Genomic DNA, 57,671 nt, shown 5'->3' on the forward strand with positions numbered 1-57,671 from the left:
CCTCGCGGGCCGGGAAACGTGACAGGCCCATCAGCAGGTTTTCTTCAACGGTCAGCCGGGCAAAGATCTCCCGCCCTTGTGGCACATAAGCGATGCCGGCATGCACCCGCTGCTGCGGCTTGAGCGTGGTGATCGGCTGGTCTTCCCAGTGCACGCTGCCTTCCCGCGCCGGCACCAGCCCCATCAAACAGCGCAGCAAGGTAGTCTTGCCGACCCCATTGCGCCCGAGCAGACAGGTCACTTCACCGATCTTGGCCTCGAATGACAGGCCACGCAGGATATGGCTGCCGCCGTAGTACTGATGCAGGGTATCGATTTTCAGCATGTGCAAATCCTTGAGCGCAACGGTTGGCGCGGTCTGTTGGCAAACAACGATCAGCGGCCCAGGTAAACCTCGATCACCCGCTCATCCGCCTGCACCTGCTCCAGCGAGCCTTCGGCCAGCACGCTGCCTTGGTGCAGCACGGTGACGTGGTCGGCGATGCTGCCGACAAAGCCCATGTCGTGCTCCACCACCATCAGCGAATGGCTGCGCGCGAGGCCCTTGAACAGCTCGGCGGTGAACTCGGTTTCGGCATCGGTCATGCCTGCCACCGGCTCATCGAGCAGCAACAGTTGCGGCTCCTGGACCAACAGCATGCCGATTTCCAGAAACTGTTTTTGCCCGTGCGACAGCAGCCCGGCCTGGCGCTGGGCCAAGGGCAGCAGGCGCAACTGGGTCAACACTGAGTCGATGCGCTCGCGCTGCTCGGATGACAGCCGCGAGGCCAGGCTAGCCCATACCGACTTGTCGGTCTTGAGCGCCAGTTCGAGGTTTTCACAGACGGTCAGCGCCTCGAACACCGTCGGCTTCTGGAACTTGCGACCTATGCCGGCCTGGGCGATCTGGTACTCGCTCATGCGGGTCAGGTCGAGGGTGTCGCCGAAAAACGCCGTGCCGGTGTCCGGGCGGGTCTTGCCGGTGATCACGTCCATCATGGTGGTCTTGCCGGCACCATTGGGGCCGATGATGCAGCGCAGCTCGCCAACCCCGATGTACAGGTTCAGCGCATTGAGCGCCTTGAAACCATCGAAGCTGACGCTGATGTCCTCCAGGCTCAGCACCGTGCCGTGGCGCACATCCAGGCCTTTGCCGCGGCGCTGGCCGAGGCCGATCGCATCGCGCCCGGCGCCGATCTGGTCGAATACCGGTTCGAGCATGAATTCCGGGTGTACCGGTGGGATGCCTCTCATGGCTGGTTCCTTTTCTTCAACAGGCCGACCACGCCTTTGGGCAGGTACAGGGTGACGATGATGAACAGCGCGCCGAGGAAGAACAGCCAGAACTCCGGGAAGGCCACGGTGAACCAGCTCTTCATGCCATTGACCAGGCCCGCTCCGAGCAGTGGCCCGATCAACGTGCCGCGTCCGCCCAGTGCTACCCATACGGCAGCCTCGATGGAGTTGGTCGGCGACATTTCACTGGGGTTGATGATGCCCACCTGTGGTACGTACAACGCCCCGGCCAGGCCGCACAGCACGGCGCTGAGCACCCACACCAGCAGCTTGAAACCGCGCGGGTCATAGCCGCAGAACATCAGCCGGTTCTCCGCATCACGCAGTGCCGTCAGCAGGCGGCCGAACTTGCTCTGGGTCAGCCGCCAGCACAGGTACAGGCTGGCCAGCAGCAGGCCGACGGTAAGCAGGAACAACACTGCGCGGGTGCCTTGCGCGGCCACATCGAAGCCGGCAATGGTGCGGAAGTTGGTGAAGCCGTTGTTGCCGCCAAAGCCGGTTTCGTTACGGAAGAACAGCAGCATGCCGGCGAAGGTCAGCGCCTGGGTCATGATCGAGAAGTACACGCCCTTGATCCGTGAGCGGAAGGCGAACCAACCAAACACCAGCGCGAGCAGGCCCGGCGCCAGCACTACCAGGCACAGCGCCCAGGCGAGATGCTGGGTGCCGGCCCAGAACCATGGCAGCTCGGTCCACGACAGAAAGGTCATGAACGCCGGCAGGCCGTCACCCGCCGCCTGGCGCATCAGGTACATGCCCATGGCGTAGCCGCCGAGGGCGAAGAACAATCCATGCCCCAGCGAAAGCATGCCGGCGTAGCCCCACACCAGGTCCAGCGCCAGCGCGACAATGGCGTAACAAAGGATCTTGCCGACCAGCGTCAGGGTGTAGGCCGAGACCTGCAACGAGTGCTCTGCGGGTAGCAGCGACAACAGCGGCAAGGCCAGTAGCAGCAGGACAACAACGATGCCGATGGCCAGCGACAGGCGCGGCCCGGCCTTTTGTGCGGCGGTGACAAGCAGTGGCTGGTTCATCAGTCGATTACCCGTCCCTTGAGAGCGAACAAGCCTTGCGGGCGCTTCTGAATGAACAGGATGATCAGCGCAAGGATAAGGATCTTGCCCAGCACCGCACCGATCTGCGGCTCGAGCAGTTTGTTGGCGATGCCCAGGCCGAACGCGGCCCACAGCGTGCCGGCAAGCTGGCCGACGCCACCGAGTACCACCACCAGGAACGAGTCGATGATGTAGCTCTGGCCAAGGTCTGGGCCGACGTTGCCGACCTGGCTCAGGGCCACCCCGCCAAGGCCGGCGATGCCCGAGCCAAGGCCGAAGGCGAGCATGTCGACGCGGCCGGTGGAGACCCCGCAGCAGGCAGCCATGTTGCGGTTCTGGGTGACCGCGCGCACGTTCAGCCCCAGCCGGGTGCGGTTGAGCAGCAGCCAGGTGAGCAGCACCACCGCCAGGGCAAAGCCGATGATCACCATGCGGTTGTAGGGCAGTACCAGATTCGGCAGCACTTGAATCCCGCCGGACAGCCACGCCGGGTTGGCTACCTCGACGTTCTGCGCGCCAAACAGCAGGCGGATCGCCTGGATCAGGATTAGGCTGATGCCCCAGGTCGCCAGCAGGGTTTCCAGTGGGCGACCGTACAGATGACGGATCACTGTGCGCTCCAGCGCCATACCGACCCCGGCACTGACGGCGAACGCCACCGGCAGGGCGATCAGCGGGTAGAACTCGATGGCGCCTGGCGCGTAGCGCTGCAGCAGTACCTGGACCATGTAGGTGCTGTAGGCGCCGAGCATGAGCATCTCGCCGTGGGCCATGTTGATCACCCCAAGCAAGCCGAAGGTGATCGCCAGGCCCAGTGCTGCCAGCAGCAGGATCGAGCCCAGCGACAGGCCGCTGAAGGCCTGCCCGAGCAGTTCACCGATCAGCAGCTTGCGCTTGACCTGGGCCAGGCTGGTTTCGGCGGCGGTGCGCACGGCGGCGTCGGTCTCGACACCGGGCTGCAACAGCGCTTCAAGACGGGTGCGGGCCAAAGGGTCGCCGGTTTCGCCGAGCAGACGCACTGCGGCCAGGCGTACCGAGGGCTCGCTGGCGACCAGTTGCAGGTTGGCCAGGGCCAGGCCCAGAGCGGCATGCACCGCTGGGTCTGACTCATTGGCGAAGCGCCGGTCTAGAAACGCCACCTGTGCCGGCTGGGCGCTGCGTTGCAGTTCGCCAGCCGCGGCCAGCCGCACGCGGGCGTCATCGCTGAGCAACTGATGGCTGGCCAGGGCATTGTCGATCAGGCCGCGCAGACGGTTGTTCAGGCGCAGCTTGCGCGTGTCGCCGTCGGCGATCCGGCCTTGTTTCAGCGCGGTCAGCAGCGCCAGCCGCGCAGGCTCTGGCTGGGCTGCCCAGTCCTGCAGCAGGCGGGCCTGGTCTGCGGGCTTGGCAGCGTAGAAGAGGTCGCCCTCGCTGGCCTGGGTTGCCAGCGGCAGCAGCAGGAGCAGGGCGAGCAGGAATCTGAGCATTGGTTGATCCTGTTGTGTCAGGGGGAGGCGAGGGCTGCGCGCTCGATCGCGACACAAGGCCGCTCCTACAGGAAAGGGCCGCAGAGCGGCCCCCGTCACTTAGTTACCCTTCACCGCATAATCCGGACGCTTGTCGTTGCCAGGAATGAACGGGCTCCACGGTTGCGCACGCAGGGGCTGCTCGGTCTCCCAGACCACACTGAACTGACCGTCATCCTGGATCTCGCCGATCATTACCGGCTTGTGCAGGTGGTGGTTGGTCTTGTCCATGGTCAGGGTGTAGCCCGACGGCGCGGCAAAGGTCTGTCCGGCCAGCGCTTCGCGGACCTTGTCGACATCGGTGGACTTGGCCTTATCAACCGCCTGCGCCCACATATTGATACCGACATAGGTGGCTTCCATCGGGTCGTTGGTCACCGCCTTGTCGGCGCCCGGCAGATTTTTTGCCTTGGCGTAGGCCTTCCAGTCCGCGACGAACTTCTGGTTGACCGGGTTATCCACCGACTCGAAGTAGTTCCACGCCGCCAGGTGGCCGACCAGCGGCTTGGTGTCGATACCGCGCAGCTCCTCTTCGCCCACCGAGAACGCCACTACCGGTACGTCGGTGGCCTTCAGGCCCTGGTTGGCCAGTTCTTTGTAGAACGGCACGTTGGAGTCGCCGTTGACGGTGGAGATCACCGCAGTCTTGCCGCCGGCAGAGAACTTCTTGATGTTGGCGACAATGGTCTGATAATCAGCGTGGCCGAACGGCGTGTACACCTCTTCTATGTCCTTGTCGGCCACACCTTTGCTGTGCAGGAAGGCCCGCAGAATCTTGTTGGTGGTGCGCGGGTAGACATAGTCGGTGCCGAGCAGGAAGAAGCGCTTGGCGCTGCCGCCGTCTTCGCTCATCACGTATTCCACCGCCGGGATCGCTTGCTGGTTAGGCGCCGCGCCGGTGTAGAAGACGTTTGGCGACATCTCTTCACCTTCGTACTGCACCGGGTAGAACAGCAGCCCATTGAGCTCCTCGAACACCGGCAGCACCGACTTGCGCGACACCGACGTCCAGCAGCCGAACACCACCGCGACCTTGTCCTGGGTCAGCAACTGGCGGCTTTTCTCTGCGAACAGCGGCCAGTTGGAAGCCGGGTCGACCACCACCGCTTCGAGCATCTTGCCATTGACCCCGCCCTTGGCGTTGATCTGGTCGATGGTCATCAACGCCATGTCCTTGAGCGAGGTCTCGGAAATGGCCATGGTCCCCGACAGCGAATGCAGGATGCCGACCTTGATGGTCTCGGCGGCCTGGATACTCCAGCTCAGGCCCATCGCCGCAATCGATGCGCTAAGGGTAAAGGCCTTGATCAGACTGCGACGCTTCATGTGCTCTCTCCGCTGAGTTTTTTATGCTGTTGGCGACTCTGCAGGAGACATTGCAAGCGCTGTGCCCGCTTTTCGGACACGGCCAAAGCCCCGGTTTCCGGGGCTTTGCGGGGGAAGGGTAGGGTTGCTGGGTCCAGCTTGGTGCTGGCGCCCGAGGCGTGCACGGTATTGGGGCCGCTGGGCGGCCCCAAGCAGTCAGCGGTCCATTGCGGCCCGCGGCTGGCGCTTGCTGCGCACGAACTGGTAGGTCACTGCCAGCAGCAGGAACCAGATCGGCGTCACTACCAGCGCCGAGCGGGTGTCGGCCTCAAGGCTGAGCAGCACCAGAATCGCGGCGAAGAACACCAGGCACACGTAGCACATGAAGCGCCCGCCGGGCATCTTGTAGATCGAGCTTTGATGCAGCGCCGGGCGCTGGCTGCGGTACTTCAGGTACGACAGCAGGATCAGTGTCCAGACGAACATGAACAGCACCGCCGACACCGTGGTCACCAGGGTGAAGGCTTCGATCACGTTCGGCACCAGGTAGATCAACACCGCGCCCAGCAGCAGGCAGGCGCAGGAGAAGAACAGACCGTTGGCCGGGACCGCGCGGCGCGAGAGCTTCTCGAAGGCCTTCGGTGCATCGCCTTCCTGGGCCAGGCCGAACAGCATGCGGCTGGTGGAGAACACGCCGCTGTTGGCCGACGAGGCGGCCGAGGTCAGCACCACGAAGTTGATGATGCTGGCCGCAGCAGGCAGGCCGGCGAGGACGAACAGCTCGACGAACGGGCTCTTGCCCGGCACCACGTCCCGCCACGGCGTTACTGCCATGATCGCGATCAGGGCCAGCACGTAGAAGACGATGATGCGGATCGGGATCGAGTTGATCGCCCGCGGCAGGGTGCGCTCCGGGTCTTTCGCTTCGGCGGCGGTGGTGCCGACCAGCTCGATACCGACAAAGGCGAACACGGCGATCTGGAAACCGGCGAAGAAGCCCATCAGGCCATGGGGGAACATGCCGTCATCGTTCCACAGGTTGGCCAGCTGCGCAGTGCTGCCAGTGGGCGACTGGAAGCCGGTGATGACCATATACAGGCCGGTGGCGACCAGGCCGAGGATGGCGACGATCTTGATCAGGGCGAACCAGAATTCCATCTCGCCGAACATCTTCACCGTCACCAGGTTCAGTGACAGCAGCAGCGCCACGCAGCTCAGCGCCGGGATCCACTGCGGCAGGTCAGGGAACCAGAACTGGGTGTAGGCGGCGATCGCGACCACGTCGGCGATACCGGTGACGACCCAGCAGAACCAGTAGGTCCAGCCGGTGAAGTAACCGGCCCAGGGCCCGAGCAGGTCGGCCGAGAAGTCGATGAAGGACTTGTAGTTGAGGTTCGACAGCAGCAGCTCGCCCATCGCCCGCATGACGAAGAACAGCATGAAGCCGATGATCATGTAGACGAAGATGATCGACGGGCCAGCAAGGCTGATGGTCTTGCCCGAACCCATGAACAGGCCGGTGCCGATGGCGCCACCGATGGCGATAAGCTGAATGTGGCGGTTGCTCAGGTTGCGTTGCAGATGCTGATCATCTGGCTCGGGGGTGGAGGTCACGGTCATTGGCTGCATTCCATTATTGGTTCAGTCTTTTTTTGCTAGCCGAGTAGGCTAACACGCCGGTTCCAGATCGGGGCGTGACAGATCGACACGAGTTTTGCGTGGCAGCCTGGGGCCGCAAAGCGGCCCCGGCTCTCTCAAGCCCGAACCACCATCCGCCGCCTCACCACGCAACGATCAACCACCCACATCACCAGCATCGACACCCCCACCAACGGAAACGCGACGCCCAAGACCAGCATCACCACTGTCGCCGTCTTCCACCGCGGCAAATCATGGCGCAGCGGCGGCACCCCCAGGCCACCCTCGGGCCGGCGCTTCCACCACATCACCAGACCGCTCACCGAACCGAGCAGAATCATCAGGCACACCAGCAAGATCACGATCTGGTTGAACGCGCCAAACATCTTGCCCTCATGCAGCATCACGCCCAGCTCAGTCGCGCGGGCGACCGGGCTGTAGTCCTGCCAGCGCACATCGGCCAGCACCTGGCCGGTGTACTGGTCGACATGCAGGGTGGCGTCGTTGCGGGGATCATCAGCAAACACCGCAATGGTAAACACGCCGTCGGCGGTGGTCGGCAGAGTGATGCTGTAGCCGGGCTCGACCTGGCGGCTGCTGGCAATGTCCTCGACCTGCTGCAGGCTGACCTGCGGCGCCGCTGGCTTGCTCGACATCATGTGGTGCCCGGCGTGTTCGGCATGGGCGCCCGACTGCGGCATCGGCGTGTTCTCCATCGCCCAGGGCACGGTCTGCCGATGCGCCTGGTTGAGCACCCGCGCCTGCTGGTCCGACTTGGGCACGTCATTCCACATCGCCGCCGGGAAGCGGTTCCACAGATCGGCATACTGCTTGCCCCACATGCCAGTCCAGGTCATGCCGCTGAGCAGCATCAGCAGCAACAGCGCCGATCCCCAGAAGCCGCTGACCGCATGCAGGTCGCGCCACAGCAGCCTGCCGCGCGAGGCAAAGCGCGGCCAGAGCACACCGGCACTGCTGCGCCCGCGCGGCCACCACAGGTACAGCCCCGACACCACCAGCACAATGCCCCAGCCAGCGGCCAGTTCCACCAGCCGGTCGCCGACGGTGCCGACCATCAGCTCGCCATGCAGGGCACGGGCGATGGCCTGCAGGTTCTGCTTGGCGTCCTGCTCGCCGAGCACCTTGGCGTTGTACGGATCGACGAACACGTTCAGCTCACGGCCGCCGTCATGTACCACGAATTGCGCGCTGCGCTCGCTGTTCAGCGGCGGCAGGTACTGGCCGACGTGGCCCTGTGGATAAGCCTGCTGAACCTGCGCCAGCAGCGCGTCGGCGTTTTGGCGATGGTGGCCGCCTTCGACCACCATCAGCTCGCGGTACATCAGCGGGTCGAGCTGTGGCTTGAACAGGTAGATGATCCCGGTGAGCGCCAGCAGAATCATGAATGGCGCAACGAACAGCCCGGCATAGAAGTGCCAGCGCCAGGCCAGGTTATAGAAGGAAATACGCGGTCCGCCCATGGAACCTCCCATCAGAGGGGCGCGGTCATGGCCGCGCCCGTTGTAATTGTCAGAAGCTGAGATCGACTTTGGTCCAGAAGGTCCGGCCAGGTTCAGGCACCGGCTGCGGATCGTTCGCCGGGTAACCAAAACCGGCGTTGCCGGCCAGGTTCAGGTGCTCGGCATAAGCCTTGTCGAACAGGTTGTCGACGCCGGCGCTAAGCTTGAGATTGCGCGTGACCTTGTAGGCGCCGTTGAGCGAGAACACGCCAAAGCCTGCGCTTTTTTCATAGTCCTTGCCGACCACATTGCCCTGATTTTCAGCGACGCGGTTCTGCGCCGAGACCAGCCGCCACAATGCCCCGGTGCTCCAGTTATCCTGGCTGTAGGTCAGGCCCAGGCGGCTTTCCAGTGGCGGCATCTGCGGCAGTGCCTTGCCGTCGCTGCTGTTTTTGCCCCAAGCGTATGCCAGGGTCGCATCGGCCTTCCAGTTTTCCGACAGCTTGTACGCCGCGCCCAGCTCGCCGCCCATGATCCGCGCATCGATGTTCTGCGCCTGGGTGGTGCTCATGCCCATCATGCCAGTCTGGTAGTCGAACAAAATGTAGTCGCGGATCTGCCCGACATAGCCCGAGGCCCAGGCTTGCAGGCGCTCGTCACGGTACTGGATGCCGAAGTCGAGCTGGGTGGTTTTCTCCGGTTTGATCGCGTCGAAGGCGTTGCGCGCACCGGCCGGGCCGTCGGCCGAGAACAGCTCCCAGTAATCCGGGAAGCGTTGCGCATGGCCAAGGCCGATGTAGGTGGTGGCCGACAGCGCGCTGAGGTCATGCTCATAGCGGACAAAGCCGCTGGGCAGGGTATCGGCGCGAGTGTTGCCGGCGGTGGCCTGGTCGCTGCGCAGATCGCGCGCCGAAGCGCGGTCAAGGCGGGCACCGCTGATCAATCGGTCTTCGCCGCTCGCGTACCAGGTCAGCTCGGCGAACACACCGTAGTTGTGGAACTCGGCATCCTTGCTCCACGGCTGGCCACGGTGCGCGTCGACGCCCATGCCGCTGCGCTGGCGGTGCTCGCTGCTTTGCGCATCGATACCGTTGATCAATTGCACATCGGCCCAACGCCAGGTGGCCTTGATCCGCGCGCCGAGGGTGCGCCGGTCGACGTTGGCGACCATCGGCATGCCCATCATGCCGCTGCCGGACGGGGTGCGCAGGCTGTAGTTGTCCATCACGTGGTCGGCGTAGTTGTAGTAGACCTGCGCCTCGATCTTGTCGAGCACCTCGCCGAGGTTGGATTTTTCGAAGCGCAGGCCCAGGCTTTCGCGCTTGAACTGCGAGCCGTCCATGCCGCGCCCGGCGTAACGGGCTTCGCCGTCACCTTTGCCGGCGGTGAGCTCGAGCAGGGTGTCGGCATCCGGCGTCCAGCCAAGGCTGACGTCGCCGTTCCACTTGTCCCAGCGCGACGGCACGCTGTCGCCGTTGCCGTCGCGGTAGTCATCCGAGCGTGACTGGTTGCCGACGAAGCGCGCATACGCCTCGCTGTTGCCGGCGGCGACGTCGAGCAGCTTGTCGAAGCGGCCATTGGAGCCGGCCAGCAGGCTGGTGTTGACTCGGCTGCCAAGCTCGCCGAACTGCTCCGGCTCGCGTTCGAAGAGGATCGTCCCGGCCGAGCCGCCGGGACCCCAGATCACAGTTTGCGGGCCTTTGATCACGGTAAGGCGGTCATAGGTTTCCGGCGAGATGTACGAGGTTGGCGCGTCCATCCGGTTGGGGCAGGCGCCGAGCATCTGGCCGCCATTGGTGAGGATGTTCAGGCGCGAGCCGAACATGCCGCGCAACACCGGATCGCCGTTGGTGCCGCCAGCGCGGATGGCCGAGAAGCCGGGGATGGTCTTCAGGTAGTCGGCACCATCACTGGCCGGCACTGGCTGGCGCGGGTCCTTGGGGTTGGTGACGATGGTCAGCGGCGAGCTGGGGGCGACGGCGGTGATTACCGTCGGGCTCAGCTCGGCGGCGTCGTGGTCCTGGCCAACATGACCGCTGTCGGCGGCGATAGCCAAGGGGCTCAGCAGCGAGCCGCAGAGCACGGCGATAGTGCCGCGCAGGGAAAGGGTGAAAACGGGGATGCAGCCGGACATAGTGATTCCAGTCGATCAGTCGAATATGAGCGCACAGCCTCCTGGCTGCGGGCGGTCAATGGATGTTCAGACGTAGATCGACTGGGCAGGTGGCGCCCGGCTGCGGGCGCCGGGGAAAATCGCCTGGCGCGCGTGGCCGTGGCGGGTGGCGCTTGGCGGGGGCGGGGCAGGTGGAACGCGGCTGGCGTTGAGCGGGCTGAAGCTCTGCGGCAGCGCCGGGCAGTTGAACAGCAGGGTGCAATAGCCGCACTTGGCCCACAGCGCGTGCAGCTCGGCGTCATCGCTATGGTTGTGGTGGTGCTTGCTGTCGGCGTGGGCATGGCTGGCGGGCATGGGCATGTTCATGGCCATGTCGCTGGACATGCTCATGCCCGTGTGGTGCTCCATCGGCATCGACTGAGAAATCAGCGGCCCGATGAAGATCATCCACATGGCAAACAGGCTCAGCCAGCCGCCACCGGCGCGCCTGCGAGCAGGGCGGGTGGTACGGCGGTAGCTGTGTTTGCCCAGCACGTTCACGGCTGGCGCCTGTCAGCGGTCAGTGCGCGTGTTGCTGTTGCGGATGGTCGGCCGGCGGCTGCTTCTGGACAGCCACTTGCACGGTGATATCGCCGGCTTTTTCGAAGTGCAGGGTCAGTGGGAAGCGCTTGCCGTCGGTGAGCAGGCTGCGGTCCTTGGGCTGCATCAGCATCACGTGGTAGGCGCTGGGGGCGAACAGCAGGTCCTTGCCGGCGGGGATGGTCACGCCGTCGACCTGCTGCATTTTCATCAGGCCTGCTGCGTTCATGGCGTGCTCATGCAGCTGCGCGTCATCACTGATCGGGCTGTCGACGCTGAGCAGGCGGTCGTCGCTGCTGCCACTGTTGTGCACGGTGAAATACGCCGCCACGTTGGGCGCATTGGGCGGCAGCTGCAGCGACCACGGGTGGGCGATGTGCAGGTCACCCTGAGTGTATTCATGGGCATTGGCGAATGCGCCAGGCAGCAACAGGGCGGCCACGACGAGGGCTTGCTTGAGCATGGGGAAATCTCCGATCTGGACAGGTTCAGGGCGCGGGGCGGCTGTAACTCAGGTCAGAGGAGAGGCGCGCGGATTGAGCGCAGGCCATAACTGGCGCGGCGTCGGTTGGTAGCTGGCAAGAATGCTCGCAGTGCCGTTGTCCATGGCGACAGGGCTGTGCAACTGCGGCGGATGCCCAGGCAAGGCCAGCAGCGTCAGGCCGCCTGAGCAGCACCAGCAATGTTGCATGCTCGGGTGCTCGTCGCCTTGCGGGCCGAGGTCGATCTTGGCCAGCGCCTGCACTGCCGGCGTGGGCTTGACGCCCATGCTGGAGCAGAACGCCCCCCACAGCAGCTGCTCGGCCGCGCTTTTCGGCGCAGCGGAAGACAGCGGCATGGCCAGCAGATTGAACAGCACTGCAAGGCAGGCGATCCAGGCGATGGGCCGACGTGGGGGCATGGAGAGATCCGGTCAGGAATCGTGGTGGCTATTGTAAGGCGCAGTATAGGTAAAAATACCCCGGTGCGGTGAAGTGCCGCAGCTGCGCCTGTGCAATGGTCGCCCTGACCTGAGCGGGGCGGCGGTGTATCAGGCCTTGCGCCCGAGCAGCCCGCGCACTGTTTCTTGCAGGTCGGCCGGCAACACCACGATCTTGGAATTGTTGCTCGCAGCGAGGGTTTCCATCGCACCGATGTAACGCTCGCCAAGCAGGTACATGGCCGGGGTGGTTTCGCTGCCGACCGCCTCGCGCACCAGGGTAATCGCTCGGGCCGAGGCTTCGGCCAGGTTGATCTGCGCTTCTGCGTCGAGCCGAGCCGACTGCAGGCGCGCTTCGGCTTCCAGTACGGCCGCTTGCTTGGCGCCCTCGGCACGGGTCACGTCGGCTTTACGCTCACGCTCTGCGGCGGCCTGACGTTCCATCGCCAACTGCATGTTCGGCGACGGCTTGATGTCCTGGATTTCTACCGAGCGCACGGTCACGCCCCAGTCTTCGGTCTGCTCGGACATCGCTTCGCGCAGGCGCGCCTTGATCTGCTCGCGGCTGGACAGAGCTTCGTCGAGGTCCATGGCACCGACGATCGCCCGCAGCGAGGTCATGGTCAGGCTGGTCACGGCAAACGAGAAGTTCTGCACGCCGTAGGAGGCCTTCTGCGGGTCGATTACCTTGGCGAAGCACAGTGCGTTGGCGACGATGACGGCGTTGTCCTTGGTGATGATTTCCTGTTGCTGGACATCGAGGATGATGTCCTTGGTCGGCAGGCGATAGGCAACCACGTCCATGTACGGGATGAGGATGTTCAGGCCGGGCTTGAGCGTGCTGTGGTAGCGGCCCAGGCGCTCGACGATCCACTCTTCGCCCTGGGGCACGATGCGCACCCCTTTGAATACGGTGATCAGAACAAACAGTGCCAGGCAGGCGACGACGATTAGGCTGGTCATGGTGCAGCGTCCTTTAAGTACGGATTCAGGCCCGGGTGATCCGGGCGGTGTTGCCTTCGATGGCGGTCAGGCGCACACGCTCGCCGGCGGCGATGTCACTGTCGGCGATGCACACCCATTCCTCGTTGCCGAGGATCGGCTTCTGGAAGCGCACCCGGCCCTTCTGAAACTCCGAGACGGCCACGGTAAGCAGGCCGACCTCGCCGATCACGCTGTCGGCAGTCCAGCGCACGTCGGGTTTTTTCCGGCGAAACAGCTTGAACCAGAGCAGGGTAGTGGCCGACGAGAACAGCACCCACAGCAGCACCTGGCTGTCCAGTTGCAGGCTGGGCGCGATCAGGGCGATCAGCGCCACCAGCACGGCGCCGATGCCGAACCAGAGAATGAAGAACGTGGGCAGGACCAGTTCAAGCAGGACCAGGGCAACGCCGAAGACGAGCCAGATCCACCATTGCATTTCCATATGGGTGGCCTTCCAGGAGGGGAATGCGCAGTTTACGGCAGATGGCCGGATGGTGGCCATTGAGACGGTTCCTAAAGCTGTGCAGGAAATCTCTCTACCAGCGTGCCCGCTGGCGCCAGCAGCGCGATCAAAGCCCCAGCGCGGCCAGCAAGGTGTCTACCTGAGCAAACTCACGATCCACTGTCGGCAGTAGTGGGCGCTTGAGCACCAGCACCGGTATGCCCAGCTCGCGGGCGACCTCAAGCTTGGGCTCGGTGGCGACGCTGCCGCTGTTCTTGCTGACCAGCACGTCGATCTGGCGGCGGGCGAACAATGCGCGCTCATCCGCCAGCGCGAACGGCCCGCGGGCGGCGATGACTTCGCAGCGGTCATTGCCCGGGTAGCTGTCGAGGGCACGCAAGGTCCAGAACTGCTGCTCGGGTATTTCGTGCAGATGAGCCAGGGGCTCGCGGCCCAGCGTGAACAGTGGCCGGGCAAACGGCGAGAGGGCCGTGACCAGCTCGGCCCAGTCCGCCACCTCGCGCCAGTCATCTCCCGGCTGGGGCTGCCAGGCCGGGCGGCGCAGTGCCCAGCAGGCCACACCGGCACTGCGCGCAGCCTGCGCCGCATTGGCGCTGATCTGCGCCGCATAGGGATGGGTCGCGTCGATCAGCAAGCTGATGCCGGCTTCGCGCAGGTACTGCGCCAGGCCCTCGGCGCCACCATAGCCGCCGACCCGTAGCTGGCAGGGCAGATCCTGCGGCACGCGGCCGACGCCGGCCAGACTGTAGACATGCTGCGGGCCCAGCCGCCGGGCAATGGCCAAGGCTTCGGTAACACCGCCAAGCAGCAGAATCCGCTCGCTCATTGCACACCCGCCCGGCCGACGATGCCGCCCTGGCGGTCGATGGCAAACACCTCGACCTGCACCTGCGCCGGCACCACGCTGCAGGCAAAGGCGCGGGCATGGGCACACACTGCGTCGCCCAGCGCGATGCCTGCGGCATGCGCCAGGGCCAGCGCCTGCTGGCTGGTATTGGCGGTGATGATCGCCTGCTGCAGCGACTGATCGGCACCCAGCGCTTGAGCCCAACCGGCCAACTGCGGCAGGTCGATACTGGAATGACGGCTGTGCAGGTCCATGTTGCCCGCAGCCAGCTTGCTGATCTTGCCGAAACCGCCGCACAGGCTCAGGCGCGCCATCGGCACCTTGCGCAGGTGCTTGAGCACCGCACCGACAAAGTCGCCCATCTCGATCAGGGCGATTTCCGGCAGGTTGTAGACCTGGCGCATGGTGTCTTCGCTGGCATTGCCGGTGCAGGCCGCGACGTGCGTGTAGCCGTTGCTGTGGGCGACATCGATGCCTTGCTGGATCGAGGCGATGTAGGCCGCGCAGGAGAACGGCCGGACGATACCGCTGGTGCCGAGAATCGACAGCCCGCCGAGAATGCCCAGGCGTGGGTTCATGGTTTTCAGGGCCAGCTGATCACCGTCACGCACGTTCACCGTGACCTCGAAACCGCCGCTGTAGCCACAGTCGTTGGCCAGTTGCTGCAGGTGCTCGCTGATCATCCGTCGCGGTACCGGGTTGATGGCCGGCTCGCCGACCGCCAGTACCAGTCCGGGCCGGGTTACGGTGCCGACACCGACACCCGCGACAAAACGCACGCCGGGCGTGGCGAGCAGGCGCACCTGGCTGTAGAGCAGGGCGCCGTGGGTCACGTCGGGGTCGTCGCCGGCGTCCTTCAAGGTGCCGGCCTCGGCGCAGTCGCCGTTACGCCTGCAGAACTCCAGGCGCATCTGCACCACCTTGCCCTTGGGCAGGGTGATGTGCACCGCGTCGGCGTCGACACCGCTCAGCAGCAGGCGTGCGGCGGCGAGGCTGGTTGCCGTGGCGCAGCTGCCGGTGGTCAGGCCGCTGCGCAGGGGCGCGGGTTGTTCGCGGGTTTCCTCACGCATCCAGGGCTTTCACTACGTCGAGCAAGGTGATCGGCAAGGCCTGGCGCCAAGTGTCGAAGTTGCCCAGCGGTTGCGTGTGGGCAATGTGGATGCGGGTCAGCTCGCCGCCGTGCGCTTCGCGAAACTGGGCAAGGGCCATTTCGCTTTGCAGGGTGACGGCATTGGCTACCAGCCGGCCACCGGGGCGCAGGCGCTCCCAGCACAGGCCGAGCATGCCTTCGCCGGTGACGCCACCACCAATGAAGATCGCGTCGGGCCGCTCCAGTTCGGCCAGCGCCTGCGGGGCCTTGCCGCGGATCAGGCGCAGCCCCGGCACGCCAAGCGCGTCGCGGTTGTGCTCGATCAACGCTTGCCGGCCTGCATCGGCTTCGATCGCCAGGGTGCGGCAGCTGGGGTGGGCGCGCATCCACTCGATGCCGATCGAGCCACAGCCGGCGCCGACATCCCACAACAGCGCGCCGGGTTGCGGTGCCAGGCGGGCGAGGGTGATCGCGCGAACATCGCGCTTGGTCAGCTGGCCGTCGTGTTCGAAGGCCGAGTCCGGTAAACCGGCAGCAGGTGACAAGCGCGGTGTGTCCGCTGCAGCCTGGCATTCGATGGCGACCACATTCAACGCAGCCAGCTGACTGTGTGGCCAGTCTTCGGCCGTGCCTTGCACATGACGTTCCTGCGGCCCGCCAAGGTGTTCGAACACCTGCAAACGGCTCGGGCCGAAGCCTTTGTCGCGCAGCAGCGCAGCGATCTGTGCCGGGCTGTCGCCATCGTTGCTCAGCACCAGCAGGCGCAAGCCGGTGTAGCAGTAGGCGTTGAGTGCGGCCAGCGGGCGGGCGACCAGCGACACGATCTGCACCTCCTGCAGTGGCCAGCCCAGGCGCGCAGCGGCCAGGGCGCAGGACGATGGCGCCGACAGAACCCGCAACTGCTCGGCTGGCACCTGCCGCGCCAGGCTGGCGCCGACGCCGAAGAACATCGGGTCGCCGCTGGCCAGTACGCAGACCGGCTCGCCGCGCAGCGCCAGCACCGGTTCCAGGCTGAACGGGCTCGACCAGGGCAGTTGCTCGGCGCTGACACAGTGCGGCAACAGCGCCAGCTGGCGCGGGCTGCCGAAGATCCGCGAAGCCGCCAGCAGGGCACGCCGGGCAGGTTTGCCCAGGCCGCTGAAACCGTCTTCACCGATACCTACAACTGTCAGCCAGGGGGCCATCTGCTTCCTCATCAAGCTTGAGTGGGCCACAACGGCCGCAAATTCACACGATCTTCGACCGCCGGTTTTTCATGCCGTCGAGCAAAGCAGGCATAATACCGCGCCTTCTACACTCAAGCGCACTTTGACGATTGCCGGATGCCTTCTTGAACCCGCCCCTTGACCCTGCCGTTTCGCCCCGCCCCTCGGCCTGCCCGGGGTTGTGGCGCATCGTCGCCGCCCGCGATGGCGGCATCTGCCGGATCAAGCTGGCGGGTGGCCTGCTGCTGGCCGATCAGGCCGACGCTGTGGCCGAGGCTGCCGAGCGCTTTGCCGGCGGCGTGATCGAAGCGACCAACCGCGGCAATCTGCAGATTCGCGGGGTCGGCGCGCAGCACGCCGCGCTGATCGAGCATTTGCTGGCGGCTGGTCTTGGCCCGCGCCAGGCGGCTGGCGACGATGTCCGCAACCTGATGCTGAGCCCGCTGGCCGGGCGCGATCCGGCCATGCTGCTGGATACCCGGCCGCTGGCCGGGCAGATCCTCGAGATGCTCGAAGGCACCCCGCATCTGCATCAACTGTCGGCCAAGTTTGCCGTGCAGTTGGATGGCGGTGAGCACCTGGCCATGCTCGAACACCCGCATGACCTGTGGCTGTCGCCGCTGCAACTGGAACAGCAGACCTGGCTGGCCTTCGGTCTGGCCGGTTGCCCAGGCACCGATCAGCCGCTGGGCGCGGTGCCGTTGGGCGCTGGGCTGGCGCTGACCCGGGCGGTGCTGGAGCGCTTTCTCGAGCTGGCCAGTGCCGAGCAGTCGCGCATGCGCCAGTTGCTGCAGACCTGCCCGGTCGAGCATTTCATCGAAGGCCTCGGCATTGAGCTGCGGCGCGACTCGCCAGTGCTCCAATGGCGACGGGCCAAGGCCTGCGCCAACTGGCTCGGGCCGCTGGCGCAAGCCCAGGGCACTGCGCTTGGCGTTGCCCCACCGCTGGGCCGCTTGACCCCGGCGATGCTGCGTGGCGCCGCCCAGGTAGCGCGCGTCAGTGGTGACGGTGAATTGCACCTGAGTCCCTGGCAGAGCCTGGTGTTGAGCAGCATCGCACCAAGTCAATTGCAGGCCGCCCAGGCCCAGTTGCAGGCGTTCGGCCTGGTCTGCTCCAGCCGCGAGCCACTGGCACGAGTGACCGCCTGCAGCGGCGCCAGCGGTTGTGCCAAGGCACTGGCCGAGACCAAGGCCGATGCCGTCCAGCTCGCCGCGCTGATTGCGCCCGGCGCACCGGCCAGCGTGCACCTCAGCGGCTGCCCGCGCTCCTGCGCTGTGGCCCATGTCGCCCCGGCGACCTTGCTGGCCCGTTCGCCGGGCCGCTACGACCTTTATTTGCGTGACGCGCAGCAGCCCGGCTTTGGTGCCCTGCGCGCGACCGACCTTACCTTGAAAGCAGCAGGCGCCATGCTCGACCTGCCCACGGAGCACCTTGATGATTGACTACATTCGCGATGGTCAGGAGATCTATCGCAATTCCTTCCGGATCATCCGCGAGGAGGCCCGCCTGGAGCGGATTCCTGCCGATCTGGAAAAGCTCGCGGTGCGGGTGATTCACGCCTGCGGCATGGTCGAGGCAATCGATGGTCTGCAGTTCTCCGCAGGTGCCGGCGCTGCCGGGCGCGCAGCGCTGGCCAAAGGCGCGCCGATCCTGTGTGACGCGCACATGGTTGCCGAAGGCATCACCCGTGCGCGGCTGCCAGCCAACAACCAAGTGATCTGCACCCTGCGCGATCCAAGTGTGCCGGCACTGGCCAAGGAGCAGGGCAACACCCGTTCGGCAGTGGCCCTGGAGCTGTGGCGCGAACACCTGGAAGGCAGCGTGGTGGTGATCGGCAATGCACCGACGGCGCTGTTCTACCTGCTTGAGATGATCGACGCGGGCGCGCCGAAACCGGCGCTGATTCTCGGCTTCCCGGTGGGCTTCGTCGGCGCGGCCGAGTCCAAGGCGATGCTCGCCGCCGACAGCCGTGGCGTGCCGTTCGTGATCATGCAGGGCCGTCTGGGCGGTAGCGCAATGGCCGCCGCCGCCGTCAACGCGCTGGCCACGGAGGTCGAATGATGACGCCACGCGGACGACTGCTTGGCCTCGGCGTTGGCCCTGGCGACCCGGAACTGATCACCGTCAAGGCCTTGCGCCTGCTGCGCGAGGCGCCGGTGGTGGCTTACTTTGTGGCCAAGGGTAAGCGCGGCAACGCCTTCGGCATCATCGAAGCGCACTTGCAGGCGCAGCAGACCTTGCTGCCACTGGTGTATCCGGTCACTACCGAAGCGCTGCCTGCGCCGCTGTCCTACGAACAGGTCATCAGTGATTTCTACGATGAGGCCGGCGAGCAAGTGGCCGCGCATCTGGACGCCGGGCGTGATGTAGCGGTGATCTGCGAAGGTGATCCGTTCTTCTACGGATCGTACATGTACCTGCATGACCGCCTGGCGCAGCGCTATGACGCCGAGGTGATTCCTGGTGTCTGTTCGATGCTCGGTGGCGCCTCGGTGCTCGGCGCGCCGCTGGTCTACCGCAACCAGACCCTGACCGTATTGTCCGGTGTGTTGCCTGCCGAAGAGCTCAAGCGGCGGCTGGCCGACGCCGATGCGGCGGTGATCATGAAACTGGGGCGCAACTTCCCCAAGGTGCGCCAGGTGCTGGCCGAGTTGGGCCTGGACCAGCGCGCGCTGTACGTTGAGCGTGCGACCATGGCTAATCAGAAAATCGTTGCGCTGGACGCGGTCGATCCGCAGTCTTCGCCCTACTTTTCGCTGATCATCGTGCCGGGTGAAAAATGGCAGGGCTGAACCTACGCAAAGCGCCGGCCATCATCATCCTCGGCCAGGCCAGCCTGGCTACTGCGCAGCGCCTCCAGCAACTGTATCCCGAGGCCAGCATCCATGGCCTGAATGGCCGGGTCGCGGGCGCCGACAGTGGCTATGAGTCATTTGGCAGCACCTTGCGCGAGCTGTATCTGCAAGACACGCCGATCATTGCCCTGTGCGCCGCTGGCATCGTCATTCGCAGCCTGGCCAGCGTGCTCAGCGACAAGGATGTCGAGCCACCGGTACTGGTGGTCGCCGAAGATGGCAGTGCCGTGGTGCCGTTGCTCGGCGGTCTCGGCGGGGTCAACGTGATGGCGCGCGAGATCGGCGCGGCGTTGTCGGTCGCTGCCGCGATCACCACGAGTGGTGAACTGCGTTTCGGCACCTGCCTGCTCAATCCGCCGGTTGGCTATGCCTTGGCAGACCTGGAGCAGGGCAAGCGCTTTGTCTCCGACCTGCTGGCCGGTCAGAGTGTCCGTATCGAGGGTGATGCGCCGTGGCTTGCGCAGGCGCAACTGCCCGCCGATGCGGCAGCGCAACGAACCATTCACGTGGGCTGCGAAGCGCGCCCCGCCAGCCGTGACGAACTGCTGATCCATCCACGTTCGGTGCTGGTCGCCGTCAGTGCCGAGTCTGCCGAGCTTGCCGAACACGTGCGCGCGGCCCTGCGCGCGGCCAATATTGCCGAGCCAGCGCTGGCGTGCCTGCTTGCCAGTGACCAGCACATGGCCCTGCCGGGCCTGCACCAGGCGGCGCAGCAACTCGGTGTCGCACTGCGCTTTGCCGCGCCGGCAGTGAGCCTGGCCGAGATGGTCGAACAGAGCGTGCCTGGCGCCCGCTTGAGTGAACACTCGGGGTTGTTGGTGGCAGTTGCCAGCGCGCCCATCGACCCTGCCCAGGTCGGTCGCGGTCGTGGCCGGCTGGCAGTGATCGGCCTCGGCCCCGGCGCCGCCGAACTGATGGTGCCTGCAGTCAAGCGCGAACTGAGCCTGGCCGAGGATGTGCTCGGTTACGAAACCTACGTGCGTATGGCTGGCCCGTTCCGCCCGGATCAGGTGCTGCACAACACCGACAACCGCGAGGAGATGCAGCGCGCCCGGCATGCCTTTGAGCTGGCCGCACAGGGCCGTTCGGTCGTGGTGGTGTCGTCGGGTGATCCCGGCGTGTTCGCCATGGCCGCCGCCGTGCTCGAGGCCTTGCACGAGTCGACCGACCCGGCCTGGCATCAGGTCGATCTGCAGATCCTCCCAGGCGTATCGGCATCGTTGGCTACCGCTGCTCAGGCCGGCGCGCCGCTGGGGCATGACTTCTGCGTGATGTCGCTGTCGGACAACCTCAAACCCTGGTCGATCATCGAGACACGCCTGGACCTTGCCGCCCAGGCTGATCTGGTGCTGGCGTTCTATAACCCGATTTCGAAAGCCAGACCCTGGCAATTGGGTGTAGCGCTGGACGTCGTGCGCCGTCATCGCTCAGGCGCTACGCCGGTAGTCCTTGGTCGCGATATTGGCAGGCCAGGGCAGACGCTGCGCGTAGTCACACTGGCCGAACTGCTGCCAGAAATGGTCGACATGCGCACCATGGTGTTGGTCGGGTCTTCGACAACCTGCACATTGCCGCGTGCCGACGGTGGCACCTGGGTCTACACCCCGCGGTGGTACCCAGCGGCCAACTGAGGTGTTGAGGAAATCCTTCAGCGCTCCTTCCCCGAAGGCCTGCGCATAGGGTGGTAATCCCTGAATCACAGGGGCTACCACCAAGGATTTATTCATGTCTGACAGCAACGATATTGCGAGCACCAACACCGCCGTCCTGGTCCAGGATTCACTGCTCGCCTGCGGTGCCGGGATGACCCAGCAAAGCCGTAACGACGTCAAGAATGCCTTCCACTTCGCCACATTGGTGGCCGATAAACTGTATGACCCACAAATTCAAAGCAAGGCCTGGTACGACCAGTTTCTGAAGGCCATGCAGGATTGCGGGTTTGTCGCCGCGCGCCGCAGTTTCGAACTCGAAACGGCATCTTCGGTGACGGTTACCGTCGGCGCAGTGGTGTTTCGCGTGATGTCCGCTGCCGGTGCTGCTGCGCTGGGCGGGCCTGTTGGTGAGGCGTTTAGCAAGCTGGCCCAGAAAGCGATCGACAAGCTCGGTTCGATCGATAGCGAAAAGCGGATCTTCATCAGCGATCGAAAGAATAAGCGTAGCGGCATGGTCGGGCTGGGTGCGTGCATGGAAACGCCTGAAGGTGAGGTGGTGCTGGTGATGAGCTGCGTCAACGCCGCAGCGCCCGAGTCCAACACTGACCTGCTCGGCGTGGAATGGAACATTACTTCCTCGGAGTACTACGCCGGCGGCGCGGTGTTGTCGTTCAACCGAATGATCTACGACCGCGTACGTGAGCACATCGAGACCAAGCTCGGCGTGCGCAGTGTTGAAGACATTCTCGAGTACGAGATCTGAGCAGGCTGACGGCGACATGCTTCGCCGTCATTCCAACGACTTGCAGGCAGCAGGCATCCCATGCAAATACAGAATCACGCCCTGGTGCTGGTCGCCGGGACAGTGTTGTTGACTGATCCACAGATCAGCCCATCGCAGCGTCAGGCAGCCATTGATAGCACGCTCTACGCGCAGCTGGTCGCGAACAAGCGTGCGGGCAATCGCTTTACCGAGCCGACCACCTGGGACCGCGCTTATCGAGCAGTGTATGCAGAGCTGGGCTGGCTCGTGACCAGTCAGGCGCACGATGAGCAGAGTGTTCCGGGCGTTGCCGGGCTGGCCATCTCTCCAGCGCTTCAAGCGTGGTTCGGGCAGGCAGGCATCGATGGCGGTCAGGTCTTGCGCAGCGTCTTCGAAAGCTTGCGCGAGCACCCAGATGGGCTGCGGCAGCTGCAAGGTTTCATCCGCTCGGACACTGCAGACGGGCATTTGGCAAAGCTGGAAATCGGCCTGATGGACGCGGACATGCGTCTGCATCTGTGCAGCCTGAGCTGGCAGTCCACGGCCGCTGTCGAGGTAGCCGAGCAGCCCAGCCTGAGCGAAATCGCGACGTTGCCGGCGGAGGTCCAACTGCGCTGCCTCTCACTGCTGTGCGACGCGCAGTCCTTTGAAACAAAACGCAGCCAGTTACGCATGTTGATGGACAAGAAACAGCATGAACACGCCTATGTGCTCGAACTGCCCACGCAGAACAGGAGGATGTAATGGCAAATACCCAAGCAGCGGTAATCGGCTCGTCGATCGTGAGCTTCCTGCCCGGTCTTGATGGACAGCAGTGCGACGCGGTAAAGACGGCGGTTGCCTTGGCCGAGCGCGCCACCCTGAGCGTGTTCAATGAGGGTCTGGTCGAGGACTGGTTGAGCTACTTTCGTAACCAGCTAAAGTTCATGGGGTGGGATGCGGTTGCGCCAGAGGACATACATTGGCCGACGGATCAACGGTCAAAGCTGGTGGACAAAGCGCTTCAGACCATTGCCGCCACGGCAGGTGAGCACTTTGCCGAGTCCACCGATCTTGCCCTGCGCCGGTTGATGGCCAGCCCGGCCGCCCTGGGTACCTTCGAGCGACAGGCCGCCGAGCGACAGTGCCTGCAATTTCTTCCTTGTTCGCCGGCCGGTAACGGTCGAGTCGACATGGTGCTGTACTTCGAGACTGACAAGAAGACTCGCTTCGCGACCGGCTTCATGGAGCGCAAACGTAGCTACCATAAAGTCTCTGCCGAGCTGGTGCGGTTCAATGTCCGAGCATTCATGGACACGCACCTGCCCAAGGTTCTTGCCAGCACGGTAGAGCAGGCGCGACTGAGTATCCACGAGTACCAGATCTAGTTAAGCAAGTAGCCCTTGATCCCGGTAAAGATGATCTGCGCAGCCAGGGCACAGACGAACAGCCCCATCAAGCGGCTGACGATCTGCAAGCCCTGGTCACCCAGGATTCGTTCGATACCGTGCGAGAGGTACAGCACCAGGCCGACAGTGAAACTGGCCAGAGCAATACTGACGATTGCCAGTAGCTTGTCATCCCAGTGCGGCTGGCTGACGCCCATCACCAGCAGCGCACCGATGGTGCCGGGGCCGACGGTCAGCGGGATGGTCAGCGGTACGATGGTTACGTCCTGCTGTACGTTGTCGCTCTGCACCGCCGGCTTGCCCTGGGCCATGCTCAGCGCAGAAATGAACAACACACTGCCGGCACCGATACGAAAGGCGTCGGCAGTGATGCCGAACACGCCGAAGATCACCCGGCCAAACAGGTACAACAGCACGCTGGCAATGAGCACGGCAATCGCCACGCGCCAGGCCAGTTGCTTGCGCTCCTTGCTGGAGTGGCCGCGGGTCAGGCTGATGAAGCAGGACAGCACGAAGAACGGGCTGTAGAGCACAAGCATCTTCAGATAAACGCTGAACAACTCATGAAGCATGGCCAGGATCCATGGCGATGGGATGGGTGCGGCAAGTGTATCAGCCGCTCAGGCGGTGGGTTTGAGCTTTGCCCGGCTGCGCTCAGCGCTGCCGGTCATGATGCATCCACCTCAGCGGCTCTCGCCTCGCGCTGCCCGGCCCAGTACTGGACCAGTTCGCGCAGTTGCGACAGCTCGACCGGCTTGGCCATGTGGCCGTCCATACCGGCCAGGCGTGCACGTTCCTTGTGCTCGCTGAGGATGTGGGCGGTCAGCGCGACAACCGGCGTGCGCTGGCGCTGGTTGGCCGCCTCCCACTCGCGCAGGCGAATGGTCGCTGAGAATCCATCCAGCACGGGCATCTCGCAATCCATCAAGACCAGATCGTAGCGACGAGCCTGCATGGCCTGCAGGGCCTCCTCGCCATTGCTGGCGGTATCAGGTTCCAGGTTGAGCTTGCCGAGCATGCCGCGGATGACCTTGGTCGAAATGCTGTTGTCTTCGGCAACCAGCACGTGGAAGTCGGCTGGAACTTCCAGTGTCGCCGGCGGCATGCCCAGCGCGACCGGCGGCGTGGCCTGCTCACGTCCGCGCTGGGCCAGCTCTTCAGCGAGGGTGGTTTTCAAGGTGTAGCCGGCCACCGGCTTGGCGAGGATGCGCTTGACCCCGGCGTTGCGCGCGATGACCTTGCTCGGGGCGTTGCTGATGCCGGTCAGCATCACCACCAGGATGTCGTGGTTGAGGCTTGGGTCTTCCTTGATCTTGGCTGCCAGTTGCATGCCGGTCATGCCGGGCATGTTCTGGTCGAGCAGGACCGCGTCGAAGTAGTCGCGCAGGTGCGCCTTGGTGCGCAGCAGGGCGAGCGCTTCCTTGCCCGACGGCACGGCGCTGACATTCATCCCCCAGGCACTGCATTGCTGTACCAGGACCTTGCGACAGGTATCGTTATCGTCGACCACCAATACTCGTGCGTCGCGCAGCGGGCCGTCCAGGTCGGCCGGTGGCTGCTCCAGACGCGACGGGTCGAGCGGCAGGGTCAACCACAGCGTGTTACCCATGTTGCTGCTGCTCTTGATGCCGAATTCGCCCTGCATCAGGCCAATCAATTGTTTGGCGATCACCAGCCCGAGATGGCCACCGAGCTTGTTGCTGGAAAGAAACTGATGGCTGTGTAGCTCGGCCTGCAGCAAGGCTTCGCGCTCGGCCGGTGGCATGGCACTGCCGCTGTCTTGGACGGCAATGCGCAAACGCGGCAGCTCGCCGCGTTGATCCAGTGCCACCACCAGCAGGATTTCCCCCTGCTCGGTATTTTTCAGCGCGTTTTCCAGCAGGCTGGAAAGGGCCTGACGCAAGCGCGTTGGGTCGCCGCTGATGACCCGCGGGACTTGCGGTTGGGTAAAGCTGATCAGCTCGATGTTGCGTTGTTCGGCCTTGGCCCGAAAGATATTCAGGCAATCTTCGATCAAGGCGTTGAGGTCGAACTGCACATCGTCCAGCTCGATCTGCCGCGACTCCAGCTTGGAGATGTCGAGGATCTCGTTGATCAAGGTCAGCAGCTCGTTGCCGGCGCTGTGGATGGTCTGCACGTAGTCGCGCTGCTTGACCGACAGCGGCGTGCCCAGCAACAGCTCGGTCATGCCCAGCACGCCGTTCATCGGTGTGCGGATTTCATGGCTGATCTTGGCCAGGAACTCGGCCTTGGCGTTGAGCTCGGCGTCGCTGGCTGCCAGCGCGCGGCTGGCACGGAAGCGGTCCTCATTGATGCGTCGCAAGCGTTCACTCACTGCCAGGTTGAGCAGCAGGCCGCTGCTTACCGTCAGTGCCAGCAGAATGCACAGCAACCATGGCGTCGGCGTGCGGGTCAGGCCGAGCAACGCTGGCAGCAACACCAGCCCGCCGAGGTTGTACACCAGCATTGCCAAGGCGAACAAACGTGCCGGGCTGTAGCCCTTGTACCAGTGATAGCTGCTGACCAGCAGCATGCTTGCGCTGCCAATCGCGAGCAGGGCGTAGGTCATCAGGTTGAGCGGCAGGGTGTCGACGAACAGCAGGATCAGGCTACTGACGCCAACCAACAGCATCTCGCCCTGCAACAGCCGATTCAGCCGCGGCGAATTGCCGGTACTGAAAAAGTGCTGGGTGAAGTACAGACCGGCCAGCCCGGCCATGACCAGGGTCAGGTAGGCGGCAGGCGTTTGCGCACTGTGCCAGACGTGCCACCAGGGCCCGCTGAGGTTGAGCAGGATCAGCGCGCTGAGCAGCATCAGGCCGTGGTAAAGGGCAAGAATCAGGGTGGTGCTCGAGCGCACGTAGAGGAAGCGAATCACGTTGTGCAGGATCAGCATGACCAGACCGCCGAACAACAGGCCGAACAACAGCAGCAAGTGTTGGTCGCCCGCAGCCTCGGCAGCAGACAGCAGGCTGATGGCTGGGCGCAGTTGGTGTTCCGAGACCAGGTGCAGGTAGACGTCCAGTGGCTGGCTGCTGTTGGGTAAAGTCAGCAAGTGGTCACTGCCGAGCAGGGTCGGCTCGCTGCCGGTGTTGGCCTGCGGACCATGGTGGCGCTGGCGCAGCAGTTTGTCACCGTTGAGCACGTACAGATCGAGGCGGGACAGGTCGGGAGCGAAGATGCGCAGCAGGCGTTGCTGGTCATCCGGTTCCAGCCGGTAGTGCAGCCAGAGCGCTTGATCAGGCTCGGCAGCCTCCAGCTCGTTGAGCTGGAGGGGACTGAATTGGTTGCGGTAGCGTTCGGAGCGTACATCGCTCAGTTGCAGGTTGGCCTGTTCATCGAGCAGCAGCGACCAGCCACCACCTTGCTCGGCCGAGGCCGGCGGCAGGCAGAGCAGGGTCAGCAAGCTGACGAACAGGGCAAGGGCAATCCGAAGCCGACGCAAGACGAGATCCTTTCTTAGCGGGTGTGGCGAAGCACAACTATGCGCGGCGGGTGAAGGCGAACGCAAGGCCCATCGGCATCCTGTCGACGAGCCGAAGGCCGTGCACCAAAGGGCGTCACGGCCATTCGCCAAAGCGCTGTTACTGCGCTTCACCACGCTCGCGGGCAATGGCCCGGTAGCCGATGTCGGTGCGGTAGAAGCTACCGTCCCAGCTGACTTCCTTGGCCAGGCGGTAAGCCTGTTCCTGGGCCTGGGCGACGGTCTGGCCGAGGGCAGTGGCGCACAGCACGCGGCCGCCGTTGGTCACGACCTGGCCGTCCAGCAACGCAGTGCCGGCATGGAAGACCTTGCCTTCCAGCTTGGCCGCAGCGCCGAGACCGTGAATGGTAGCGCCCTTGGCGTAGTCGGCCGGGTAACCGCCGGCAGCCAGCACGACACCCAGGCTTGGCCGCGGGTCCCATTGTGCTTCGACCTTGTTCAAGGCCTTGGCGAAGGCGGCTTCGATCAACAGCACCAGGCTCGACTCCAGGCGCAGCATGACTGGCTGGGTTTCCGGGTCGCCGAAGCGGCAGTTGAACTCGATCACCTTGGGGTTGCCGGCCTTGTCGATCATCAGCCCTGCGTACAGGAAGCCGGTGTAGACGTTGCCTTCGGCGGCCATGCCGCGCACGGTCGGCCAGATCACCTGGTCCATCACCCGCTGGTGCACTTCGGCGGTAACCACCGGGGCTGGCGAGTAGGCGCCCATGCCGCCGGTGTTCGGCCCGCTGTCGCCGTCGCCGACGCGCTTGTGGTCCTGGCTGGTCGCCATCGGCAGCACGTTTTCACCGTCGACCATGACGATGAAGCTGGCTTCTTCGCCGTCGAGAAACTCTTCGATGACGACCCGCGAACCTGCATCACCAAAGGCGTTACCGGCGAGCATGTCGCGCACGGCGTCTTCGGCTTCCTGCAAGGTCATGGCAACGATCACGCCTTTGCCCGCAGCAAGGCCGTCGGCCTTGATCACGATCGGCGCGCCGACCTTTTGCAGGTAGGCCAGGGCTGGCTCGACTTCGGTGAAGTTCTGGTAATCCGCGGTAGGGATCTGGTGACGGGCCAGGAAGTCCTTGGTGAATGCCTTGGAGCCTTCAAGCTGGGCAGCGCCCTTGGTTGGGCCAAAGCAGTCGAGCTTGCGGCTGCGGAACAGGTCGACGACGCCGGCAACCAGTGGCGCTTCCGGGCCGACGATGGTCAGGTCGACGTTCTGCTCGGCGAAATCGGCCAACTGCTCCAGAGCGGTCACCTGGATGTCGACGTTCTCGCATTTGGCTTCGGTGGCGGTGCCAGCGTTGCCTGGGGCGACGAAGACTTTTTCGACACGTGGGTCCTGGGCAACTTTCCAGGCCAGGGCGTGTTCACGGCCGCCGTTGCCGATGATCAAAACTTTCATGTCTAAAACCTCGGAAATCTCTTGGGCGGTAGGCCGAACCTACCGCGCTGTATTCGCGGTACGAGGTCGCAACGCAGCAGATGCCTGCTTCAGTGCGGCCGATTGCCGATCAGTGGCGGAAGTGGCGCATGCCGGTGAACACCATGGCGATGCCGGCTTCGTCGGCAGCAGCGATCACTTCAGCATCGCGCATCGAACCACCTGGCTGGATCACTGCAGTGATGCCGGCCTTGGCAGCGTTGTCGATACCGTCGCGGAACGGGAAGAACGCGTCCGAGGCCATGACCGCACCTTGTACCTGCAGGCCAGCATGCTCGGCTTTGATTGCAGCAATGCGTGCCGAGTTGACGCGGCTCATCTGGCCAGCACCGACACCGATGGTCTGGCGCTGCTTGGCGTAGACGATAGCGTTGGACTTGACGAACTTGGCAACTTTCCAGGCGAAGATCAGGTCGTGAATTTCCTGCTCGCTCGGCGCGCGCTGGGTAACGATCTTCAGATCGTCGGCGCTGATCATGCCGATATCGCGGCTCTGCACCAGCAGGCCACCGTTGACCCGCTTGAAGTCCCAGCCAGCGCTGCGCTCGGCTGGCCACTCGCCGCACTCGAGCAGACGCACGTTCTGCTTGGCGGCTACTACGTCACGGGCAGCCTGGGAGATCTTCGGCGCAATGATCACTTCAACGAACTGGCGCTCGACGATGGCCTTGGCAGTCTCGCCGTCCAGTTCGCGGTTGAAGGCGATGATGCCGCCAAAGGCCGACTCGGTGTCGGTGGCGTAGGCCAGTTCGTAGGCCTGACGAATGCCGCCTTCGTTTTCCGGAACCACGGCAACGCCGCACGGGTTGGCGTGCTTGACGATCACGCAGGCCGGCTTGACGAAGCTCTTGACGCACTCGAGGGCGGCATCGGTGTCGGCCACGTTGTTGAACGACAGCTCTTTGCCCTGCAGCTGGGTGGCGGTAGAGATGCTCGCTTCGCCCTTGTTCGCTTCAACGTAGAACGCCGCGTTCTGGTGCGGGTTCTCGCCGTAGCGCATTTCCTGGGCTTTGACGAACTGGCTGTTGAAGGTGCGCGGGAACAGGCTGCGGTCGGAAGTCGACAGGGTCTCGGCAGCCTGGTTCACGGTGCCCATGTAGTTGGCGATCATACCGTCGTAGGCGGCGGTGTGCTCGAACGCCTTGAGCATCAGGTCGAAGCGCTGAGCGTAGGTCAGGCCACCGGCCTTGAGGCTTTCGAGGACCTGGCCGTAGTCACCGGCGTTGACCACGATAGCCACGTCCTTGTGGTTCTTGGCTGCCGAGCGAACCATGGTCGGGCCGCCGATATCGATGTTCTCGATTGCGGTCGGCAGGTCGCAGCCAGGCTTGGCGATGGTGGCTTCGAACGGGTACAGGTTGACTGCCACCAGGTCGATTGGCTTGATGCCGTGCTCGTTCATGATCGCGTCGTCGGTGCCGCGACGACCGAGGATGCCACCGTGGATTTTTGGATGCAGGGTCTTCACCCGGCCGTCCATCATTTCAGCGAAGCCGGTGTAGTCGGCCACTTCCACCGCGTCGACGCCATTGTCCTTGAGCAGCTTGTAGGTACCACCGGTGGACAGGATCTCGACGCCGAGCTGTTGCAGCTCGCGAGCGAATTCGAGGATCCCGGTCTTGTCGGAGACGCTGATCAGGGCGCGGCGGATCGGCAGGCGGGTAGTCTGGTCGGTCATTTCGGATTCCATAACGCGGTGGAGTCAGCAAAAAAGGCGCCTCCTGCGGGAGCCGCCTTTTCTGATTGGGATTCTGGCCTTAGAGCAAATCGTACTGCTTGAGCTTCTTGCGCAGGGTGCCACGGTTGAGTCCGAGCATCTCGCTGGCTTTGGTCTGGTTGCCCTTGACGTAATTCATCACACTTTCGAGCAGCGGCGCCTCGACCTCCGAGAGCACCAGGTTGTACACGTCCGTGACGGAGGCGCCTTCGAGGTGGGCGAAGTAGTTGTGCAGCGCCTTCTCGACGCTGTCGCGCAGGGTCTGGCCCTCCTCGCTCGGCGTATTCAGGTGCTGCTTGAGGTTGGCGTTGTCGCTCACGGGCGTTGTTCCACTCACTAAAGTCTCGGTCATCATCGTCATGCGGCCACCCCTTGTTCGTCCTTTGTTTCAAGGCTCTGTCGGCATTCGGAGAAAAACTCGCGAACGTTGGCGCATTGCGCGTGTGTCTCATCCAAAGCGTTGAACCGGGAGCGGAACTCCTTGCCGCCGGGTCGGGTTGCCAGGTACCAGCCAACGTGCTTTCGGGCGATACGTACGCCCATTACATCGCCGTAGAAGGCATGCAGCGCGGCCAGGTGCTCCAGCAAAATGCGTTCAACTTCGTCCAGCCCTGGCGCCGGCAGGTATTCACCGGTCTGCAGGTAATGCTCGATCTCGCGGAAGATCCACGGCCGGCCTTGGGCCGCACGGCCAATCAGCAGGCCGTCGGCACCGGTGGCGTGCAGCACCGCCCGGGCTTTTTCTGGCGAGGTGATATCGCCATTGGCAAAGACCGGGATCGACACTGCCTGCTTGATCGCAGCAATGGTGTCGTACTCGGCTTCACCGGTGTACAGGTCGGCACGTGTGCGGCCATGCACCGCAAGCGCCTGGATGCCGGCCTGTTCGGCAATTTTTGCCACGTTCAGGCCGTTCTTGCTCGAACGGTCCCAGCCGGTACGTATCTTCAGGGTCACCGGGACATCCACTGTGCCAATGACGGCGTCGAGGATCTCGCTGACCAGCACTTCATCTCTCAATAAAGCAGAGCCTGCAGCTTTGTTGCAGACTTTTTTTGCCGGGCAACCCATGTTGATGTCGATGATCTGCGCGCCGGCCTCGACATTGGCCCGGGCCGCCGCCGCCATCATCTGTGCGTCACCCCCGGCGATCTGTACCGAGCGCGGCTCGGGATCACCTTCATGGATGCGGCGCAGACGTGACTTGCGGCTGTCCCACAGGCTCATGTCGCTGCTGACCATCTCCGACACCACCATGCCTGCGCCCAAGCGCTGGCAAAGCGTGCGGAAAGGCTGGTCCGTAACCCCGGCCATAGGCGCAAGGATCAGGTTGTTGCGAAGCGTATATGGGCCGATGCGTACCGCCGACATAGGTGTTCCCTGTTGTGGGGCCGAATCATTGAGGTCAAAAAGGGTGGGCATAATACCCGCTCTGGATGACTGGATAAAGGTCAATTTGGATAAAATCTGAACAGCTGCGGCCTTATGCCTCGCAGTTCTGGACAAGCTGCAGGCGCCGGTAAACCGGCGTCTGCAGGCAATTGTCACTCCGGCGAGCGGAAGCTCAGGCTGTAGTTGACGGCCTTGGGGCCCGGGTCGAGGATATCCAGGGCGATATGGATAGGCGTCTGGCTGGGCATTTCGCCGCGCCCGGCCAATTCACCGGAGAGGTACTCGCTGGGTTTGAAGCGACGACTGGCAATCGACTGGCCGTTGAGGTCGGCAAAGCGCAGTTCCAGCAATGGGAACGGTTGGGCAAACGGCGCGCGGTTGTAGATGATCGCGTCGACGATCAGGGCGCCCTTGAAGTCCGGATGGCTGCGCACCACCAGGTTGCTGCTCTTGATCCGGGCAATGTCGACCCGGGTCGGCACCTTGCAGCCCAGCGTCGGGCACAGTTGCTGGAACCACGGCCGGTACTGGTCCTGGCGGGCCATTTCGTCGAAGTGGAACCACACGTACTGAAAGGCCAGCAAGCCGGCGGCAAGCAGGGTCAGCGTGCCCCACAGCAAGCGCTTGCCCCAGTTGACCTGGGGCTTTTGCCAGTCCAGCTGGAGCGGGTCGTCGACCACATCGATCAGCGGCTCCTTGCGCCGGTTGGCGCGGCTGTTCAGGCCCGGTTCGATACGCTCATCGAGCGGCTGCTCGAGTTCATCGTCGTGGGCGTCCAGCGCTGACAGGTTTTCCTTGCGGCGGCCATCATCGAACGCCGACAGGCCGCTTACAACCGTGTCATGGTCGTCGTCGGCGGCCAGAGACTCGCGGCTCAGCGCTTCGGCTGCGGTCAACGGCGCGCCCAGCGTGGGCTGCTGGCGGCTGGGTTGATCGTCCGGGTCAAGCACCAGGCCAATGCTTGGCTCGGTGCGTTCGCGGGGCGATGGCTCGTGCTCAAAGGCTTCCTGCTCAAACGGCTCTTGCTCAAGCGCTTCGGGCTCGATCAGTGGCGGCTCGAGGACCAGCGGTGAAGGCTCGCTCAGAGGCTCGTCGGTGGCGTTACCGAACGGGCGGCCGACGTCTTCGTCCGGGTCGTGCACCTCGCGCACTGCCTGCAGGGCATCGCTGCGCGCCTCGCTCTGGCCTTCGCTGGCCCGATCGCGACGCTCCAGATTGGCTAATGCCTGGTCCAGGTCGATTTCGTCAAAGGCCTGAGCGCTGGCCTGCCAGTCGTCCTGGCTCGGCGCCGGCCCAGCAGGCGCTGGTGCTTCGACCGGGGTAGCCAGCTCCGGCTGCGCAGGCGCCGTCTCGGCAGTGGCTACGCGGTTTTGCTCGAGCAGTTGCTTGGCGGCGTTGAACACTTGCAGGCACTGGCCGCAGCGAACCACCCCGCGGGCCACGCTCAATTGATGATGCGTGACGCGAAAGCTGGTCTGGCAATGCGGGCACTGGGTGACGAAACTGTCGGTCATGCGGCGATCCGGGGGGCTGTGCAGGTGATTATTTCAGGCCTGCCGAGCGACGGCGGCCACTGATGCGAACCCAGCCGTCGCGGACGACGATCGGGTCCAGGTCAAAGTCTGCAGCATAGGCGGCGGCGACTTCTTCACCCTGTTCGGCGAGGATCCCCGATAACGCCAGCAGGCCGCCCGGTCGTACCAGGCCCGACAACTGCGGCGCCAGCGAGACCAGCGGGCCAGCCAGAATGTTGGCCACCAGCACGTCGGCCTGCATCGCCGGCATGTCTTCAGGCAGGTACAGCGGGAAGCGCTCGGCTTCGATACCGTTGCGCCCGGCGTTGTCGCGCGAAGCTTCCAGCGCCTGCACATCGATATCGGTACCGACCGCTTCGCGCGCGCCCAGCAGCAGCGCAGCGATGGCCAGAATGCCCGAGCCACAGCCGAAGTCCAGTACCTGCACGTCAGCCAGTTGCTGGCCGTCGAGCCACTCCAGGCACAGCGCGGTAGTCGGGTGGGTGCCGGTGCCGAACGCCAGGCCCGGGTCGAGCAGCAGGTTGACTGCTTCCGGCTCAGGGGCTGCGTGCCAGCTTGGCACGATCCACAGACGCTGACCAAAACGCATGGGCTGGAAGTTGTCCATCCAGCTGCGCTCCCAGTCCTGGTCTTCGATGACTTCAGCCTGATGCTCGGGCAGCTCGGCGTTGGTCAGCAGGCGCAGGTGAGCGAATACCTGTTCAGGCTCAGCGTCGGCTTCGAACAGGGCCAGCAGGTGGGTGTGCGACCACAGTGGCGTGGTGTTGAGGTCCGGCTCGAAGATCGGCTGATCTTCGGCGTCCATGAAGGTTACCGAGACAGCGCCTACTTCGAGCAGGGCATCTTCGTAGGTTTCGGCTTGTTCCGGGCTGATGGCCAGACGTACTTGCAGCCAGGGCATGGCGGGTACCTTAAAAAATCTGTGGGGGCAGCGACTGGGCTGCGCGAAGTAGGGCAGTTTACTTCAGTGTGTGCGGTTTGTGCGCGTGGCGAGGCAAGCGAGGCACGAGCGGCAATAAAAAACCCCGGCACAGGGCCGGGGTTTGTTCAGCGCATCACTTCAAGATCAATCCTGGTTGGCCAGTTTGTGCTCGAGGTAATGGATGTTGACGCCACCTTTGCAGAAACCTTCATCGCGCACCAGGTCGCGGTGCAGCGGGATGTTGGTCTTGATACCGTCGACCACGATTTCGTCGAGGGCATTGCGCATGCGCGCCATGGCTTCGTCGCGATCCTTGCCGTAGGTGATCAGCTTGCCGATCAGCGAGTCATAGTTCGGCGGAACCGAATAGCCGCTGTACAGGTGCGAATCGACCCGCACGCCATTGCCGCCTGGAGCATGGAAGTGCTTTACGGTGCCTGGGCTCGGGATGAACTTGCGCGGGTCTTCAGCGTTGATCCGGCATTCCAGCGAGTGGCCGCGGATCACCACGTCATCCTGAGTGAACGACAGCTTGTTGCCAGCGGCGATGCTGAGCATCTCCTTGACGATGTCGATACCAGTGACCATTTCCGAAACCGGGTGCTCGACCTGAACACGGGTGTTCATTTCGATGAAGTAGAAGCGGCCGTTCTCGTAGAGGAACTCGAACGTGCCGGCACCACGGTAACCGATGTCGATGCACGCCTTGACACAGCGGGCGAAGACTTCCTGACGCGCTTGCTCGTCGATGCCCGGGGCCGGCGCTTCTTCGAGAACCTTCTGGTGACGGCGCTGCAGCGAGCAGTCACGGTCGCCGAGATGGATTGCCTGGCCCTGGCCGTCGGACAGCACCTGGACTTCCACGTGACGTGGGTTGGTCAGGAACTTCTCGAGGTAGACCATCGGGTTGCCGAACGCAGCACCGGCTTCGGTACGGGTCAGCTTGGCCGACGCGATCAGGTCTTCTTCATTGTGCACCACGCGCATGCCGCGACCACCGCCGCCGCCAGCGGCTTTGATGATCACCGGGTAGCCGACTTCACGGCCGATGCGCAGGGCTTCTTCTTCGTCTTCCGGCAGTGGGCCGTCGGAGCCTGGTACGGTCGGTACACCAGCTTCGATCATGGCTGCCTTGGCCGAAACCTTGTCGCCCATCAGGCGAATGGTGTCGGCTTTCGGGCCGATGAAGGCAAAGCCGGACTTCTCGACCTGCTCGGCGAAGTCAGCGTTCTCGGCGAGGAAGCCGTAGCCTGGGTGGATGGCGGTAGCGCCAGTCACTTCGGCGGCAGCGATGATCGCCGGGATGTGCAGGTAGGAATCCTTGGACGACGCAGGGCCGATGCAGACCGATTCGTCCGCCAGACCCAGGTGCATCAGCTCACGGTCAGCCGTGGAGTGCACAGCGACGGTCTTGATGCCGAGCTCTTTGCAGGCCCGCAGGATACGCAGGGCGATTTCGCCACGGTTGGCGATCAGGACTTTTTCCAGCTTCGCAGACATCGTTGGCTCTCCGAGGATCAAACGACGGTGAACAGCGGCTGGTCGAATTCAACCGGCTGACCGTCTTCCACCAGGATGGCGTCGATGACACCGCCGATTTCGGCTTCGATGTGGTTCATCATCTTCATCGCTTCGACGATGCACAGGGTGTCGCCTTTCTTGATGCTCTGCCCGACTTCAGCGAAGTTCGGCGAGGTCGGCGATGGCTTGCGGTAGAAGGTACCGACCATTGGCGAACGGACCACGGTGCCTTTGAGCACTGGCGCGGCGTCGGCAGCAGGGGCGGCAGCGGCAACCGGAGCAGGCGCGGCTACTGGAGCGGCGGCCATCGGTTGTGGCGCGAAGTACTGCTGAGCAGCTGGGGTCTTGCTGTGACGGCTGATGCGAACGGACTCTTCGCCTTCCTTGATCTCCAGTTCGTCGATGCCGGACTCTTCCAGCAGTTCGATCAGCTTTTTGACTTTACGGATATCCATTAATCAGCAACTCCCAAGGTTCGGTCGGGGACGTAAATTGAAAACGTGTCGAAAACGTTTCTCTATGACCTCGGCCCGCAGGGGCCAAGGCCTTGTTTCATCAGGGCTGTGCGCTTGCAGCCAGCTGTTCCAGAGCTGCCTCCAGGGCCAGTCGATAACCGCTGGCGCCGAGACCGCAGATCACCCCTACCGCAACATCGGAGAAGTAAGAGTGATGCCGGAACGGTTCACGCTTGTGCACGTTGGACAGGTGCACTTCGATGAATGGGATGCTCACCGCCAGCAATGCGTCACGTAATGCGACGCTGGTGTGGGTGAAAGCAGCCGGATTGATCAGGATGAAATCGACGCCTTCGTCGCGCGCGGCGTGTATCCGATCGATCAGCTCATACTCGGCATTGCTCTGCAGGTACTGCAGATGGTGGCCTGCGGCACGGGCACGCTGCTCCAGATCCTGGTTGATCTGGGCGAGGGTGGCGGCACCGTAATGACCCGGCTCGCGGGTACCGAGCAGGTTGAGGTTGGGGCCGTGCAGCACCAGTAGGGTAGCCATCTGCGGGTTCCTTGGTCTTGTAGGGCAATACGACATGCGCGGCGACTATGCCGCAAAGCGAGTAGGTGTGTCCAGTTCCCGGCAATAGCCAGCACGTTGCCCGAGATTCGCGCAAAGTATGTGACCAAATGTTTAAATTTGGTCACCGCAGGCTGCGAACAGCGCAGTCAGCAGGAAGTTATAGCCCGAGTTGGCCGCGTACGCGCGTGAGGATCTGTGCAAAATCGCCGGCGTTTATTTCACCAACCACACGATCGCTGCTCATTTCGCTGCCGTTTGCGGCAAAGAACAGCAGTGCCGGCGGGCCGAACAAGCGATAGCGGTCGAGCAGGCTGCGCTGCTCGACATTGCTTTCGGTGATGTCGAAACGCAGCAGCTTGAAGGTGCCCAACTGCGCCTGCACCTGCGGTGCGCTGAGCACCTCATGTTCTATCACCTTGCAGCTGATGCACCAGTCGGCGTACCAGTCGAGCAGCACCGGTTGGCCGGCGGCCGAGGCCGCCGCCAGGGCTGCGTCGAGCGCCGCCGGAGTGGTGATGGTCTGCCAGGCATCGGCGCTGACTGCGCCTGCAGCAGCGGCTGGAGCCGCGCTGGGCAGTGGCCGCAGTGGGTCACCCTGGCCGCTGAGGGCGCCGTACCAGCACGCCAGGGCGTACACCAGCAAGGCCAGGCCGGCCAATTGCGCGAGGCGCTCGCGTGGCGTTTTCACCACCAGCTCAAGGGCGCCGAGGAACAGCGCTACGCCCGCCGCCAGCAGGCCGATCAAGAGCAAAGTCAGCGGCCCGGGCAAAACCCGGCTGAGCAGGCCGATAGCCAGACCCAGCAACAGCACGCCGATGGCATTCTTGACGGTGTTCAGCCACGGCCCGCTCTTCGGCAGCCAGGCCGCGCCGCCGGTGCCGATCAGCAGCAATGGCGCGCCCATGCCCAGGCCCAGGGCGAACAGTTTCAGCGCGCCGCCCAAAGCGTCACCACTGGCGCTGATGTACAGCAGGGCGCCGGCCAGTGGCGCCGACACACAGGGTGAAACCAGCAGGCTGGAGAGCACGCCGAGCACCGCGGCACCGAGCAGCGAGCCGCCCTGGGTGCGATTGGCCACGCGGTCCAGGCGATTGCTCAGGGCTTGCGGTAGCTTCAGCTCGAACAGGCCGAACATGGCCAGGGCAAACAGCACGAAGAACAGCGCAAACGGCACCAGCACCCAGGCCGATTGCAGCCGCGCCTGCAGGTTCAGCCCCGCGCCAAACACGCCCATCAGCGCGCCGAGGGTGGCGAAGCACACCGCCATCGGCAGTACATAGGCCAGCGACAGGCTGAAACCACGCCAGCCGCCGACCTGACCGCGCAAGACCACACCCGACAGGATCGGCAGCATCGGCAGTACGCAGGGGGTGAAGGTCAGGCCGACACCGGCGAGGAAGAACAGCAGCAACGCTTGCCAGTCCCAGCCGGGCGCGCTGCTTGGCGAGCTGGCTGCACCAGCCGCATCGATGGCAATCCTTGCGGTTTCCGGCGGATAGCACAGGCCTTTGTCGGCGCAGCCCTGGTAGCCCACCAGCAGGGTAAAGCCGCGGTTGTCAGCGGCAGGTCGCGGCACGACGATATCGAGCACGCCGTGATACACCTCGACATCACCAAAAAACTCGTCGTGCTTGGCCTCACCGGGCGGAATCTGCGTCGTGCCCAGAGCTACATCGGCAGGCTCGCTGCGGAACTGGAAGCGGTGGCGATAGAGGTAGTAACCGTCGCTGGCGACGAAACGCAGGGTGATGTTCTGCGCATCACTGCTGACCAGGCTCAACTTGAACGCTTCATGCACCGGCAGGAAGTCGCTGTTGTTACTCAGGGCAGAGGCACCGAGCGTGGCACTGGGACGGTTGTCGAGCAGGCCAGCGGCGAAAGCCGGGCTGGCCAGCAGCAGAAACAGCAGGAAAAACAGGCGGCGCATGGCGGACTCGCGAGGTCGAACGTGGGCGCATGATAGCGGACTTGGCGGGCATTGGGGGCGCCCGCCCGGCACCCTTGTTTAAACGCGGAATGCAGCCACTGCAGTGTTCAGCTCGCCGCCCAGCTTGAGCAATTGCTCGCCTTGTTCACGGCCTTCGCCGATGCGCTGCAGGTTGTCTTCGCCCAGTTGGTGAATGCGCTCGCTGTGGTCGCGGATGTCGCTCACGGCGCCGGTTTGTTGCGCCGTCACATCGGCGATACGCCCAGCGGTGTCGGCGATGGTGCGGATTGCCGTGACGATTTCATCCAGAGCGCCATCTGCCGTCTGCGCCTGGCTGGCAGTGGCCTCGGCATGCTCGAGCTGGGTGCGCATGCCATTCACCGAGTCGCGCGCGGCCAGTTGCAGGCGGTCGATCAGTGCCTGGATTTCGCCGGTAGCGCCAGTTGTGCGCTGCGCCAGCGAGCGCACCTCATCGGCGACCACGGCAAAGCCGCGGCCCATCTCGCCGGCGCGAGCCGCTTCGATTGCGGCGTTGAGCGCCAGCAGGTTGGTCTGTTCGGCAATCGAGCGAATCACCGTGAGCACACCGCCGATGGTCGCCGACTCCTGTGCCAGTTGTTCGATCATCTGCGCGTTGCCCTGGACTTCATCAACCAAGGTACGCAGCCCGGAAAGGCTCTGGCCGATCACCCGCTGACCGTGCTCGACGGCACTGCCGGCCTCGCGACTGGCCTGGGCCGCAGCGCTGGCATCGCCTGCCACTTGCTGAATGGTCGCTTCCAGCTCGCCCAGGGCATCGCGGATCTGCGCGGTGTCACCGGCCTGGCGTTCGGCGCCTTGGTGCAGGCCGCTGCTCATGCCGGCCAGGGCATGACTGCTGCCAGCAACCTGCTCGGCGTTGGCGCGCAAGGTCGCCACCAGTTGCACCAGATACTGGCGCAGGTGGTTGAGCGAATCTTCGATGTCGTGCAGTTCGCGGTTGGTCTTGCCCAAGGAAATGGGCTGGGCAAAATCGCCCTCGGCCCAGCGTGACAGTGCTGGTGCAAGGCTGCCGAGGGTTCCCGCCAGGCGCCGCTGGAGGCTGTCGATGAGCAGCGCGATGAACAGAATCAAGACGATCATCACGCCCTGAATGATGCGCACCTCGGCGGCGATGCTGGCGTGTTGCGCGCGTACCTGCGGCTCCAGCCCGGCAATCGCTTGCTGCACCGCCTCGAGCCGCTCGCGGGTGCTGTTGGCCAGGGTTGCGCGCTGATCGATCTGTTCGCGGGTGCGCTGCAGTTCGGCGCGATAGCGGCTGAGCAGGCTCTGCAGATCGCGCTTGAGGGCCACGGCGACGTCTTCGCGCTGCTCGCTAGCCTGGCTTTGCAGGCCCATCAGCGCGGCGAAGTCGTCAGCGCCGGACTCGGCCGCGCGGGTCACACCCAGTAGCGGCAATGCTGCAATCTGCTCGGCCTGAACACGTACCTGCTGTAATTCGCGTTCGACTTCTTCAGCCAGCTCGGCGCGCCCACTGCTGACCAGCTTGTCGCGGGCCAGCGATAAACGGCCCAAATGCACCGCTGCGTCCAGCAAGGGCGCCAGGTAGCGCTGGGCCTGCTCGCTGGTGCTACCTTGGGCGTAGCCAGCCAGCTGTTCGAGAGTGCCGCCCAGTTCGCGTTCGGCCTGCAGCAGCAAGGCTTGCGGATCACCCGCCAGCTTGCCGGCGGCCAGTAGCTGATTGCCGGTGAATGCCTGCAACTCGCCGAGGCTGGGGCGCAGTTGCTCGGCCAGAGCTTCGGGCCAGTCAGCAAGCGCTGCCTGCAACTGCTGGTTGCCCTGCACTGCGGCGGCGTGGCGTACGGCGTCGCCGCTGGTCAGGTAGGCCTGGGTATCGCGCTCGATATGGTTCTGAAACTGCTGCGACAAGCCCAGATAGCGTTCCATCAGCAGATAGGGGCGCTCCAGCGCTCGTTGTGACCACCACAGGGTTGCGCCCAGGGCAATGCACACGGCAACGAGCAACAGGGTATTGAAATTGGTCAACCACTTCAGGCGCATGGCGCAGGCTTCCGGCAGCGTGGAGAGAGGTAGGTGCCTGAAGTTATTGCGATTGCATGACGGGGTGATGACGGAGGAGGGTGCTGCGCTGGAGAATTATGGCCTTTTGCCTTGACCGGGGCTGGCGCCGTTTACGCGGGGTCTACCCGCACCACGCAGTTGCGCCCGGCATGCTTGGCCCGGTACAGCGCTTCGTCAGCGGCACTGGCCATGCTCAGGGCATCGTGCGCTTGATCCAACTGCACCACGCCGGCGCTGAAGGTGCAGTGCAGGTCATGGGGTTGGGCCGGATAGATGATCTCGGCAAAGCGCCGGCGGATCTCGTCGAGCACCTTGTAGGCCGCGCTCAGCGGCGTATTGGGCAGCACAATGGCGAATTCCTCACCGCCGTAACGGCCGATGTAATCGGTCTTGCGCAGGCGTTGCTTGAGGAACAATGCCAGGCTCTTGATCACCCGATCGCCCATGGGGTGGCCGTGGCGGTCGTTGATCTTCTTGAAGTGGTCGATGTCGAGCATGGCAAAGCTCAGCGGCTGCTGTTCGCGGCGGGCGCGGAAGCTGCAGTCTTCCAGCAATTGCAGGATATGCGTGTGGTTGTACAGACCGGTCAGGCTGTCGCGGACCATCCTCGCCTTGAGATGACGCGCGCGCACGGCGCGGTTGCGTACCGTGGTCAGCAGCTGGCGTGAACGCACCGGCTTGGTCAGAAAATCATCACCGCCTTCGCTCATGGCATCGAGCTGCTTGTTCAGGTCGTCCTCGGCCGACAGGTAGATGATCGGCACGCTGACATAGCGGTCATTGTGGCGGATCACCTTGGCCAGCTCCGGCCCGGTACAGTCGGGCATATAGAGGTCGAGGATGATCAGGTCGGGCTGGAAGTCAGCCAGCTCGGCCATGGCGCGGATCGGCTCGGTCAGGCTGCGGGTGATCATCCCGGCGCTGTTGAGCACGCGCTCGGTATGCAGTGCCTGGGTACGCGAGTCGTCGATGATCAGTACTCGAAACGGGTCGTACTGAGTGGCGTTGGTCAGCATCTCGACCTTTTCCAGCAGGCTCGATGCTTCCAACGTACCGGTCATGAACGCCTGGCCACCGGCGCGCACGGCGGCCAAGCGCGTCGGCGTGTCGGTTTCGTGCAGGCTGAAGAACAGCAGCGGCACAGCCTGATCCAGCCCCAGCTGGGCCTGCGCCGCCAGCAGCAGGCCACAGCCCGGGCCGCTGAAGTCGACGTCCATGACTATCGCCGCCGGCAAGCGCTCGCGCATCGCCGCGCAGAACGCCTCGGCAGTGGCCAGTGCGTGCACCCCCAGGCCAAAGAATTCCAGCTGCTGCGCCAGGCGTTCGGCGCGGTCATGATCCTGCAGCAGGATATACACCGGTTTGCGCAACGGCGGCAGCGGCACCTCGTCGACGTGATCGCTGCTGCGCTTGGCGCGCTCGTGGCTGGGCTGTGGTGACTGGATCATGGCTGACTACTTATTATGGGGGAATGCAGCTTCGATGATGGCTGTATGCTAGCACCACTTCTGCAAGCTGCGCGTGTGCCAGGTCAACATTGCGTCTGGTCCTGTTATTCAGTTGCTGACCGCCCGGTCGCTTATGCGCAAGCCGGTGTCTGCTTTATAGTGGGTCGATGTGGGCTTGCCGTGGCACCCTGGCCGTAGCCTGAGGTCCAAGCTCTGAACCGTCGTGACTGATTAAGGACAATGCCATGCTGGACTGGAAAAACCGTGAGGCCACTGCCGAGCCTCGTGAGCGGCCCGACTCCCGTCGCGCCGCCGCCCGTAGCTACCTTGGCGGCCTCTGGAGCCGCGCTCTTGGGGTTGTGATCGGGCTGTACCTGCTGGTCTGTATCGGCCTTGGCTGGTACTGGAGCCAGGAGCCTGACCTGTTCCCGGTGCAGCAGAATGCCCAGGCCAGCGCCGAGCGCAGCGGGCAGAAGATGGTCATTGGCTACACCACCGTCGAGACGCTGAAAACCGTTGCCGCCACCCTGCTCGACAAGCCGGGCGGTTACATTTCCAACGACCGCTTCCCGCCTGGGCTGTGGATGGACAACATGCCGAGCTGGGAATATGGCGTGCTGGTGCAGGTGCGCGACTTGTCGCGGGCACTGCGCAAGGACTTCGCCCGTTCGCAGTCGCAGTCGACCGAAGACGCCGACCTGGCCAAGGCTGAGCCGCGCTTCAACTTCGACAACAAGAGCTGGATTCTGCCTTCGAGCGAGTCCGAGTTCTCTGAAGGCATCAAGTCGCTCGAGCGTTATCAGGCGCGTCTGGCCGCAGGCGACAAAGGCGCGATCTTCTATACCCGTGCCGATAACCTGAACAACTGGCTGGGTGACGTAGCCACCCGTCTGGGTTCGCTGTCGCAGCGGCTGTCGGCCAGTGTCGGCCGGGTGAAGCTGAACAGCACCCTGAAGACTGAAACCGTGGTGGCTGGCCAGGTGCCGCAGCTTGATGAAGAGCTGGTGGAAACACCATGGATGCAGATCGACAACGTCTTCTATGAAGCACGCGGTCAGGCCTGGGCGCTGTCGCACCTGTTGCGCGCCATTGAAGTGGACTTCGCCGATGTGCTGGCGAAGAAGAACGCCACGGTTAGCGTGCGCCAGATCATTCGTGAGCTGGAAGCTTCGCAGGAAGCGCTGTGGAGCCCAATGGTGCTCAACGGTAGCGGTTTCGGCATGTGGGCCAACCACTCGCTGGTGATGGCCAACTACATCTCGCGCGCCAACGCTGCAGTGATCGACCTGCGTCAGCTGCTGTCGCAAGGCTGAGCATGACCATCACCCCGGCCGAGGCTGCCCACCGGGCGGCCTCGGACCTCGAACTGATCGCCTGGGTCGACGAGCATGATCAACTGCTCGGCGCCATGCCGCGTGCACAGCTGCGTGAGGCAGGGCTGATAGGCCGCTGCACGTTCATTCTGCTGTTCAACAGCGCCGGCTTGCTCTGCATCAACCGCCGCTCCCTGAGCAAGGCGGTCTACCCGGGGTACTGGGACGTGGCCGCTGGCGGCATGGTGGCGACCGATGAGAGCTATGCCGAATCGGCGGCCCGCGAGCTGGCCGAGGAACTCGGGGTGACCGGCGTCGAACTGCGCTTTCATGAGCGGTTCTATTTTGACCAGCCGGGCAATCGGCTCTGGTGCGGCGTGTTTTCGGCGGTCTGGGACGGGCCGTTACGCTTGCAGCCGGAGGAGGTCAGCGAGGCGCGCTTCGTCAGCCTGGCGCAGGTCGACGACGAGCGTCAGCGCTTGCCTTACTGCCCGGATTCACTGGTTGCGCTGCAGCGCTATCAGGCAGGCTTGAGCTAGTCTGCGGCCCGGAGTCTGCGTCAGGTCGTAAAACCTGCGCAAAATGGCGCAATCCAGTACTTAGCAAGCGGCGCAATTATCGTTACACTGCGCGCCCTTTTCGGGCTGTCGCAGCTTTTGCGTCAGTAGCGCCGCCCCTGCCAGAGTGGGGCTTCGCGGTCGGCTCCAGGCAACGGAATCGACCAGTTTTTGTCCTCAGCAAGAGGAACAAAAGTGGCCAAGAAAGCTTCTTCCTTTTCCGCCTTGAGCGGTCTCGTTTATTCCACCGATGCCGGTCGGCACTGCCCCGACTGTGGCCAGCCGGCGGACGCCTGTATCTGCAAGCAGCAAGCCATCCCCGAAGGTGACGGTATTGCCCGTGTGCGCCGCGAAAGCAAAGGCCGCGGCGGCAAGACGGTGACCACCATCAGCGGTGTGCCGTTGGCGCTCGAACCCTTGAAAGAGCTGGCTGCCAGCCTCAAGCGGCGTTGTGGCACCGGTGGCGCCTTGAAAGACGGCGTTATCGAGATCCAGGGCGACCACGTCGAGCTGTTGCTGGCAGAGCTGACCAAGCAAGGCTTCAAGGCGAAAAAGTCCGGTGGTTGAATCACCAGGCGATTTTTTCCCCCGAGCTTTCTAAACTCGATTCCGTAACCAGGGTCTACCCCTGGCATGGACGAATCGTCATTTTTCGCTTTTACACTGCCGTCGCCTTGTCGCCAAGGCAGTGTCTTCGACTTATCTACAGGGGACTTGAATGTCCGTACGACGCACACGCAAAGACGATGGTAGCCAGTGGACCGTGGCCGACAGCCGCAGTGTTTATGGCATCCGCCATTGGGGCGCTGGTTATTTCGCCATCAATGAAGCCGGGCGCGTCGAAGTGCGCCCCAACGGCCCCGACAGTGCCCCCATCGACCTCTTCGAACAGGTTGACGAGCTGCGCCAGAGTGGCCTTTCGCTGCCACTGCTGGTGCGTTTCCCGGACATCCTGCAAGACCGCGTCCGCCAGTTGACCGGCGCTTTCGACGCCAACATCGCGCGCCTGGAATACCAGAGCGAGTACACCGCGCTGTACCCGATCAAGGTCAACCAGCAGGAAGCGGTGGTCGAGAACATCATCGCCACCCAGAACGTATCGATCGGCCTTGAAGCCGGCTCCAAGCCAGAGCTGCTGGCGGTGCTGGCGCTGGCGCCGAAGGGCGGCACCATCGTCTGCAACGGCTACAAGGACCGTGAGTTCATCCGCCTCGCGCTGATGGGCCAGAAGCTTGGTCATAACGTATTCATCGTTATCGAAAAAGAATCCGAGGTCGCCCTGGTGATCGAAGAGGCTGCCGAGCTCAAGGTCAAGCCACAGGTCGGCTTGCGCGTACGCCTGTCGTCGCTGGCGTCGAGCAAGTGGGCCGACACCGGCGGTGAGAAGTCCAAGTTCGGTCTGTCGGCGGCGCAGCTGCTGTCGGTGGTCGAGCGCTTCCGCGCTGCCGGGCTGGACCAGGGCATCCGCCTGCTGCACTTCCATATGGGTTCGCAGATCGCCAACCTGGCCGACTACCAGCATGGCTTCAAGGAAGCGATCCGTTATTACGGCGAGCTGCGTTCACTGGGCTTGCCGGTCGACCATATCGACGTTGGCGGCGGCCTTGGGGTCGACTACGACGGCACCCACTCGCGCAATGCCAGCTCGATCAACTATGACATCGACGACTACGCCGCCGTCGTGGTGGGTATGCTCAAGGAGTTCTGCGATGCGCAGGGCCTGCCGCATCCGCACATTTTCTCCGAAAGCGGCCGTGCCCTGACCGCGCACCACGCGATGCTGGTGGTGCAGGTGACCGACGTCGAGAAGCACAACGACGAAGTGCCGACCATCGACAACAAGGAAGCCCTGCCCGAGACCGTGCAATGGCTGGTCGACTTGCTCGGCCCAACCGATATCGAGATGGTCACCGAGACCTACTGGCGTGCCACCCACTACATGGGCGACGTCGCGGCGCAGTATGCCGACGGTAAACTCACCCTGTCGGAAAAGGCCCTCGCCGAGCAGTGCTACTTCGCCGTGTGCCGCCGCTTGCACAACTCGCTCAAGGCCCGTCAGCGCTCGCACCGCCAGGTGCTCGACGAACTCAACGACAAGCTTGCCGACAAGTACATCTGCAACTTCTCGGTGTTCCAGAGCCTGCCGGATACCTGGGCGATTGGCCAGGTACTGCCGATCCTGCCGCTGCACCGCCTGGACGAAGAGCCGCTGCGCCGCGCCGTGCTGCAGGACCTGACCTGCGACTCGGACGGCAAGATCAACCAGTACGTCGACGAGCAGAGCATCGAAACCAGCCTGCCGGTGCATGGTATCAACGAGGGTGAAGACTACCTGCTGGGGATCTTCCTGGTCGGTGCCTATCAGGAAATCCTCGGTGACATGCACAACCTGTTCGGTGACACCGACTCGGTGAACATCTACCAGAACGCCGACGGCAGCGCCTACCACGCCGGGATCGAGACCCACGACACCATCGAGGACATGCTGCGCTACGTGCACCTGTCTCCGGAGGAGTTGATGACTCACTACCGCGACAAGGTCGCCAGCGCCAAGATCACCGCCCGCGAACGCACACAGTATCTGGATGCGCTGCGGTTGGGCCTGACCCGGTCTTCGTACCTGTCGTCGTAATGTACAAAAGGGCCGTTAGCGGCCTTTGCTGCACCTGAGACTTTGGGGCCGCTGCGCGACCCTTGGCGGGCAAGCCCGCTCCCACAGGGCTGTATGTGCCCCCTGTGGGAGCGGGTTCACCCGCGAAGGGCCGCAGAGCGGCCCCAGCTTTACTCGGCCAGCGCCCTGGTGGATATGGTCATCCTCGAATTGGCCGTTGAAAAGATCGCCCTAAATCACCCCAACCACCGCCCCTCTCGCTGCATCCGCCAGCCAACCCACCCCAGCGTCACCCCGCGCAACGCCATGAACCCAAGAAACGCCAGCCACAATCCATGATTGCCATACCCGCTGGCCATCCACGCCAATGGCGCCGCCAGCAGCAAGCTCAGCAGCATCGCATTGCGCATCTCACGCGCGCGGGTCGCGCCGATGAACAGGCCGTCGAGCAAGTAGCTCCACACGGCAATCAGCGGCAGCACTGCCAGGTACGGCAGGTACGGATAGGCCGCCTCGCGCACGCTGGCGATGTCGGTTTGCAGGTTGATGAACAAATGCCCGCCGAGCAGAAACAGCCCGGCAAAACCAATACTGACAATCAGCGACCAGCCGCCGGCGACTACCAGCGAGCGGCGCAGGGTCTGCCGGTCGCGGGCGCCGATGGCGTGACCGCACAGCGCTTCAACCGCATGGGCGAGCCCGTCGAGGGCATAGGCAGTCAGCAACAGGCCATTGAGCAGCAGGGCATTGGCCGCCACCGTCGCTTCACCGAGGCGTGCGCCTTGCACCGTCAGCAGCAGGAACACCAGCTGCAACGCCAGGCTGCGCAGGAAGATATCGCGGTTGACCGAAAGCAGCGGCCGCCAGGCCTGCCAGCGGCGCAGTGCCGCCCAGGCGAGCTGCCCAGGATAGCGGCGTAACGCCGGTCGGGTCAGAGCCAGGCCGAGCAGGGCGGCGCTCCATTCGGAAATCACCGAAGCCCGCGCCGAGCCAATCACGCCCCAGTCCAGGCCCAGCACGAACCACAGATTGAGCGCGATGTTGAGCAGGTTGGTGGTCAGCAGGATCGCCAACGGCGCGCGCGCGTTCTGCGTGCCGAGAAACCAGCCGACCAGGGCGTAACTGGCCAAGGCTGCCGGCAAACCGAGCAACCGAGTGTGGAAGAAATCTTCGGTGGACTGATGCAGCGCCGCACTTGGGTTGATTACCTGCAACGCCAGTTGGCTGAAGGGTAGTGCCAACACCCCGATCAGCGCGGCAAAACCCAGCGCCAGCAGCAATCCCTGCACCAGCACTTGGCGTAGCGCCGCGCCATCGTTGCGCCCGGCGGCCTGGGCCGCGAAGCCCGTGGAGCCCATGCGCAGGAAGCCCATCAAACCCACCATGAAGGTGAACAAGGTCGCGCCCACGGCCACCGCGCCGAGCTGATGCGCATGCGGCAGGTGGCCAATCACCGTGCTGTCGACCAATGCAACCAACGGCACCGAGATGTTCGAGAGGATCATCGGTGCGGCCAGCGCCCAGACCTTGCGGTGGGTCAGGCGGTGGCGCCAGTCGGCGGACAGCGGGGGCATACGGACTCCTGTTGCGATCAAGGCTGAGATTGGCGGGGCGCCGTCGAGGCTATTCTAGCGAGCTGCCCGGCCGCCCGTGCGAACAAGCTCGCAGTTACCACGCGACAGCAGGTAAGCCGCTGGCCGTTGCGCTATAGTTGCAGGCCTCAAGAACACGCTGCCCAAGAGTCTTCTCTCCATGTTCAACAAAGGATTGTTGCTGGCCTGCGCGCTGGCATTGCTCAGTGCCTGTGATTCCTCGTCGAAGGACACCACTGCCGCTGTCGAAAAGCCTGCGGCAACTGCGCCGGCCGAAGCCAAGGCCGCCAAACGGGAAGACCCGGCAGTGCTCGCCAAGCGCTACGCAGGCCGCGAGCTGACCGTGCTCGATGTCTCGGAAACCCAGCTCGACGGCGCCAGCGCGCTGTCGATCAGTTTCTCGGCGCCGCTCGATGCCAAGCAGGACTTCGCCAGCAAGGTGCACCTGGTCGACACCGTCAAAGGCAAGGTGGACGGCGCCTGGGAGCTTTCCGACAACCAGATGGAATTGCGCCTGCGCCACCTTGAACCGCAGCGCAAGCTGGTGCTGACCCTGGACAAGGGCCTGCTCGCGGTGAATGGCAACAGCCTCGCGGCCGAGTCGGTCAGCCGCCTGGAAACCCGCGACATGCAGGCCACCATCGGCTTTGCCAGCCGAGGCTCGTTGCTGCCGACGCGCCTGGCCGAAGGCCTGCCGGTGATTGCCCTGAACGTCGACAAGGTCGATGTCGAGTTCTTCCGCATCAAGCCGGAGATGCTCTCGACCTTTTTGGCCAACTGGGGCCGCAACAGCAGCCTGTACTACTACCAGTCCAAAGAAACCCTGGACATGGCCGAGTTGGTCTACGGCGGGCGCTTCGACCTCAACCCTGCCCGCAACACCCGCGAGACTGTGTTGCTGCCGATTGCCGGGATCAAGCCACTGCAGGAGCCAGGCGTATACCTGGCGGTGATGCGTGCATCTGGCACCTATGACTATTCCCAGCCAGCAACCCTGTTCACCCTGAGTGATATCGGCGTCTCGGCGCACCGTTACCGTGACCGCCTGGATGTGTTCGCCCAGGCACTGGAAGGCGGCAAGGCGCTCAGTGGCGTCAACCTCGAACTGCACGACGACAAGGGCAAGCTGCTGGCTCAGGCCAAGACCGACAGTGACGGCCATGCCCAGCTGCCGATCACCGACAAGGCCGATACCCTGATCGCCACCCAGGGCGTGCACACCACTCTATTGCGGCTCAATACCGCCGCCCTCGACCTGGCCGAGTTCGACATCACCGGGCCGCAGGCCAACCCGCTGCAGTTCTTCGTGTTCGGCCCGCGTGACCTCTATCGCCCGGGCGAGACCGTGCTGCTCAATGGCCTGTTGCGTGATCAGGATGGCAAGCCGGTCAAGGCGCAGCCAGTCAGCGTCGAGGTGCGCCGGCCAGATGAGCAGGTCAGCCGCAAGTTCGTCTGGGAGGCCGATGCCAATGGCCTCTATCAATATCAGCTGCAACTGGCGAGCGAGGCACCGACCGGTCGCTGGCAGTTGCTGCTCGATCTCGGCGGTGGCCGTAAGCAGGTTTTCGAGATCCTCGTCGAAGACTTCCTGCCCGAGCGTCTGGCGCTTGAACTCAAGGGCAGCGCCACGCCGCTGAGCCCCGAGCAGACCGCGCAGATCAAAGTCAATGGCCGCTACCTGTATGGCGCCCCGGCAGCGGGCAACCGCCTCAGTGGCCAGGCCTACGTGCGGCCGCTGCGTGAAGCAGTGCCGGCGTTGCCCGGCTACCAGTTCGGGTCGATCACCGAAACCGAGCTGAGTCAGGATCTGGAGCTGGACGAAGTCACCCTCGACCAGGCCGGCAAGGCCACCATCGACATCGAAAGCCGCTGGAGCGAGGCCCGTTCGCCGCTGCAGTTGAGTGTGCAGGCCAGCCTGCAGGAGTCCGGCGGCCGACCGATTACCCGCCGCCTTGAGCAACCGATCTGGCCGGCCGAGCGCCTGCCTGGCCTGCGCGGTTTGTTCGACGGTGAAGAAACCGATGGTGATGGCCCGGTCGAATTCGAAGTGCTGGTAGCCGACCGCAACGGTGCCAAGCTGGCCGCCGACGACCTCAAGGTGCGGCTGATCCGTGAGCGCCGCGACTACTACTGGAACTACTCGCAGAGCGACGGCTGGAGCTACAACTACAACGAGAAGTACCTGACTCAGAGCGAAGAGACCGTCAGCGTCAAAGCCGGCTCCACCGCCAAGCTGAACTTCCAGGTCGAGTGGGGCCCGTACCGGGTCGAGGTTGAAGACCCGCAGACCGGGCTGGTGTCCAGTGCACGCTTCTGGGCCGGTTACCGCGCTCAGGACAATGCCGAAGGCGGCGCGGTGCGCCCGGATCAGGTCAAGCTAGCCCTGGACAAACCGTCCTATGCCGACGGCGCCACGGCCAAGGTCACGGTCACGCCGCCTGCAGCCGGCAGCGGCTATCTGATGATCGAATCCAGCGATGGGCCGTTGTGGTGGCAGGAAATCGACGTGCCCGCCGAAGGCAAGACCTTCGACGTGCAGTTGGACAAGAAGTGGGCGCGGCACGACCTGTACATCAGTGCGCTGGTGATTCGCCCGGGTGAGCGCAAGGCCAACGCCACGCCAAAACGCGCGGTCGGCGTGCTCCATCTGCCACTGGATCGGGCCGAGCGCAAGCTGGCCCTGACCCTGCAGACGCCCGAGAAGATGCGTCCCAAGCAGCCTTTGACGGTCAAGTTCAAGGCTACCGCTGCCGACGGCAGCGTGCCTAAACAGGTGCATGTGCTGCTCAGCGCAGTGGATGTCGGCATCCTCAATATCACCGACTTCAAGACCCCTGATCCTTTCGCCAGCCTGTTCGGGCGCAAGGCCTATGGTGCTGACCAACTGGATATCTATGGCCAGTTGATCGAAGCCGGGCAGGGCCGTCTGGCCAGCCTGGCCTTTGGTGGTGACGCCGCGCTGGCCAAGGGCGGCAAGCGGCCCAATACCACGGTGACCATCGTTGCCCAGCAGAGCCTGCCGGTGACCCTCAACGACAGGGGCGAGGGCGAAGCAACGGTTGATATCCCCGACTTCAACGGTGAACTGCGGATCATGGCCCAGGCCTGGAACGACGAGCAGTTCGGCATGGCCGAAGGCAAGACCGTGGTCGCCGCGCCGCTGATCGCCGAGCTGTCGGCACCGCGCTTCCTCGCCGGTGGTGACCGCACCAGCCTGGCGCTGGATCTGGCCAACCTGTCCGGGCGCGCTCAGCAGCTGACGGTCGAACTCAGCGGTGAAGGCCAGTTGAGCCTGGCGGCCGGCAGTCAGCAGAATGTTGCCCTGGCCGAGGGCCAGCGCAAGACGCTGATGATCCCGGTGCAGGCCTTGGGCGGTCTCGGCCAGGGCACCCTGCGCGTGCGTGTCAACGGCCTGCAACTGCCGGGTGAAGCCGCCAGCAGCTTTGAGCGTGAGTGGAAACTGGGCGTGCGCCCGGCTTATCCGGCGATGCTCAAACACTACCGCGTGGCACTCAAGGATCAGCCGTGGAGCCTGCCGGAGAGCGATCTGGCTGAGTTCGAGCCGGCCGGTCTTGAGGCCAGCCTGGCCCTGTCGAGCCGGCCGCCGCTGAACCTGGCCGAGCAGATCCGTGCGCTTGAGGCCTATCCCTATGGTTGCCTGGAACAGACCACCAGCGGCCTGTACCCGTCGCTCTATGCCGATGCCGAAAGTCTCAAACGCCTCGGCATCAAGGGCGAGCCTGCCGATGTGCGCAAGCGCAAGATCGAGATGGGCATCGAGCATCTGTTGGGCATGCAGCGCTACAACGGTGGCTTTGGCCTGTGGAGCTCCGACAGTGAAGAAGAATACTGGCTGACCGCCTATGTCACCGACTTCCTCCTGCGTGCTCGCGAGCAGGGCTATGGCGTGCCGGCTGAAGCGCTGAAAAAGGCCAACGAGCGGCTGCTGCGGTACTTGCAGGAGCGCAATATGATCGAGGTCAACTACAGCGACAACGCCGAGCACACCCGCTTTGCCGTGCAAGCCTACGCCGCCTTGGTACTGGCGCGCAGTCAGCAGGCGCCGCTGGGTGCCCTGCGCGCAGTGTTCGAGCGCCGTAGCGATGCCCGTTCCGGTCTGCCGCTGGTGCAGTTGGCGGTGGCACTGGACAAGATGGGCGACAAGCCACGTGCTCAGCAAGCGCTGCAAGCGGGCCTGGCGATCAGCCGCGGCAAGGGCTGGATGGCCGACTACGGCAGTGCAGTGCGTGACCAGGCGTTGATCCTCGCCTTGCTCCAGGAAAGCAACCTGGCCACCAATCAGGTCGATCAGCGCCTGTTTGCCTTGTCTGACGAACTGGCCGCCAACCGCTGGTTGTCGACCCAGGAGCGCAATGCGCTGTTCCTCGCGGGCCGCGGCCTGCTGGGTAAACCTGAAGGCAAGTGGCAGGCGCGGCTGGACAGCGCCGGCGAGGTGCGCGAGTTCAACAACGTCGAATCGGGGATGAAGCTCGAAGGGCCGTTACTGGCATCGCCGCTGACCTTGCAGAACCAGGGCAGCGACACCCTTTATCAGCAACTGACCCTGTCCGGTTACCCGCGCCAAGCGCCGCCGGCCAGCAGTAACGGTATGGAGATCCGCCGCGAGTATCTGGGCATGAACGGTCAGCCGGTGGATCTGCGCAATCTGCGTAGCGGTGAGCTGGTGCTGGTGCACCTGGCCTTGCGTGCTTCGACCCAAGTGCCGGACGCACTGGTGGTTGACCTGCTGCCGGCGGGCCTTGAGCTGGAGAACCAGAACTTGGCGCAGAGCGCAGCCAGCCTGGACAACGCCAGCAGTGCGGTGAAGGAATGGCGCGAGTCGATGCAGAACGCCAGCGTGGTGCATCAGGAGTACCGTGATGACCGCTATGTCGCTGCCCTGAAACTGGACAGCTACGGCACCACCCATCTGTTGTACCTGGCACGTGCCGTGACCCCGGGTACCTACCGGGTGCCGCCGCCGCAGGTGGAGTCGATGTACCGGCCCAATCTGCAGGCGGTAGGCGAGAGTCAGGGAGATATGACCGTCAAGGGCCGCTGAGGCGGGCTTTGTGCCTGGCTCGAGATCGCTGGGGCTGCTTTGCAGCCCTTTCGCGACACAAGGCCGATCCTACAAGGACCGCGCCGCCCGGGCGTCACGCGGTCTGTGTAGGAGCGGCCTTGTGTCGCGAAAGGAGAGCGCAGCCCTCCCGGCAATCTCCAGTCAATGAATGATCCAGCTCATGACCCACAAGCCGAGCACCAGCCAGATGATCCCGGCGATGATCGAGGCCCGCATGAACGCGCGGATTGCCGAGTACAACAGTAGCAAACCGACGATCAAGGCGAGGATGCTGACCAGCGAGGTATCCATGCCCAGCGTGCGCGCCAGCCCGTCGATGAAATTGCCGCCGGCATTGGCCAGCAGATTGAACAGCCCGCTCAAGCCATCGACAATGAAGCGGATCACCGCCCCCAGTGCCTGCCCCAGCCATTCAAAAAAACCTTCTACATGCATAGTCGCGTCCTGATGATCATTCCAAGGCTTTGGCCATTACCTGGCCAGGTCGGTTCCCCATGCCAAGCTTAATACGCCCGCGCCATCGTGCGCTGCGTGTATTGCAAACCAGTATTGCCGGTGCACTGCTGCTGGTCGGCCTGCTCTGGCTGGCCGATCGCATCTGGCCGTTGCCGATGCCGGCCGACGACCTTGCCCGGGTGGTCCTGGCCGAGGACGGTACGCCGCTGTGGCGCTTTGCCGATGCCGATGGCGTATGGCGTTATCCGGTCAGCCCCGATGAAGTGTCGCCGCTGTACCTGCAAGCGCTGCTGACCTACGAAGACCGCTGGTTCTATCGCCATCCCGGGGTCAACCCGCTGGCCCTCGCTCGGGCTGCCTGGCTCAACCTCAGCGGCGGCCGCGTGGTGTCCGGCGGCAGCACCCTGTCGATGCAGGTAGCGCGCCTGCTCGATCCGCATGAGCGGACCCTGGCTGGCAAGTCGCGACAACTGTGGCGCACGTTGCAGCTGGAATGGCACCTGTCGAAGCAGCAGATCCTGCAGATCTACCTGAACCGCGCTCCTTTCGGCGGCACCCTGCAAGGGGTGGCGGCGGCCAGCTGGGCTTATCTCGGCAAGTCACCGAAACAGCTCACCCCGGCCGAAGCCGCCTTGCTCGCGGTGCTGCCCCAGGCCCCCAGCCGGCTGCGCCCAGACCGTCATCCGCAGCGTGCGCAGCAGGCCCGCGACAAGGTCTTGCAGCGCCTCGGCGAGTATCAGGTGTGGTCGGCTCAGCAAGTCGCCGAAGCCCGAGAAGAGCCGTTGCTGCTCGCCCCGCGGCAGGAGCCGGCACTGGCGCCGCTGCTGGCCCGCAGGCTGAACACGGCGAACAGCCCGCCGCTGATCCGCACCACCCTGGATGCCTCGCTGCAGCGCCGGCTCGAAGACTTGCTGCTGGGCTGGCGCGCACGCCTGCCGGAGCGCACCTCGGCGGCGATTCTGGTGGTCGAGACACAAACCATGGCCACCCGTGCCTACATCGGCTCGATCGACATCGGCGATGCCCGCCGCTTTGGTCATGTCGATATGGTGCACGCCCTGCGCTCGCCCGGCTCGACCCTGAAACCGTTCCTGTATGGCATGGCCCTGGACGACGGCCTGATCCATTCCGAATCCCTTCTGCAGGATGTGCCGCGGCGCTATGGCGACTACAGGCCGGGCAACTTCTCGATGGGTTTCAGCGGCCCGGTGTCAGCCAGCTCGGCGCTGGCGTTGTCGCTCAACCTGCCCGCCGTGCAACTGCTCGAAGCCTACGGCCCCAAACGCTTTGCCGCGCAGATGCGCATGGCTGGTATGCCGTTGATACTGCCGCCACTGGCCGAGCCCAACCTGTCGCTTATCCTCGGTGGCGCCGGCAGCCGGCTGGAAGATCTGGTCGGCGGTTATGCAGCCTTGGCCCGGGCCGGGCAGAGTGCCCAGGTACGCTTGCAACCGCAGGATCCGCTGCTCGAACGGCGGCTGTTGTCGCCCGGTGCGGCGTGGATCATCCGGCGGATTCTCAGCGGCCAGGCACGGCCCGACCGCGATCCGCACGCCGAACTGGTGCAGCGCCCGCAACTGGCCTGGAAGACCGGCACCAGCTATGGCTTTCGAGATGCCTGGTCGGTCGGGGTCGGCCCGCGCTACCTGATCGGGGTGTGGATCGGCCGCCCGGATGGCACCCCGGTGCCTGGCCAATTCGGCCTGGCCTCGGCGGCGCCGCTGATGCTGCAAGTGCACGACCTGCTGAGCAACCGCGACAGCCAGCGCGGTATTCGCCCACCGGTGGAGCAGGTGCCGGCGTCGGTCGGGGTGGCCGCGATCTGCTGGCCGCTCGGCCAGCCCATGCCGCGCCAGGACGCCAACTGCCGGCGCCTGCGCTTCGCCTGGACCCTCGACGGCACCACGCCGCCGACCTTGCAGGCGGCAGACCAGCCGCTCGGCCTGGGCCTGCGCGACACGGTCTGGGTCAACCCGCAGGGGTTGCGCGTGGATGCCAGTTGCCCAGGTGCCACGGCGCAACAGATCGCGCTCTGGCCTGCGCCACTGGAACCTTGGCTGGCGCGGGTCGAACGGCGCGCGGCCCGGCTGCCGGCAATTGACCCGAACTGCCCGCCGCAGGTGCCCGCCAGCGCGCCGCCGCTGTCGATCGTCGGCGTGCGCAACGGCGACAACCTGCGCCGCCCAAGGACCAGCAGCGAGCCGTTGCAACTCTATGTCTCGGCACTGGGCGGTGGTGGCCAACGCTGGTGGTTCCGCAACGGCCAGCCGCTGGGCGAAACGTCCGGTCAGGACAGTCTGCTGGTGCGCTTTGAGCAGGTCGGGCGGGTCGAACTGAGCGTGCTCGATGAAAGCGGCGAGACGGCGCGGGTGGAATTTCAGGTGGATGCCGGTGGCTGAGGGCTGATCAGCGTGCTGTACGGGTCATCGGAGGTATATCGGTCGCGGCGCTAGCCGACCGACTGCATGCGTGGCTTGGGGAACAGGTTATCCAGGGTTTCCAGCAGGCGGGCGTGATAGATCGGCTTGCGGAACAGGTCCAGCACATGCAGGCGCAGCAGGTCGCTGACATCGTCCATATCGGCATGCCCGGACATCACGATCACCGGCAGGTGCTGGCGTGCCGTGTGATCGCGCAGGCGTTTGATCAAGGCGATGCCGTTCTCCTCGGGCATGCGCAGGTCGGTGATCACCAGAGCCATGTCCGGGTGCTGGGTGAGCAGCACCAGCGCGGCCTTGACCGAGTTGGCGGTATGGCAGGTGAACCCCTCGTTCTCGAGCAACTCGGCCAGCTCCAGCAGGGCCTCTTCCTCATCGTCGACCAGAAGAATCTGTTGACGCAAGGAAGAAGTCAGCATGGAACGCTCCTGGTCGCTTGAGAGTGCGCAGCAGAATTGAGGGTTGGGCCACTCAACGGGTAATTGCAGTCTGGATGGTCGTCATCAAGGCCGTTACCTGGGTCGATATCGGCGTGACGAACGCCGCCAGCGCTACGGCCACCATCGCCGCGATCACTGCGTACTCGATACCCGAGGCGCCGTCCTTGCTTTCGATAAAGGTTTTGCAGCGGGTATAGATCTTCAACAGCAACATGGCACATCTCCTTGCGCGGTGGGCGCCGGTGGCGGGGCGGCGTGCAGTGATACCCCTTTGCCATCAGAGCATCGTCAAACTGTGCAGACCTGCAAATGTAAGAAGGCGTTAACTACAAAGTATTAGGTTTGAACAGCTGCGCTAAACCCCTGTTTTTGTTAAGCGTCAATTTGCCGGCTGCAAATCTCCCCCCGTATTCATGGCGAAATAGCCGCTCTGCGCTACCGTGCAATAGCGAAATAGTTACTTTTGGCCATCATGGTTTTCCAGGGACAGGAGAGCGTTAATGAGCAGTCGCTTGACCATGATCCTCGCCGGTCTGTTCCTGCTGGCAGCACTGCTCGCCGGCTATTGGGGGCTGATGCTGAGCCGCCCGGCCGAGCCTGTCGCCGCACCGCCGGTGGTCGAGACCAGTGCGCCGCCAGTTGCGGCGCCGGCGCCCTTAGCCGTGCCGGAGCCTACGCGTTTCCCCATCGTGATCATGGCTCGGCAGGTCCCGGCCAACACCCCACTCACCGCTGAAGATGTGCTGATCGAGCGTTTGCAGGTAGTCCCTGCTGGCGCCTTCAGCCAGCTCGAAGACGTGCTCGGGCGCAGCAGCGCGCGCCCCTTGCCGCAGGGCTTGTGGCTGGATGAGCAAAGCTTTCAGAGTGGTGGGCCGCTGGCGCGGATGATCCGTCGACATGAGCGCGCCGTCGCGTTGGCGGTAGACGATGTGATCGGTGCGGCAGGGCAGTTGCGCCCGGGGGATTACGTCGATGTGCTGCTGTTTCTGCGCGAAGAAAACAACAACCCACAGGCGTCGGCGCAAGTCGTGCTGCCCGCGCTGCGGGTGCTCAGCGTCGGTGACCAGACCGGCCTGGCCAATGACGGCCGACCTGCGCAAAGCGCCGATGAGCAGCAGGCGCGGCGCGATGCGCTGGGCACGGGTGGCACGCGCACCGTGGCCCTGGCCGTGCCCGAGGCGCTGGCCAGTCGGCTGATGCTCGCCGCCCAGGCCGGCACCTTGCGCCTGGCAGTGCGCAGCGCCGATGAGCAGCTGCTGGCCGGCTACTGGGCCGAGCGCCAAGCCGAGTCGCAGTTGCAAAGCGCCAACCGCGAGCTGTTCAGGTTCAGTCAGTTGTCGCAGGTGCCGCCAGCCAAGGCCGCGCCCAGCGGCGCTGTGGCCGGCATGCAGATTATTCGCGGCGCCCACAACCAAGCGCCAGCAGACGCCCCCTGACCCAGCAAGGATGCAGCCATGGGTAGTTCCTCGCGGTTATTCACTCCGTTGTGCCTGGCGTTGACGCTGCTCGGCGCCGCGCCTTGTGCGCAAGCGGCTGACAAAGGCTGTGCCGCGGTGGCCGAGTTGCCCTCGGTGATCGAGATGGACCAAGGCCTGCAACAGGAGCTGCGTCTGCCGC

General features: G+C 64.1%; 49 protein-coding genes (2 of these 49 running past the window's edge). 15 read left to right on the forward strand and 34 right to left on the reverse strand.

What is annotated here, in order from left to right; translation table 11 throughout:
* The 16 genes from urtE to cbiE form a co-directional block, all read right to left on the reverse strand.
* Positions 1-325, reverse strand: partial view of an urea ABC transporter ATP-binding subunit UrtE gene (gene urtE, locus K3F44_RS22520; protein WP_101316020.1) — the 5' portion only. 374 nt of this gene lie to the left of the window's left edge; the window shows 325 of its 699 coding nt (coding positions 1-325); its start codon is at positions 323-325; its stop codon lies off the left edge, out of view.
* A 50-nt stretch (positions 326-375) separates the two neighbouring features.
* Positions 376-1,233, reverse strand: coding sequence for an urea ABC transporter ATP-binding protein UrtD (gene urtD, locus K3F44_RS22525; protein WP_101316022.1), 858 nt, complete (start codon positions 1,231-1,233; stop codon positions 376-378).
* The gene (urtC, locus tag K3F44_RS22530; RefSeq protein ID WP_101316024.1) at positions 1,230-2,309 is read right to left on the reverse strand and encodes an urea ABC transporter permease subunit UrtC; all 1,080 of its coding nucleotides are present in this window, start codon (positions 2,307-2,309) and stop codon (positions 1,230-1,232) included. The genes urtD and urtC overlap by 4 nt, the downstream gene beginning before the upstream one ends.
* Positions 2,309-3,796 (reverse strand): urea ABC transporter permease subunit UrtB, encoded by a 1,488-nt coding sequence (gene urtB, locus K3F44_RS22535; protein WP_101316026.1) that lies wholly within the window; start codon positions 3,794-3,796, stop codon positions 2,309-2,311. The genes urtC and urtB overlap by 1 nt, the downstream gene beginning before the upstream one ends.
* 99 nt (positions 3,797-3,895) lie before the next feature.
* A complete protein-coding gene (urtA, locus tag K3F44_RS22540) occupies positions 3,896-5,161 on the reverse strand; it encodes an urea ABC transporter substrate-binding protein (protein WP_181107323.1) in 1,266 nt (421 codons plus the stop codon).
* 195 nt (positions 5,162-5,356) lie between these two features.
* Complete coding sequence (gene cycA / locus K3F44_RS22545; RefSeq protein ID WP_150571350.1) at positions 5,357-6,760, reverse strand: D-serine/D-alanine/glycine transporter; 1,404 nt, start codon at positions 6,758-6,760, stop codon at positions 5,357-5,359.
* Between the two features lie 134 nt (positions 6,761-6,894).
* Positions 6,895-8,259: a PepSY domain-containing protein gene (locus K3F44_RS22550; protein ID WP_150571351.1), complete on the reverse strand. Its 1,365-nt coding sequence runs from the start codon at positions 8,257-8,259 to the stop codon at positions 6,895-6,897.
* A 49-nt stretch (positions 8,260-8,308) separates the two neighbouring features.
* A complete protein-coding gene (locus K3F44_RS22555) occupies positions 8,309-10,372 on the reverse strand; it encodes a TonB-dependent copper receptor (protein WP_220633002.1) in 2,064 nt (687 codons plus the stop codon).
* Positions 10,373-10,438: 66 nt separating this feature from the next.
* Positions 10,439-10,885 (reverse strand): DUF2946 domain-containing protein, encoded by a 447-nt coding sequence (locus K3F44_RS22560; RefSeq protein WP_224786460.1) that lies wholly within the window; start codon positions 10,883-10,885, stop codon positions 10,439-10,441.
* 25 nt (positions 10,886-10,910) lie between these two features.
* Entirely contained in the window at positions 10,911-11,393 is a 483-nt protein-coding gene (locus K3F44_RS22565; RefSeq protein ID WP_150571353.1) for a copper chaperone PCu(A)C, read from the reverse strand.
* Positions 11,394-11,441: 48 nt separating this feature from the next.
* The gene (locus tag K3F44_RS22570; protein ID WP_220633003.1) at positions 11,442-11,831 is read right to left on the reverse strand and encodes a DUF2946 domain-containing protein; all 390 of its coding nucleotides are present in this window, start codon (positions 11,829-11,831) and stop codon (positions 11,442-11,444) included.
* Positions 11,832-11,960: 129 nt separating this feature from the next.
* Positions 11,961-12,812, reverse strand: coding sequence for an SPFH domain-containing protein (locus K3F44_RS22575; RefSeq protein ID WP_101316041.1), 852 nt, complete (start codon positions 12,810-12,812; stop codon positions 11,961-11,963).
* 25 nt (positions 12,813-12,837) lie between these two features.
* Positions 12,838-13,275 carry an NfeD family protein gene (locus tag K3F44_RS22580; protein WP_150571354.1) on the reverse strand — a complete coding sequence of 146 codons (438 nt, stop codon included), beginning with the start codon at positions 13,273-13,275 and terminating at the stop codon, positions 12,838-12,840.
* A 127-nt stretch (positions 13,276-13,402) separates the two neighbouring features.
* Positions 13,403-14,122, reverse strand: a complete 720-nt coding sequence (locus K3F44_RS22585) for a cobalt-precorrin-6A reductase (protein ID WP_101316045.1) — start codon at positions 14,120-14,122, stop codon at positions 13,403-13,405.
* A complete protein-coding gene (locus K3F44_RS22590) occupies positions 14,119-15,213 on the reverse strand; it encodes a cobalt-precorrin-5B (C(1))-methyltransferase (protein ID WP_220633004.1) in 1,095 nt (364 codons plus the stop codon). Before K3F44_RS22590 ends, K3F44_RS22585 begins: the two co-directional genes overlap by 4 nt.
* Complete coding sequence (gene cbiE, locus K3F44_RS22595) at positions 15,206-16,417, reverse strand: precorrin-6y C5,15-methyltransferase (decarboxylating) subunit CbiE (protein WP_188035248.1); 1,212 nt, start codon at positions 16,415-16,417, stop codon at positions 15,206-15,208. Before cbiE ends, K3F44_RS22590 begins: the two co-directional genes overlap by 8 nt.
* A 131-nt stretch (positions 16,418-16,548) precedes the next feature.
* Between cbiE and cobG the strand changes: the two genes are divergently transcribed.
* From cobG to K3F44_RS22630, 7 genes are all read left to right on the forward strand, one after another.
* Positions 16,549-17,880: a precorrin-3B synthase gene (cobG, locus tag K3F44_RS22600; RefSeq protein WP_409077657.1), complete on the forward strand. Its 1,332-nt coding sequence runs from the start codon at positions 16,549-16,551 to the stop codon at positions 17,878-17,880.
* Positions 17,873-18,499, forward strand: a complete 627-nt coding sequence (locus tag K3F44_RS22605; RefSeq protein WP_101316053.1) for a precorrin-8X methylmutase — start codon at positions 17,873-17,875, stop codon at positions 18,497-18,499. Before cobG ends, K3F44_RS22605 begins: the two co-directional genes overlap by 8 nt.
* The gene (locus tag K3F44_RS22610; protein ID WP_101316055.1) at positions 18,496-19,230 is read left to right on the forward strand and encodes a precorrin-2 C(20)-methyltransferase; all 735 of its coding nucleotides are present in this window, start codon (positions 18,496-18,498) and stop codon (positions 19,228-19,230) included. The genes K3F44_RS22605 and K3F44_RS22610 overlap by 4 nt, the downstream gene beginning before the upstream one ends.
* Positions 19,218-20,924 carry a precorrin-3B C(17)-methyltransferase gene (gene cobJ / locus K3F44_RS22615; RefSeq protein WP_101316057.1) on the forward strand — a complete coding sequence of 569 codons (1,707 nt, stop codon included), beginning with the start codon at positions 19,218-19,220 and terminating at the stop codon, positions 20,922-20,924. The genes K3F44_RS22610 and cobJ overlap by 13 nt, the downstream gene beginning before the upstream one ends.
* Positions 20,925-21,018: 94 nt before the next feature.
* Positions 21,019-21,708 (forward strand): hypothetical protein, encoded by a 690-nt coding sequence (locus K3F44_RS22620; protein WP_188035251.1) that lies wholly within the window; start codon positions 21,019-21,021, stop codon positions 21,706-21,708.
* A gap of 108 nt (positions 21,709-21,816) precedes the next feature.
* Positions 21,817-22,452, forward strand: a complete 636-nt coding sequence (locus K3F44_RS22625; RefSeq protein WP_220633006.1) for a hypothetical protein — start codon at positions 21,817-21,819, stop codon at positions 22,450-22,452.
* Positions 22,452-23,075 carry a hypothetical protein gene (locus K3F44_RS22630; RefSeq protein ID WP_220633007.1) on the forward strand — a complete coding sequence of 208 codons (624 nt, stop codon included), beginning with the start codon at positions 22,452-22,454 and terminating at the stop codon, positions 23,073-23,075. The genes K3F44_RS22625 and K3F44_RS22630 overlap by 1 nt, the downstream gene beginning before the upstream one ends.
* Here K3F44_RS22630 and K3F44_RS22635 read toward each other — a convergent pair.
* The 14 genes from K3F44_RS22635 to K3F44_RS22700 form a co-directional block, all read right to left on the reverse strand.
* On the reverse strand, positions 23,072-23,668 hold the full coding sequence (locus tag K3F44_RS22635; RefSeq protein WP_101316065.1) for a MarC family protein: 597 nt from the start codon (positions 23,666-23,668) through the stop codon (positions 23,072-23,074). The genes K3F44_RS22630 and K3F44_RS22635 overlap by 4 nt on opposite strands.
* 95 nt (positions 23,669-23,763) lie before the next feature.
* Positions 23,764-26,541, reverse strand: a complete 2,778-nt coding sequence (locus tag K3F44_RS22640) for a hybrid sensor histidine kinase/response regulator (protein WP_101316067.1) — start codon at positions 26,539-26,541, stop codon at positions 23,764-23,766.
* A gap of 139 nt (positions 26,542-26,680) precedes the next feature.
* Positions 26,681-27,973, reverse strand: coding sequence for a phosphoribosylamine--glycine ligase (gene purD, locus K3F44_RS22645; protein WP_220633008.1), 1,293 nt, complete (start codon positions 27,971-27,973; stop codon positions 26,681-26,683).
* A 109-nt stretch (positions 27,974-28,082) separates the two neighbouring features.
* Entirely contained in the window at positions 28,083-29,690 is a 1,608-nt protein-coding gene (purH, locus tag K3F44_RS22650; RefSeq protein WP_101322931.1) for a bifunctional phosphoribosylaminoimidazolecarboxamide formyltransferase/IMP cyclohydrolase, read from the reverse strand.
* Positions 29,691-29,769: 79 nt separating this feature from the next.
* Positions 29,770-30,090 carry a DNA-binding transcriptional regulator Fis gene (fis, locus tag K3F44_RS22655; protein ID WP_101316071.1) on the reverse strand — a complete coding sequence of 107 codons (321 nt, stop codon included), beginning with the start codon at positions 30,088-30,090 and terminating at the stop codon, positions 29,770-29,772.
* Positions 30,087-31,100 (reverse strand): tRNA dihydrouridine synthase DusB, encoded by a 1,014-nt coding sequence (gene dusB / locus K3F44_RS22660; RefSeq protein WP_220633009.1) that lies wholly within the window; start codon positions 31,098-31,100, stop codon positions 30,087-30,089. The genes fis and dusB overlap by 4 nt, the downstream gene beginning before the upstream one ends.
* A gap of 173 nt (positions 31,101-31,273) precedes the next feature.
* Complete coding sequence (locus K3F44_RS22665) at positions 31,274-32,635, reverse strand: DUF3426 domain-containing protein (protein ID WP_220633010.1); 1,362 nt, start codon at positions 32,633-32,635, stop codon at positions 31,274-31,276.
* 28 nt (positions 32,636-32,663) lie between these two features.
* Positions 32,664-33,557 carry a 50S ribosomal protein L11 methyltransferase gene (gene prmA / locus K3F44_RS22670; protein WP_103435904.1) on the reverse strand — a complete coding sequence of 298 codons (894 nt, stop codon included), beginning with the start codon at positions 33,555-33,557 and terminating at the stop codon, positions 32,664-32,666.
* A gap of 165 nt (positions 33,558-33,722) precedes the next feature.
* Positions 33,723-35,078: an acetyl-CoA carboxylase biotin carboxylase subunit gene (gene accC, locus K3F44_RS22675; RefSeq protein WP_101316079.1), complete on the reverse strand. Its 1,356-nt coding sequence runs from the start codon at positions 35,076-35,078 to the stop codon at positions 33,723-33,725.
* Between the two features lie 17 nt (positions 35,079-35,095).
* Entirely contained in the window at positions 35,096-35,554 is a 459-nt protein-coding gene (accB, locus tag K3F44_RS22680; RefSeq protein ID WP_103435906.1) for an acetyl-CoA carboxylase biotin carboxyl carrier protein, read from the reverse strand.
* Positions 35,555-35,654: 100 nt separating this feature from the next.
* On the reverse strand, positions 35,655-36,107 hold the full coding sequence (gene aroQ, locus K3F44_RS22685) for a type II 3-dehydroquinate dehydratase (protein ID WP_101316084.1): 453 nt from the start codon (positions 36,105-36,107) through the stop codon (positions 35,655-35,657).
* Between the two features lie 178 nt (positions 36,108-36,285).
* Positions 36,286-38,055, reverse strand: a complete 1,770-nt coding sequence (locus K3F44_RS22690) for a protein-disulfide reductase DsbD (RefSeq protein ID WP_220633011.1) — start codon at positions 38,053-38,055, stop codon at positions 36,286-36,288.
* Between the two features lie 78 nt (positions 38,056-38,133).
* Positions 38,134-40,095 (reverse strand): methyl-accepting chemotaxis protein, encoded by a 1,962-nt coding sequence (locus tag K3F44_RS22695; RefSeq protein ID WP_220633012.1) that lies wholly within the window; start codon positions 40,093-40,095, stop codon positions 38,134-38,136.
* Positions 40,096-40,226: 131 nt separating this feature from the next.
* On the reverse strand, positions 40,227-41,564 hold the full coding sequence (locus tag K3F44_RS22700) for a diguanylate cyclase (RefSeq protein ID WP_101316090.1): 1,338 nt from the start codon (positions 41,562-41,564) through the stop codon (positions 40,227-40,229).
* Positions 41,565-41,809: 245 nt separating this feature from the next.
* Here K3F44_RS22700 and K3F44_RS22705 point away from each other — a divergent pair, with 245 nt between their 5' ends.
* From K3F44_RS22705 to speA, 4 genes are all read left to right on the forward strand, one after another.
* Positions 41,810-42,877, forward strand: coding sequence for a DUF2333 family protein (locus K3F44_RS22705; RefSeq protein ID WP_150573731.1), 1,068 nt, complete (start codon positions 41,810-41,812; stop codon positions 42,875-42,877).
* A gap of 2 nt (positions 42,878-42,879) precedes the next feature.
* Positions 42,880-43,416: an NUDIX hydrolase gene (locus K3F44_RS22710; protein ID WP_101316094.1), complete on the forward strand. Its 537-nt coding sequence runs from the start codon at positions 42,880-42,882 to the stop codon at positions 43,414-43,416.
* A 213-nt stretch (positions 43,417-43,629) separates the two neighbouring features.
* Positions 43,630-44,001: a translation initiation factor Sui1 gene (locus tag K3F44_RS22715; RefSeq protein ID WP_101316096.1), complete on the forward strand. Its 372-nt coding sequence runs from the start codon at positions 43,630-43,632 to the stop codon at positions 43,999-44,001.
* 151 nt (positions 44,002-44,152) lie between these two features.
* Entirely contained in the window at positions 44,153-46,066 is a 1,914-nt protein-coding gene (speA, locus tag K3F44_RS22720; RefSeq protein WP_101316098.1) for an arginine decarboxylase, read from the forward strand.
* Between the two features lie 215 nt (positions 46,067-46,281).
* Here the strand turns inward: speA and K3F44_RS22725 are convergent, their stop codons facing one another.
* Complete coding sequence (locus K3F44_RS22725) at positions 46,282-47,619, reverse strand: MATE family efflux transporter (RefSeq protein WP_101316100.1); 1,338 nt, start codon at positions 47,617-47,619, stop codon at positions 46,282-46,284.
* A gap of 178 nt (positions 47,620-47,797) precedes the next feature.
* Between K3F44_RS22725 and K3F44_RS22730 the strand changes: the two genes are divergently transcribed.
* Positions 47,798-52,699, forward strand: coding sequence for an alpha-2-macroglobulin (locus K3F44_RS22730; RefSeq protein ID WP_220633013.1), 4,902 nt, complete (start codon positions 47,798-47,800; stop codon positions 52,697-52,699).
* 162 nt (positions 52,700-52,861) lie between these two features.
* On the opposite strand, the gene K3F44_RS22735 is transcribed toward K3F44_RS22730, so the two are convergent.
* Positions 52,862-53,155 (reverse strand): hypothetical protein, encoded by a 294-nt coding sequence (locus K3F44_RS22735; protein ID WP_101316104.1) that lies wholly within the window; start codon positions 53,153-53,155, stop codon positions 52,862-52,864.
* A gap of 59 nt (positions 53,156-53,214) precedes the next feature.
* On the opposite strand from K3F44_RS22735, the gene pbpC reads away from it, so the two are divergent.
* Positions 53,215-55,575 (forward strand): peptidoglycan glycosyltransferase PbpC, encoded by a 2,361-nt coding sequence (gene pbpC / locus K3F44_RS22740; RefSeq protein ID WP_220633014.1) that lies wholly within the window; start codon positions 53,215-53,217, stop codon positions 55,573-55,575.
* 50 nt (positions 55,576-55,625) lie between these two features.
* Here pbpC and K3F44_RS22745 read toward each other — a convergent pair whose 3' ends face one another.
* Together K3F44_RS22745 and K3F44_RS22750 are read right to left on the reverse strand one after the other, a co-directional pair.
* Positions 55,626-56,033, reverse strand: a complete 408-nt coding sequence (locus K3F44_RS22745) for a response regulator (RefSeq protein ID WP_101316108.1) — start codon at positions 56,031-56,033, stop codon at positions 55,626-55,628.
* Between the two features lie 52 nt (positions 56,034-56,085).
* Positions 56,086-56,268 (reverse strand): Flp family type IVb pilin, encoded by a 183-nt coding sequence (locus K3F44_RS22750; RefSeq protein ID WP_101316110.1) that lies wholly within the window; start codon positions 56,266-56,268, stop codon positions 56,086-56,088.
* A gap of 286 nt (positions 56,269-56,554) precedes the next feature.
* Here K3F44_RS22750 and cpaB point away from each other — a divergent pair, with 286 nt between their 5' ends.
* Together cpaB and K3F44_RS22760 are read left to right on the forward strand one after the other, a co-directional pair.
* A complete protein-coding gene (gene cpaB / locus K3F44_RS22755; RefSeq protein ID WP_220633015.1) occupies positions 56,555-57,490 on the forward strand; it encodes a Flp pilus assembly protein CpaB in 936 nt (311 codons plus the stop codon).
* 18 nt (positions 57,491-57,508) lie between these two features.
* Positions 57,509-57,671, forward strand: the beginning of a protein-coding gene (locus K3F44_RS22760) for a type II and III secretion system protein family protein (protein WP_101316114.1). 1,070 nt of this gene lie beyond the right edge of the window; only the first 163 of its 1,233 coding nucleotides appear in the window; the start codon lies at positions 57,509-57,511; the stop codon falls past the right edge of the window.

The sequence above is a fragment of the Pseudomonas sp. S07E 245 genome (assembly GCF_019599025.1).
GTDB lineage: Bacteria > Pseudomonadota > Gammaproteobacteria > Pseudomonadales > Pseudomonadaceae > Aquipseudomonas > Aquipseudomonas shirazensis.

Bases quoted from the DNA above. Each gene is read 5' to 3' on its own strand.
- urtD (WP_101316022.1), bottom strand. From the start codon at position 1,233: ATGAGAGGCATCCCACCGGTACACCCGGAATTCATGCTCGAACCGGTA.
- urtC (WP_101316024.1), bottom strand. From the start codon at position 2,309: ATGAACCAGCCACTGCTTGTCACCGCCGCACAAAAGGCCGGGCCGCGC.
- urtB (WP_101316026.1), bottom strand. From the start codon at position 3,796: ATGCTCAGATTCCTGCTCGCCCTGCTCCTGCTGCTGCCGCTGGCAACC.
- urtA (WP_181107323.1), bottom strand. From the start codon at position 5,161: ATGAAGCGTCGCAGTCTGATCAAGGCCTTTACCCTTAGCGCATCGATT.
- cycA (WP_150571350.1), bottom strand. From the start codon at position 6,760: ATGACCGTGACCTCCACCCCCGAGCCAGATGATCAGCATCTGCAACGC.
- K3F44_RS22550 (WP_150571351.1), bottom strand. From the start codon at position 8,259: ATGGGCGGACCGCGTATTTCCTTCTATAACCTGGCCTGGCGCTGGCAC.
- K3F44_RS22555 (WP_220633002.1), bottom strand. From the start codon at position 10,372: ATGTCCGGCTGCATCCCCGTTTTCACCCTTTCCCTGCGCGGCACTATC.
- K3F44_RS22565 (WP_150571353.1), bottom strand. From the start codon at position 11,393: ATGCTCAAGCAAGCCCTCGTCGTGGCCGCCCTGTTGCTGCCTGGCGCA.
- K3F44_RS22570 (WP_220633003.1), bottom strand. From the start codon at position 11,831: ATGCCCCCACGTCGGCCCATCGCCTGGATCGCCTGCCTTGCAGTGCTG.
- K3F44_RS22575 (WP_101316041.1), bottom strand. From the start codon at position 12,812: ATGACCAGCCTAATCGTCGTCGCCTGCCTGGCACTGTTTGTTCTGATC.
- K3F44_RS22580 (WP_150571354.1), bottom strand. From the start codon at position 13,275: ATGGAAATGCAATGGTGGATCTGGCTCGTCTTCGGCGTTGCCCTGGTC.
- K3F44_RS22585 (WP_101316045.1), bottom strand. From the start codon at position 14,122: ATGAGCGAGCGGATTCTGCTGCTTGGCGGTGTTACCGAAGCCTTGGCC.
- K3F44_RS22590 (WP_220633004.1), bottom strand. From the start codon at position 15,213: ATGCGTGAGGAAACCCGCGAACAACCCGCGCCCCTGCGCAGCGGCCTG.
- cbiE (WP_188035248.1), bottom strand. From the start codon at position 16,417: ATGGCCCCCTGGCTGACAGTTGTAGGTATCGGTGAAGACGGTTTCAGC.
- K3F44_RS22605 (WP_101316053.1), top strand. From the start codon at position 17,873: ATGATTGACTACATTCGCGATGGTCAGGAGATCTATCGCAATTCCTTC.
- K3F44_RS22610 (WP_101316055.1), top strand. From the start codon at position 18,496: ATGATGACGCCACGCGGACGACTGCTTGGCCTCGGCGTTGGCCCTGGC.
- cobJ (WP_101316057.1), top strand. From the start codon at position 19,218: ATGGCAGGGCTGAACCTACGCAAAGCGCCGGCCATCATCATCCTCGGC.
- K3F44_RS22620 (WP_188035251.1), top strand. From the start codon at position 21,019: ATGTCTGACAGCAACGATATTGCGAGCACCAACACCGCCGTCCTGGTC.
- K3F44_RS22630 (WP_220633007.1), top strand. From the start codon at position 22,452: ATGGCAAATACCCAAGCAGCGGTAATCGGCTCGTCGATCGTGAGCTTC.
- K3F44_RS22635 (WP_101316065.1), bottom strand. From the start codon at position 23,668: ATGCTTCATGAGTTGTTCAGCGTTTATCTGAAGATGCTTGTGCTCTAC.
- purD (WP_220633008.1), bottom strand. From the start codon at position 27,973: ATGAAAGTTTTGATCATCGGCAACGGCGGCCGTGAACACGCCCTGGCC.
- purH (WP_101322931.1), bottom strand. From the start codon at position 29,690: ATGACCGACCAGACTACCCGCCTGCCGATCCGCCGCGCCCTGATCAGC.
- fis (WP_101316071.1), bottom strand. From the start codon at position 30,090: ATGACGATGATGACCGAGACTTTAGTGAGTGGAACAACGCCCGTGAGC.
- dusB (WP_220633009.1), bottom strand. From the start codon at position 31,100: ATGTCGGCGGTACGCATCGGCCCATATACGCTTCGCAACAACCTGATC.
- K3F44_RS22665 (WP_220633010.1), bottom strand. From the start codon at position 32,635: ATGACCGACAGTTTCGTCACCCAGTGCCCGCATTGCCAGACCAGCTTT.
- prmA (WP_103435904.1), bottom strand. From the start codon at position 33,557: ATGCCCTGGCTGCAAGTACGTCTGGCCATCAGCCCGGAACAAGCCGAA.
- accC (WP_101316079.1), bottom strand. From the start codon at position 35,078: ATGTCTGCGAAGCTGGAAAAAGTCCTGATCGCCAACCGTGGCGAAATC.
- accB (WP_103435906.1), bottom strand. From the start codon at position 35,554: ATGGATATCCGTAAAGTCAAAAAGCTGATCGAACTGCTGGAAGAGTCC.
- aroQ (WP_101316084.1), bottom strand. From the start codon at position 36,107: ATGGCTACCCTACTGGTGCTGCACGGCCCCAACCTCAACCTGCTCGGT.
- K3F44_RS22690 (WP_220633011.1), bottom strand. From the start codon at position 38,055: ATGCGCCGCCTGTTTTTCCTGCTGTTTCTGCTGCTGGCCAGCCCGGCT.
- K3F44_RS22695 (WP_220633012.1), bottom strand. From the start codon at position 40,095: ATGCGCCTGAAGTGGTTGACCAATTTCAATACCCTGTTGCTCGTTGCC.
- K3F44_RS22700 (WP_101316090.1), bottom strand. From the start codon at position 41,564: ATGATCCAGTCACCACAGCCCAGCCACGAGCGCGCCAAGCGCAGCAGC.
- K3F44_RS22705 (WP_150573731.1), top strand. From the start codon at position 41,810: ATGCTGGACTGGAAAAACCGTGAGGCCACTGCCGAGCCTCGTGAGCGG.
- K3F44_RS22710 (WP_101316094.1), top strand. From the start codon at position 42,880: ATGACCATCACCCCGGCCGAGGCTGCCCACCGGGCGGCCTCGGACCTC.
- speA (WP_101316098.1), top strand. From the start codon at position 44,153: ATGTCCGTACGACGCACACGCAAAGACGATGGTAGCCAGTGGACCGTG.
- K3F44_RS22725 (WP_101316100.1), bottom strand. From the start codon at position 47,619: ATGCCCCCGCTGTCCGCCGACTGGCGCCACCGCCTGACCCACCGCAAG.
- K3F44_RS22730 (WP_220633013.1), top strand. From the start codon at position 47,798: ATGTTCAACAAAGGATTGTTGCTGGCCTGCGCGCTGGCATTGCTCAGT.
- K3F44_RS22735 (WP_101316104.1), bottom strand. From the start codon at position 53,155: ATGCATGTAGAAGGTTTTTTTGAATGGCTGGGGCAGGCACTGGGGGCG.
- pbpC (WP_220633014.1), top strand. From the start codon at position 53,215: ATGCCAAGCTTAATACGCCCGCGCCATCGTGCGCTGCGTGTATTGCAA.
- K3F44_RS22745 (WP_101316108.1), bottom strand. From the start codon at position 56,033: ATGCTGACTTCTTCCTTGCGTCAACAGATTCTTCTGGTCGACGATGAG.
- K3F44_RS22750 (WP_101316110.1), bottom strand. From the start codon at position 56,268: ATGTTGCTGTTGAAGATCTATACCCGCTGCAAAACCTTTATCGAAAGC.
- cpaB (WP_220633015.1), top strand. From the start codon at position 56,555: ATGAGCAGTCGCTTGACCATGATCCTCGCCGGTCTGTTCCTGCTGGCA.